Origin of the sequence: Nitrosomonas oligotropha, assembly GCF_900106555.1 — a bacterium.
In the GTDB taxonomy this organism is placed as follows: domain Bacteria; phylum Pseudomonadota; class Gammaproteobacteria; order Burkholderiales; family Nitrosomonadaceae; genus Nitrosomonas; species Nitrosomonas oligotropha_A.
This window is the reverse complement of the sequence record NZ_FNOE01000006.1, coordinates 57672-115342: the sequence shown is the minus strand read 5'-3', so window position 1 is coordinate 115342 and position 57671 is coordinate 57672. Positions and strand designations below refer to the sequence as shown.

Sequence of the window (57671 nt, the reverse complement as noted above, 5' to 3'; positions counted from 1 at the left end):
GAATCCTGCTTTAACCCGCAGCGGATTTCCAGAAATAAGCTTACTTTCCAGCTCTGTTTCCACTAATAGTTCGTGACTGCCGCGTTTTATAATTTTAAGATCAGATAATATTGATTTTTTCACGATATTGCTAAATTTATGATTTTTATTAAAATTTGTGTAATTAAAGAGAATTTATTAGTACAATATTAGTTGTTTCCTAGTACAAATTAACTATTTTCGTGTTAGACTCGCGCCTGTTTGCAAAAATGATACAAAGACTGGAGGTACTTCATAGATGCTATATACGCCTATTAGCAATAAACAAGGGATTCTAGCTCAAAAATCATCAAAACTAACAAAAAAATCAATTCGCTGGCTGGTAGCTTTATCCAGCATACCACTGTTCGGTATAGTCACTGCATTCGGTATTGCACCTAATTCCCCCTCATTTGAAGAAATCCAAGTCGAAGAAGTCGTTCTGGATATATCTATTCCAGAGGCTATTGCTGAGACTCAAGCGAATCAAACCTTTTGGCGCCAGGAAAATATCCGCCGGGGTGATACGATTGCAGCGATCTTAAACCGTCTGGACGTGAGTGATCAGGATTCAACGGATTTTCTGCAGGCTGCGCGTGGAAGCCGCGCAATGCGCCAATTGAAACCGGGACAAACCGTTTATGCGCAAACGACAGCGGACGGCGAGCTGTTAACGTTGCGCTATTTCTTCGGTAACGAAGAGCTGTTTTTAATGGAAAAAACAGCTGATGCATTCAAAATGACCGAACAGCCGGTCGAGCTGGATACGCGGGTTCATATGAAGTCCGGCGAAATTAACAGCTCACTGTTTGCCGCAACCGATAATGCAGGCATACCCAATAATATCGCGATGCAATTGACTGAAATTTTTGCATCGGAAATCGATTTTTACCGTGATTTACGCCAAGGCGACCGCTTTACTGTCGTTTATGAAACATTTGCCAATGACAATGGCAAGCGCACCAAAACCGGCCGTGTTTTAGCGGCTGAATTTGTCAATAAAGGCAAATCGCATCAAGCGATATACTTTAAATCATCCAACGGTGCAGACGGATATTACACCCCGAAAGGGGAAAGTTTACGTAAAGCATTTCTGCTTTCGCCGCTTACTTTTTCGCGCGTCAGTTCCGGTTTTACCAATGCGCGTTTTCATCCCATTCTGAAAGAATGGCGCGCCCATAAAGGCATAGATTATGCGGCTCCGACCGGCACACCGGTTAAAGCGACAGCCAGCGGTATCGTGGCGTTTTCAGGTTCACAAAAAGGATACGGTAATTTGGTTGTGCTGAAACATAACGGTAAATACGAAACCGCGTATGGCCATTTGTCGCGATTTGCGAGTGGAATGAGTAAAGGTAAGCGTATCAGCCAGGGTGACGTGATCGGTTATGTCGGCTCGACCGGTATGGCGACCGGCCCGCACTTGCACTACGAATTGCGCATCGACGGTGTGCAGCGCGATCCAACCAACGTGGTGCTGCCATCGGCCCCGCCAATTGCAAAACGGGATTTGAATACTTTCCAGAAGGAAACCCATGCGCTGGTTGCACGTTTGAACATCATGCGTAGTATTCATCTCGCTGCACTGGAATAATTCCAATTTCACATCCCGGACGGCGGTTTTGACGTAACACCGCCGTCATCAACTCTGCTTTAAGCATCGAAAATCGTTGGAATCCGCATACTACATCGGCATCATGTCCGGCACCAGTCTGGACGGTGTGGATGCCGCTCTGGTTGACTTCAGTGCGGCCGCACCGGTGCTGCTGCGAACATTTTTTTGTCCGTACGATGACGAATTGCGCGAGCAGTTATTGGCGCTGCATCAACCCGGTCACGATGAACTGAATCGCGCGGCTATTCTCAGTAACCAACTGTCTTCCCTGTATGCACAAGCCACTGCGGGAGTGCTGGAAAATACCGGTATCGCGGCGCGGCAAATTACTGCTATCGGTTGTCATGGCCAAACGGTCCGGCATTGTCCCGAAACCGGTAAAAATTACACCATCCAGCTCATCAACGCCGCTTTGCTGGCGGAACTGGCGCAGATTACCGTTGTTGCGGATTTCAGAAGCCGCGATATTGCGGCGGGCGGGCAGGGTGCGCCATTGGTTCCGGCGTTTCATCATGCTGTTTTTAAACATGCCGATCATCATCGTGTCATCGTCAATATTGGCGGCATCGCAAACATCACTTGCCTTGATCATCATCAGTCAGTCAGTGGTTTCGATTGCGGCCCCGGCAATTTATTAATGGATGCCTGGTGCTCGCGTCATACCGGAAATACGTATGACAAAGATGGGCGATGGGCAGCTAGCGGTCGCATCATTCCTGCGTTGCTGGAGCGCTTCTTGTCCGAGGATTTTTTTGCCCGCAAACCGCCCAAAAGCACCGGCAGGGATCTGTTTAATCTGCATTGGCTGGAACAAAAGCTATGCGGTGACGAAGCGCCGCGCGATGTGCAGGCCTCTTTGCTGCAATTGACGGCAACGACGATTGCGCGGTCGATACAGGAACATTGCCCGGCGGCTGAAGAAATTTATCTATGCGGCGGCGGGGCGCATAATACGGCGCTGGTTGATCGCCTGACCATTAGCATGCCGGGAAAGATTGTGGCTTTGACCGATCAACTGGGTGTCGCGGCCGATTGGGTGGAAGCATTTGCATTTGCCTGGCTGGCGCACCAGGCTATTGTGCGGAAAGCGGGCAGTTTGGCGGAAGTGACCGGCGCTAAAGGAAACAGGATTTTAGGCGCGATTTATCCCGCTTGAACGGCGGCTCGATTAATACCGCCGCGTGAAATTTATACCGAGAACGACGAACCGCAACCGCATGTACTGCTAGCGCCTGGGTTTTTGATAACGAACTGAGCGCCTTTTATATTTTCCTGGTAATCAATTTCAGCGCCGATCAGATACTGAAAACTCATTGGATCGACCAGGAGCTTGACGCCGTTTTTCTCCATGATGGTGTCATCTTCGTTGATAGTTTCATCAAAGGTAAAACCATACTGAAAGCCCGAGCAGCCGCCGCCGCTGACAAAGACCCTGAGTTTGAGATTATTGTTGCCTTCTTCGTCAATCAATTGTTTGACTTTAAAAGCCGCATTTTCAGTAAATAAAAGCGGGGTGTGATTTTCAGTGCTCATATTTGTTTTATCCTCATAATGTTTTCAGTATAGCAAACATCCGGCAGCTTGCTGGCTATGATGCTTCCTTTTCTGCCGCTATGTGCGGCTGATCAGCCGAGGGTGGCAATAATGTTATCATTTTCTCGAGCTGTTGCGCATTCCCGGATTCCGGTTTGTTGTGATGGAGCATTTTTCCATCAACAGAAGCACCGAGTTGGATCTCTATCGAACCGTACTGTACATCGCCATATACCTTCGCTTTTTCCTGTAATTCCAAATATCCGGCTGCATCGATAGGGCCGGTTACCGTACCGTTGATGACAACATTAGCGGCCTTTATTTTCCCTTCGATGCGGCCTTCGGTACTGAGAACCAAGGTGCTGTGCTCGTCATCGGTTGCAATGACATTGCCGGTAATATGTCCGTCAATCCGCAGGCCGCCGGTGAAATGGATATCGCCGGTGATATTTGTGTTTGCGCCAATCAAGGTATCGATATGATGATGGAGCTGGTTTTTCTTTTTTCTACCGAACATATTCTTTCTCCTTCACGATGCTGGTTGGACAGTCTCAGTGACGATAGGTTTTTTGTCGCCATTTTTGTAAATTTGCACTTGAATGCTTTCTACGCTGGTATCCGGAGATACTTGAAAATGCTCTTCCAGCCGATGAATGAACTTGAAGTTGATCGGAAAATCCTGCTTGGAATTCTTGTTGACCAGCGGTATTACTTTACTTTGATCCTTCTGCAGCAATTTTACTTTGAACCTTAAGTTCCCCTTGAAATCATTCGGTCTTTCTCCGCCCTGGATGAGTGTTAGCGCGTAGCGGTACTGCCCCGGTGTTTGCGTTTCTTTCAGGCTGAATTGATAAATGGAAATACCGCTTTTTGTATTGTTGGCGACAAGATTGTGGAAAAACTCCAGTTTTTCCTTGAGATGGTCATTTTCGGCAGCGAGTGACTTTACTTCTTCGGCGAGATTCTGGTTGGCGGTATTGCTGATTTGTACTTGTTGAATCAAATCACCAATTTGCGTGCACAATTTTTGTTTCTTGGTTTGCCGGCAACCGCCGGGATCAAATAGATACGACGTTTTCTCCTCGATCCTATCGTCCAGTTCATCCACTGAGTGCCTGCCTGCTTCGTACATGCCCCAGGAGAGTGCAGCCAGTAAGGAACAGACTATTGCAGTGACAGCTAAGTAGAATTGCCATGAACGATGCGGGCGTACGACAACGCGCTGGGAGAGAATCTGCGGTTTTTTCTGGAAAAACTTGAACACTGTTAAGCGCCCTGCCGGTGCAAATTCGATTTATCCGCGAAGAGCGGAGTATTCAGCATGTTCAAGGCAGGAGCGGAACCTGATTGATGCCGAGTGTTTCAGGCAAGCCGAACATGATGTTCATGTTTTGTATTGCTTGCCCTGCCGCACCTTTGACCAGATTATCGGTTACCGACAGGATCACGACGGTATCGCTGTTTTGCGGTTGGTGCACGGCGATGCGGCAAAGGTTGGAACCCCGCACAGAGCGGGTTTCCGGGTGTTTGCCAGCGGGCAGTACATCGACAAAAGCCTCGTCTTGGTAACGTTTCTCGTATAGCGCTTGTAAATCCAATTGTTTGGTCAGCTTGGCATAGAGTGTCGCATGAATGCCGCGAATCATCGGTACCAGATGCGGAACAAATGTCAAACCGACCGGTTTCTTGGCCACATTGGAGAGCCCTTGTCTAATCTCCGGTAGATGACGGTGTCCCGGAACACCGTAAGCTTTGAAATTATCCGACGCTTCGGCGTGCAGGGTATGTATTTCGGCCTTTCGTCCGGCACCGGAAACACCGGATTTGACATCGGCGATCAGATGTTTGATATCGACCACACCGGCTTCGATCAGCGGCAGGAAGCCCAGTTGCACGGCTGTTGGGTAACAGCCCGGATTAGCGATCAGGCGGGCATTCTTGACTTTCTCGCGGTTAATTTCCGGTAAGCCGTATACAGCCTCGGCAACCAGATTAGGACAAGCATGCTGCATGCCATACCATTTTTCCCATTCTGCGACATCCTTGATGCGGAAATCGGCTGCCAGATCGATGACTTTTACATCCGCTTTCAATAGCGATTCCGCTTGCTGCATCGCAATGCCATTCGGTGTGGCAAAAAAAACCACGTCGCACTTGGCGAGTTTTGCGTCAGCAGGATCGCTGAATTTGAGGTCGATATGTCCGCGCAGATTGGTGAATAATTCGGCGACACTCATGCCTGCTTCGCTACGCGATGTTATCGCCTTGATTTTTACTTTGGGATGTTGCGCCAGTAAGCGCAATAGCTCTACGCCTGTGTAACCGGTTCCACCGACAATGCCGACATTGATCATCGTAACTCCAGAGATATTTCTTCGGTATAGGTTTTACTTATTTGTTATCCAATAAAAAAGCCGCCCGGAAGGAGGCGGCTTTTTGATAATCCCTGCGATAAAAAATTATCGTTTAGAGAATTGTTTGCGTCGCCGGGCTTTCCGCAAGCCTACTTTTTTCCTTTCCACTTCACGTGCATCGCGGGTAACCAGTCCTGCTTTACTAAGGACAGATTTTAAAGCTGAATCATAATCAATCAGTGCACGTGTAATGCCATGACGCACTGCACCAGCCTGACCGGATTCACCGCCGCCATGAATGTTTACCATAATATCAAAAGTATTGGCATTATTTGTAAGTTCCAGCGGTTGTTTCGCAATCATGCGGCCCGTTTCGCGAGAGAAGTAAACATCAATCGGTTTATCGTTGATGATAATTGCACCTTTTCCCGGTTTGATAAAAACACGAGCGACAGCGCTTTTACGCCGGCCAGTACCATAATTATATTGAGTAGCCATAGATATTATGCTCGAATTTCAAGTGGTTTTGGTTGTTGAGCGGCATGTGGGTGCGTATCGCCAGCATATATTTTCAATTTCTTGAGCATCGCATAACCCAATGGTCCCTTGGGCAGCATGCCTTTGACGGCTTTTTCAAGCGGACGGGTTGGAAAACGCGCGTGCATTTTCTTGAAACTGGTTGCGTAGATTCCGCCTGGATAACCGCTATGGCGATAATAAATTTTACCTTCCGCTTTATTGCCCGTGACACGCAATTTGTCAGCATTGACTACAACGATATAATCGCCGGTATCAACGTGCGGTGTATAAATGGGTTTATGTTTGCCGCGTAAGCGGTAAGCAATCTGCGAAGCAAGGCGGCCCAAAACTTTACCGGTCGCGTCAATGACAAACCAGTCATGATTTACTTCGTGTGGTTTGGCTGAAAATGTTTTCACAAAAACCTGTCCTGCGTATTCAAAAAGAGCCGCGAATTTTAAGTCAGGGATCAACAAAAGTCAAATATAGAATGCGTTATTTGATGCCGGGTTGGCGTATTTTTGCAGTAAACCGCAAGCCAGCATGGCTTACCGAAGAATGATGGATTTTAAACCAATCGCCGCTATAATCTCATCCTGTAAGGGATGGCAAGCATTCCACCTTAACGTATCAACCACATACCGAGAGACCAGCTGTGAAAGAAAAACCAGAAACCAATCCATTCGTTGATGCAACGCCAGCCAATTTCATCCGCAATATCATCGACGAGGATAACCGCACCGGTAAATGGAACGGGCGTGTGGAAACGCGTTTCCCGCCCGAACCGAATGGCTATTTGCACATCGGGCACGCCAAGAGTATCTGCTTGAATTTCGGTATCGCGCATGATTACGGCGGAGTGTGTCATTTACGTTTTGACGATACCAATCCGGAAAAGGAAGCGCAGGAATATGTCGACTCGATTTGCGACAGCGTGTCATGGCTGGGGTTTGATTGGGGCAAGCACTTGTATTATTCGTCCGATTACTTCAATCAGCTGTACGAATTTGCCGAGTATCTGATCACTCAGGACAAAGCCTACGTCGAGAGCCTCTCTGCTGAGGAAATCCGCGAATATCGCGGCACACTCATTCATCCCGGCAAGAACAGCCCCTATCGTGACCGCCCGGCCGCTGAAAGCCTGGATTTATTCCGCCGCATGAAGGCCGGTGAGTTTGCTGATGGTCAATACGTGCTGCGAGCCAAGATCGACATGGCGTCGCCCAACATCAACATGCGCGACCCGGTGATTTACCGCATCCGTCATGTGCATCACCAGCGCACCGGCGATCAATGGTGCATTTACCCGATGTACGATTACACGCACTGCATTTCCGACGCACTGGAGCGCATCACGCACTCCTTGTGTACGCTGGAATTTGAAGATCACCGCCCGTTGTACGATTGGGTACTGGATCAACTGGCAGGTAAAGTGCCGTGCCACCCGCAGCAGATCGAATTTGCCCGCCTCAATCTGACCTACACGGTCATGAGCAAGCGCAAACTGATTGAATTGGTGGAGAAGAAACTGGTCGACGGCTGGGACGATCCGCGCTTGAGCACCCTCGCCGGTGTGCGCCGCCGCGGTTTTACGCCGCGCACGATCCGCCTGTTTGCCGAGCGTATTGGCATCAGCAAGGCGGATTCTTGGATCGACATGAGCATATTGGAAGATTGTTTGCGCGAGGACTTAAACGAACATGCGCCGCGCCGTGTTGCCGTTCTGAAGCCGCTCAAACTGATCATCGACAACTATCCGGAAGATCAGCAAGAAGACTGCTTTGCACCGAATCACCCGCAAAAACCGGAATGGGGCAAACGCACGATCCCGTTTTCCAAAGTGCTGTACATCGAACGCGACGATTTCATGGAAGTGCCCGCCAAGGGCTATTTCCGTCTATCGCCGGGAGCAGAAGTGCGATTGCGCTATGCTTTTATCGTCAAATGCGTGCAAGTCGATAAAAATGCGCAGGGCGACATCGAAGCGATTCATTGCACTTACGATCCCGATACCAAAAGCGGAACGCCCGGCGCGGATAGCCGCAAAGTCAAAGGCAATATCCATTGGCTCTCGGTCAAGCATGCGCAAGTAGCGGAAGTGCGCTTGTACGACCGCTTGTTTACCGACCCCCATCCGGATAGCGGCGACAAGGATTACAAAACCGCGTTGAATCCCGAGTCGAAACAAATTATCACCGCTTATGTGGAACAATCGTTGTGCGATGCGCAGCCGGAACAAAGCTTTCAGTTCGAGCGTAACGGCTATTTTGTCGCCGACCGGCTCGATATGAAACCCGGTAAGCCGGTATTTAACCGTGCTGTAACTTTGCGCGATTCGTGGGGTAAGGCTGTGGCTTCAGGTGTTTAAGGGGACAAAGCAGAACCGAACAACCTAGGTAGTATTAACGAGGATCGCCATGAAGAAACTAAAAAATGAAGCTGCCTTATTCAAGGAAGCCATGCTGGCCGGGGTGAAATATGCGGAAGGACGAGGCGTGGTGCAGTTTGAAGCAACTGATTCGGCGAGTGAGAAGCTGCTCTACATCTATCGTTTGTTGGTACACGACAAAGTCATGCAACCTTTGCCGGAAGATCAAGTCGCCGAGAAAACCATACGGCATAAACTGGCGATGTGGTATGCCAAGCAATTGCCCAAGGATCATCCGCTGTTGAAGTAATGTGCGTAATGACTAGTCACAGATTATGGTTTGCCAGATTCATCGTACCTGAGCGGCTTCTATATACGCGATTGCCGCACTAAGGGCTTCAAAACTTAACTGTAAACAACACTGAAGTTTCTTACACCTAGAGTCTTAATAATAGATAAACCTCCGGCAAAGCCGGAGGCAATTAAACTCGCAGCTAAAACTTTATGTGTTGAATCATTACTTCGCGATCCCAGATTTTCTAGCTGACTATCCTTGTTATTTTGGTGTTTCTTTCTTAGGTTTTTTTGCTTCTTTGGTTTTTCGTTGCTGTCCTTTTGCCATGATGATTCTCCTTGTGTGATGACGATTGCATCATAAGCTGAATGGGGACCTTGTTTCCAGTGCATTTTATCTTGAAATGCGTGTTTCGTAACTGTGTTGTCAGTCAATGTAAAACAATCCCCGTTGCCGGGACATTTCCCAATCGGTGTGACCGTTCTGGCGGCACACGCCGTAGCGGAAAGAGGGCGGCAGTTCCGGGAATTTGAAACGCAGATCGTAGAACCAAGCGCACTGGCCTTGTTCCGATATATCGATGCGCTCCAATACCGGGAACTGGGCAAATGCCCGGAAGGGCGCGAAAACGGGATGCAGCCAGGCTTCGCGGGCAAGCATCATTTCTGCCGGGTCGCCGCCGAATTGCTGCTGGATTTGCCAGTTATTTTCCACCACCGGGCGATAAGCGGCAGCCATTTTGGTGAGTAGCCAAGTAGTTTGTTGCTGTTGATGATCGAGTGGCAGCAGATTGACATGGGTAAGGTGATAATCGTCATCATGCCGGATGATGATTTTCCAGTGGAACGGCGATAGCGGCTGCGGCAACACGCTGATGTGCACCTGTGGCATGGTGTGCGTATGGATGTATTGATTGGCGGCGGTGATCGCTTGCTGGCGCAATACTGCTAACAGGATCGTGTAGCTGCACAGTACGATCAATGCCGCGATAGCTGGGATTCTTTGCTGCGAATAATGCCATGAAACGATCAGACCGGCGATGATGATTAAGCTGAACCACGGATCGATGACGAAAACCAGCGGCAAGGAAAAATGCTCCGTCGAGAAAGGTGCGAACAGCATCAGCCCATACGATGTGATCAAATCTCCGGCAATATGGATGGCGAGACCCAAACAAGCAGGCCGGTAAAACAATTGCCATGCATAGCGTTTGCGCACAAGTCTTGAAGCTAGCCAAGCCAGTAACCATGCCCATAGCGGCAGCAGGATCAGCGAGTGCGTTGGACCTTGATGCCAATTGAGATACGTCAGTGTGCCGATCAGCCGCAGCGCAAAATCGATATCCGGAAATGCGGCTGCGGCACAACCAGTGATAACGTATAAGCGCAGCGGAAAAACGGCGCTTTCGCGCAGCGGCTGCGCTATGGATGGCGCTGCAGCCCGCGCCAGCAACGCACCGCTTAAGGCATGCGTGATGGGATCCACGGTTTAACCGGATTTCGCATGTCTTTCTTGTGCGATCGGTTCGGTCAACGGTGGAGATTCAAACGATTCCGGAATTTCATGGATGGATTGTGTTTCTGCGGTGGCATCGGCTGCGGTATCTTGATGTAGAGTGCTATAAATCAGATGATCCAGGGATTCTGCATACTTCAGTTTGTGCGCCAGAAAGTCGCGTGTGTTCTGTGAATTTTCCGAGTCATCCTGCATCCAGTAGGCGAAAGTTGCGAGGTAGATCGTCGTCAGAGCGGTTTCCTCCAGCGCGCGGCGCACGGAAGTTGCATCGCGTTGCGCCGCTTCGCGCAGCCATTGCACGGTGCGGCTAACGCGCATGATGGCGGGAATTTGAATATGCAAATGGCCGGGTTCCAATTTGGCGCCAATCATCTGCCGCGTGACCTTGCGGTGCGCGGCCAAGGCATCCAGCCAGCACATGATGAGCAACTGCAAGCGCTCGCGTGGCGGCAGGGACATGAATTCAACCGTTTCCGCTGCCCGTAACATCTGGCTGTCGGCCCGGTCGAACCAAGCATCGGCCAGATCTTCCTTTTCGCGGAAATGAACCCGGATTTCATCCAGCGTAATATCGAGTTCCGCCGCTACATCAAACAACCGTACCGCTTCCCAGTTAGAACGTTCCGCGATGGCGATTGCCGTATCAACAATGGCTTCACGTAAATCAAGCTTACTTTTTTTCATCTCGATCCTCCACATAGCGTTAACAGGAGTGGCGTGATGCGATGCCGTTTTTACTATAACACACTCAAAAAAATGCGATGTGATGCTGCCACATATAATCAGCGATAGCTGAGCGCCGGATGGCATCAACAGGCTGGCGGAGAGAAGGGATTACCCATAATAATGACAAGTATCCTGGTAAAAAAGGGCAGTATGAACTATGGCTATCTCATTGTTCTAGCGATTATTATGGGTAGGCGCGTATTTTTATGGCCATTCATCCGGTAAACGAGCATTTTTTGCATGTTATTTGTAACTTGATGAATGCATCATTTATTTCGCATTGCTGCTGTGAAATCTGATATTGGGCATTTTGCAAAAAAATTTTAATTTAAATGATTAGACGAGTAATCGTTAGATTACGTGCGCCTCGGCACAATAATAATGCTCGTCGCATCGGATTATGGATGAGGAGAATACATGATGAAAGCTAGATCGCTTTTATTACAAACAACACTGGCGGGAGCCGCCGTTTTGCTGGCCGCATCAGCTCAGGCCACTGTGCTGACTTTTGATTTAAGCCCGGATTTGCCAGATTATGGCGATATCCCGGGAAGTTATGGCGATAACGTAAACGCTTCAAGTGATGCGGTTGGATCGTACCTAACCGGTAACGGCTATACACCTAATGTAACGACCGAGTACCGCACATGGGAAATTAGCAGCAATACGGTGGCCTACAATAATCTGGATTTATGGCATTCTAATTACGGTGATTTAAGAAATGTTGCTTTTAGTGTGGTGAATGGTGGTCATTTCGCGGAAATCACCTTGGTGCCTGAACCGGGCTGGGCGGTTCGTCTCAATAGTTTCGATATGGCCGGTTATAGTGTCTCTGATCATCCCGGCTCTCAAGTGCAGATTTTGGATGGCACCAGCAATACGATTTTGGTTGATTATTCACCGGTAACCATTCTGGGAACGGGCGGAACACATAGTACTTTCACACCCGGGCTGACGCATAATGGCCCTATATCGATCCGCTTCGGTTATAACGATTGGAATGTGGGTATCGACAATATCAATTTCGATCAAGTGACCGCCGTACCCGAACCCGAAACCTATGCGATGCTGCTGGCTGGATTGGGATTGATCGGTTTCATGGCGCGCCGCAGAAAGCAAAGCGTTTAAGTTAATCGAGCTGTATTTGAAGACAACCCCGCCCGAGTGGCGGGGTTTGTTTTTGCAGTTGCCAATAGTTATAGTATCTGCGGTGTCGCATTGAGGGAGTGATTCCACCAACAAAAACAGGAGCCGAAGCTCCCGTTTTGAATCTGACTAATTTGGATTGTTATACCGGCATCTCTTTTCTGCGCTGTGCTGCAAATCCCAATAAACCTAAACCCAACAACAGCATCGCATAGGTTTCCGGTTCCGGAACAGCGGTAGTGAATGTGAAGTTATCCCAACCCAAGCCACCGCCATCGGTAATATCGTGAATACGGATCGACGTCACGCTATTAAACGCTGAAAGATCGACTAGATCCGGAGTATTGAAAAGACCGCCTACAACGATATTATTCGTCGCAGCGAAAGCACCATTCACGAAAACATCAACCAGCGCCTGAACCCCCGAGTTGTTACTGCCAACAGCTAAGAAAGACAGGCCGGATACCGGATCGGTAAAATTCAGAATGGTCTCGCCCACGCAATTAATGCCGGGACTCCCTGTACATAAGAAATTTAATCCATCACCGATGCCGGGTTGGCTGCTAACGATATTGACGTTAACGCCCGTTGATGAAAATACCACGCCAGGGTACTCGGTAGTAACGGTAGGGCCGCTGATACCGACGTTACCGAACTCTTCAAAGCCGATTACGGTCGGCGCTGCACTCGCAACGGATGCTGCACCCATTGCAAAACCTGCTGAAATAAAACCTGTTGCGACTGCGCGTTTAAAAGAATTTATTGTATTCATAATCTATTCTCCTTTTATTTGAGAGACTGAAAGCCCGCCAAAACCAGCAGTTGTTGATGACCGGTTTCATTGGCATGGTATGCCCGCTGCCGGGCAATTGCAAGAGGTATTCTTCCAATTAGTACAGTTAGTTATGTCTGTTCAGGGCTTGCCATTTCTAAAAAAGAACTAGAACAATAATCGCCAGCAATTTGTTTTTCTGAGTTGTCACTTTGCGACTACTGCTGAAAAATCTTCCCGCTGCTGCAAAGACGATTTATCATCGGCGCGATGGTGCGCAGTTTGCCGCTTTCTACAACTCTCCTTGGATGATGGATGACCGATAATCCGCCTGACGCTTTCCTGTCGCATCACAGTGCCGATAAGCCATCGGTAGAGATCATCGCCGCTGCGTTGGAAAAACAAGGGCTGAACTGTTTCCTGGATAAGTGGGAAATTGCGCCGGGCGATGAATGGTTGCGCAATCTGGAACAAGGATTGCGCGACAGCCGCTTCATCGTGATCTTCTTCGGGCCGGACGGCATCGGCCCGTACCAGCAAGCGGAAGCCGACGCGGCACTGCGGCGGCAAATCCAGCAGCGTCAGCATTGTGTCATTCCAGTGCTGCTGCCGGGCGCGACGCCCGAGCACATCGCGCAGTGTTCGATGTTTTTGCAGGGCGTCAACGCGCTGAAATTTCATGATCTGAACGATCCGTTGCCGAACGGCCTGCTCGCTGGATTATTACGCGGCGAAGATCCCGAGTACTTGCGTCAATTGATCCGCGACGAAGCGCAAGCGCCCGCCGGTCTGCTGCAAACTTTGCAATCCTGGCTGAGCGGCCTGTCTATCGGCTGGCAGGGCGACGAATGCATCATCAGCCAAGGTCAGGGCCAGCGCTGCCTCAACATTCCCGATCTCAGCGGCAGCTTCAACGCCGCCAGTATCGAATATCTGCTGAGCTGGAAAAGCCGCTTGACCGGCCTGATCGGGCGCGAACAGGAACTGCAAACCTTGCACGCTTGGACGGACGCGCCGCAACAGATCAGTTGCTGCTTGATCACAGGCGAAGGCGGCACCGGCAAAACCCGACTAGCGTTCGAGTTCGCCCGCCAATTGCGCGAATACAAAGGCTGGCAGGCGGGTGAAGCGCAAGGGCTGAGCGGCAGCTGGTATACCGGCGGGGCGGGAACGTTGCTGGTGATCGATTACCCGGAACAACGCCCGGACAAGGTGCGCGCATTGCTGGAAGCGCTCGCGTGCCAGCCGCTGACGTGCAAACTGCGCGTATTGCTGCTCGGGCGCAACGGCGATTTCCTGCAACAACTGACGCAAACCGCGCAAACCATCATTACGCCCGGATTCGAATTGACCGGTCTGGCGGATGGCGCAAACACCAACGCCGATGCCTGGCAATTGTTTCAGGAGGCGTGGCAGTCATTGCACCAGCGGCAACAACGTGCCGCACTGCCGTTGCCGATCACGCCAGCCGCCTTTCACCAGTGGCAGCAGCGCGACACCACGCACCAGCGCCCATTGTTCGTGCTGGCGCTGGCCGTGCATGGCATGCAGCAACCCGGCGCGCACGAGCTGAACGCGCCGGAGATACTGCGCGCCTTGGTGCAACAATACGAAATTAACCGTCTGGTCAAGGAAGCCAAGCAAATGCAGCTCGATCCGCATTGCCTGGTCATGCTGCGCGCGCTGGCCGCGATCGTCGGTAAACTGCCGGGCGAGGCGCTGCGGCAGTTGATCCAGGCCAGCGAGGCGCTGCCGCTCGATATCCGTCTGCCCGTGTTGAACCGGCTCAAACAAACCAGCCTGTGGCGGGACGGTGGCATTTCCGCGTTGCAACCCGACCTGCTCGCCGCCGATTTGCTGCACCACGCATTGACTGAAATCGCCGATGACCAGGCCGGTGCATGGCAATACTGCGCGCTAGCTGCGGCGCCGGATCAGCGCGAAGCCAGCTCCATGCTGGGGCGGTTGATACACGACGCGCAGTTCATTTTGCAGCGATCATGGCCATTGCAAGCGTTGATCGATTGGGTTATTCAGGATGACGAACGCAACGCCAGCGTCAATGCGGCATTAGCCCGGAATAATCTGGAGTGCAGCCTGCTGCCGTTGGCCGTCGCAACCGGTCAAAAAGCGGTGCATGCTCAGGAGCAACTGGCGCAAGCCAACTTTGCCACGTATGGTCCGGCTCTGGCGAATAGCCTCAACAATTGGTCGGTTGATCTGGCTGGGTATGGACAGCGCGCACAAGCGCTAGATGCGATCGGTCGCGCGGTGGCAATCCGTGAGCAGCTGGCACAAGCCAACTTTGCCGCGTACGGCCTGGCTCTGGCGCAAAGCCTCAACAATTGGTCGGTTGATCTGGCCGGGAACGGACAGCGAGTACAAGCGCTGGATGCGATCGGCCGGGCGGTGGCGATCCTCGAGCAATTGGCGCAAGCCAATTTTGCCGCGTACGGCCCGGCTCTGGCAACGAGCCTCAACAACTGGTCGATCCGTCTGGTGGAGAACGGGCAGCGCGCAAAAGCGTTGGATGCGAGCGGGCGCGCGGTGAGTATTGACGAGCAGCTGGTGCAAGCCAACTTTGCCGCGTATGGCGCGGATTTGGCGATGAGCCTTAACAACTGGGCGATCCATCTGGCGGAGAACGAGCAGCGCGCACAAGCGCTGGATGCAATCGGCCGCGCGGCGAGTATTTACGAGCAGCTGGCGCAAGCCAACTTTGCCGCGTACGGCCCAGTTCTGGCAACGAGCCTCAACAACTGGTCGGTTTATTTGGCGGAAGACGGGCAGTGCGCACAAGCGCTGGATGCAATCGGCCGCGCGGTGAGTATTTACGAGCAGCTGGTGCAAGAAAACTTTGCCGCGTATGGCCCGGCTCTGGCGAACAGTCTTGATAGCTGGTCGGAGCGTTTGGCGGAGAGTGCAGCGCTCACTGCCGAAGAAGCCAAACAGTTAATGAACATTGAGGCGAGGTTGCGCCAAATTAAGCGCCGCGTGCGCGACGAAGGCATTCAGGTTCCTGCTCAATTTGCCTGGTTATTTGAATCCGGCGAGCCAGATGATGACGATTGACGGTGGCTGCTTGCCAGCGGCAATGGTATCGCAATCAAACCGAGCGGTTAAGGAAGCGCTGATTAATTGACTACACGAGCGAATCACTTCGTTGCGCGGTACTCGCTCCCTTGCCTATCTAGTAAGATATGCCTCGGTTGCTGTGTTCCGTGCGCCTCGTGCTTCATCTCGTTCGCCGAATTAATCAGCGTTTCCTTAGCGTTTTGCCGCTGTGCTATCGCCCAGCCGCATCGTCAGGGCAATCCGTTTGCGCTTCTCATCGGCTTCCAGCACTTTGACCGTGACCACTTGACCCACTTTCACCACCGCATGCGGATCCTTGACGAATTTGTCCGCCAGCGCCGAGATGTGCACCAGGCCGTCCTGATGCACGCCGATGTCGACGAACGCGCCGAACGCGGCGACATTGGTGACCACGCCTTCGAGCACCATGCCGGGGTGCAAGTCCTTGATCGATTCGACGCCTTCCTTGAACGTCGCGGTTTTGAACGATGAACGCGGGTCGCGGCCGGGTTTTTCCAGTTCGTGCAGTATGTCCTTGACGGTCAGCAGACCGGATTGCGCCGTGGTGTATTTTTCCGGGCGGATCGATTTCAGCGCGGATTGATTGCCGATCAGTTCGCTGACTTTCAGGTTGATGTCGGCGAGAATCCGCTCGACCAGCGGATACGATTCCGGGTGCACGGCGGAGGCGTCGAGCGGATTGTTACCGCCCGGAATGCGCAAGAATCCGGCCGCTTGTTCGAAGGTTTTTTCACCCAGGCTGGGGACTTTCAGCAGATCGGCGCGTTTGGCGAAGCGGCCCTTGCTGTTGCGGTGCGCGACGATGTTGTGCGCGATTTTGCTGTTCAGCCCGGCCACATAGCGCAGCAACGCCGGTGACGCGGTGTTGACGTCGACACCGACGGCGTTGACGCTGTCTTCCACCACGGCGTCGAGCGATTGTGCCAGCTGGCTTTGATTGACGTCATGCTGGTATTGGCCGACGCCGATCGATTTCGGGTCGATCTTGACCAATTCGGCCAGCGGGTCTTGCAGCCGCCGGGCGATCGATACCGCGCCGCGCAGCGACACATCCAAATCCGGCAATTCTTCCGACGCCAATTCGGACGCGGAGTACACCGAAGCACCGGCTTCCGACACCATGATCGACGTCAGCTTGAGCTGCGGATATTTTTTGCTCAGCTCCTTGGCCAGATGATCGGTTTCGCGCGACGCGGTGCCGTTGCCGATGGCAATCAGGGTCGCGGAATGGCGCTCCGCCAGCTGCTTTAGCGTGTGCAATGCGCCGTCCCAATCGTTTCTCGGCGCGTGCGGATAAATCGTCGCGGTATCGAGCACTTTGCCGGTCGCGTCCACAATAGCTACCTTCACACCGGTGCGCAAACCCGGATCGAGTCCGATGGTCACGCTCGCCCCGGCGGGCGGGGCGAGCAGCAGGGCTTTGAGGTTCTGCGCAAACACCCGGATCGCCTCGGTTTCAGCGTTTTCCTGCAAGTTGCCCATCAACTCGGTTTCCAGGTGCGCAAAGATTTTCGTGCGCCAGGCGGTGCGCACGGTGTCGATCAACCAGCCATCGGCCGCACGTTTCTGGTCGCGGATGTTGAATACCCGTCCAATCATCAATTCGCACGGATTCAGCGCCAAGTTGCGGGATTTGTCTTCCAGCTCGGAATCCAGCAGCAGCTTCAGTTTCAAAACGCCTTCGCGCTCCCCGCGCAGCAACGCCAATGCGCGATGCGACGGGATTTTGCCGATTGCTTCGCTGTACTCGTGGTAATCGGTGTATTTGGTGTCGTCGTCTTTTTTGTCCTTGGCGGCTTTCGCCGTCAGCACGCCGTGCGCACGCAAGTAGTCACGCAACGTTTGCAACAACGGCGCATGCTCGGCGAAACGCTCGATCAGGATATGCTGCGCGCCTTCCAGCGCAGCCGCTGCATCCGCCACGCCGGGATTGTCACCTTCTTCGGTGGTGAACGGCGCTTTCAGGTATTTCGCGGCTTCCGCCTCCGGATCGAGCCGCGGATCGTTTAATAGGCTATCCGCCAATGGCTGCAACCCGGCCTCATGCGCAATCTGCGCCTTGGTGCGGCGCTTCTTGCGGTACGGCAGGTACAAATCCTCCAGATGCGCTTTGTCCGTTGCGTGCGTCAACGCATCGAGCAACGGCGGCGTCATCTTGCCGAGCTTTTCAATCGCCGTAACGATCGCCGCACGCCGCTTCTCCAGCTCGCGCAAACTATGCAACCGCTCCGCCAGCAACCGCAACTGCGCATCGTCCAACCCGCCGGTTGCCTCCTTGCGATAACGTGCAATAAATGGCACCGTCGCGCCATCGTCGAGCAATTGCACAGTGGCTTGGATTTGTGAGAATTTAACCGCGAGTTCGGTGGCGAGGCGTTGTTCGATGGATGGCAGCATGGAGTGGTGTTTCGGTCGTTGAAGTGGGTAGGGATGGTAAACCAAGAGGCGGTGGGGTCGCAATATCTTACTATCGAGTCGGATTGTGCGATTTCGATCCCGCTTGCGTTACTTCGTACTGCTACATCTTGTCTATCGATGGGTATGCTGTGTTGTCAATCAAACTGAATCGTATAGAAAAGATCCACTGCGCTGTCTTCACCCGCTTGGGTGACAACGGTCACTTTGGGCGTCAGATTGTAAGTCAATTTGGTGATACCTATCGTCGTGGCGGTTAGGCCGCGTTCGTAACTCAAGTACGCGCGCGATGAAATGCGTTTGCCGATCACGCCGATTTGTCCGCTCAAAGAGCTGCCAACGCCAGCTTGCTTGAACGTGATCTCGTCGACGCCGAGCGCTTGGGTAATCCGGTCAGTGAGACCGCTGCCGGATTGGCCGCCGAGTATCGAACCGGCAGCCGACAGTAATACCGAAGTATCGAGTCCGCTGGTGTCGGGTTTTCTACCCAGCACGATCCAGGACAGCTTTTCAGTATCGGGAACTTCCGGCGTCGACACCAGTTTCACGCGCGGGTGACGTACTGATCCGGCGATTTCGACACCGGCTTCGACTGCCAGACCCTCTCGCACCGCCAGCACATTCAGGTTCGGATCATCGAGCGAACCTTGGAAGCTGACGATGCCGCGTCTGACTTTCAAGTCCTGGCCGTATGCCTTGAATGCGGCGTCCTGGGCGGCGATGGTGCCGGTGAGCTTGAGCGGCTGATTGCCGCTGCTGCGGGCTTGCAGTTGTCCGGTTAGACGGCCTTCCAGGCCGGAAGCACGAATATAAAACTTCTCGCCTAAGTTCAGGTTCATGTCCAGGTCCAGCGCCAGTTTTTGCGGCTGTTGTGCTGACGGGGTATTCACCAGAACGATATCGTCCGGTAACGCCGGGCGGTTTTCCGGCGGTTGCATGATCAATCCCGCATCGGTTTGTAGGCCGCCGGTGACGCTGAGACGGTTGTTTTGCAAGTGGATGGCGCCTTGGCCGGAAGTGACGATCCAGTAATCGGTTTTATGCGCAAGCGGCAGCCGGTCGAGGGAGAAATCGAGCTGACCCGAGCTGCCGGTTAATCCGATCTTGCCGCTGACAGTCAACGAACCAGCCGTATCCTGCAGAGCCAGATCGCGGAACAGGCGGTTGTCCGGCGGCGCTGCATGGGGACTGGCAAAATGCAACCGGTCGATGTGCAAATTCGCTTGCTGAAAACGCGCGGCCAAAGTACCTTGCTGCAAGCGAATTCCTTGTTCCAGTAAAGCCAGGCTTAAATTCGTGCCGGCAACCGTGCCGTGGATATCGGGTTGCTGCAAGGTACCGTGGATACCGGCCTGGACCCGCAATTCGCCATCGGCGCGCAGATTATTACCGGATGCGTTGAGCCATTTCAAGCTGGTGAGGGTGGCGTGGATATTACCCTGCAGTGGTGATTCCTTGGCAGTGGACCACTGTGTTTTCTTTGACGGCAGCATCAGCGCTAATTCCGCCTGAACGCTCCCCAGCGCTTCGCTGTTCAGCGCGAATTGTCCGGACAGGTTTCCGTGCCGTGCGGTTGCTTGCAGTTGCAATTGCTGCAATCCCAACCGTTGCGGCACATCGCCGGGCAAAGTCCAGTCGCCGCGTTCGCGTTGAATGTGCAATTCGCCGGTCAGTTGCGCGGCGGCATCGAACTGCCAGCGGCCACCCAATTGCAGCGGAGCGTCTTTTGCGTGCGCCGGTGTGTCGGGCAACAGTGCAATGCCGGTGAAATCGCCGCGGGTTTTCCAGCTACTGGGCGTCCAGTGCAATTGCTCGATACGGACCGATCCGCTGGAAATCGACAGTGCTGCATCGTTCAGCGAAAACAAAGTGGTGCTGGCCGCGAGTGCCGCCGGTGCCAGCAGGCGAACCGGCATGTTCCCGGTGGCGGAGAGCTCGGTCAACTGACCCTGCCAGCGCGGCGGTAGTCCCGGCTTTGCAGGACTCAAGCTGCCGCTTGCCGCCAATTGAACGGCGGTATCTTTATTGATATTGGCGTTGACCGCCAGACGGTGACCCGCGGTTTTACCGTCGAGGATAGCGGATAACTGCTTGATCGTTGCTTGTTCGTGCGCGCGGTAAGTCTCCACGGCAAGGTTCAGTGCAATGGTGTCTTTTTGATGCCATCGTGCGCTGGCGGAAATGCCCGAGAGTTTTTGTTTGCCGGGTAATTCCAGTTGTTTGCTGGTCAATTTCCAATCGAGATCGGGCGCTTGCATCGTGCCGCGGAAAGTAAGCTGTGTCTGCAAGTCGCCAGATACACCCAAACCCAGTTGTGCCAACGCTGGGGCATTCACTGTCAGTTGGACATCGTGCTGTTCGCCGTCCATGCGGCCGTGCGCGAGCAGCCGGTTTGAACCTGCCAGCAATTCGGCCTTGCCACTGAAGCGGCCGGTACCGGTGAATGCGATTTCACCCGAACCGTTGACCGGCGATTTCGCCAGACGGCTGTTGTGAATGGCATAGGTTAAAGTACCACTAACCATTGGCAGCAATTGACCGGATACTTGTAGGGTGGCGTTCAGGCTGGAATCGGCGGTCTGAATAAAATCCGCGCTGTTGAAATTGATCAATGCTCCCGACACGTCAAACATTTGTTCTCCGGTCAGTTGCAGTTTGCCTTGACCAGTCAAGCGCGAGCGGTTGCGTTGCAAATTGAATTGTTCGAGTATGAGTTCATCGGCGTCACGGGTAATTCCGGCAGTTAAACGCAGCGACCCGTCGCGCAGATCGGCGCGGGCGGATTGCTTGTCCGCATCGCCGGTGAGCTCGATCTTGCCCGAGATAGCGGCGCTTTGCAGTCGAGTGTCCAATTGCTGCGGATCGATCCGCTCGACTGCCAAGTCCGCTGTGAGGGTGTGCTTGTTCCGATCCCAAGCCAACGGTCCGCGCACAACGCCACCTTTTCCGGATAACGCGCGAATCTCCGGCAGCGCCAGCAATTGAGAAGAAATCAGTGCGCGGGCATGGATGGCCGACAGCGGGATGCCGCCTTGGTCGAGCGGTGCGGGCGCATGATTTTCGATGTCGATATTACCTGTCAATTGTCCGGCCTCATTTTGCGTCAACTGTGCCGACACCGACAGCTTCGCTTGCGGCGCATTTGCCGCAAAATCACTCGGATTCCACTGTTGCAGGATGGCGTGTAGTTGCGTAACCGGGTTTGCGGCAAACGGTTGTAATTGCGCTTGCAGTGTCATATTGGTTGCGGGCGGGCGGCTGGCGGATTGAATCGTGAGTTGATTCAAATTGCCGGTGACGGTTGTGTCGATACCGCCCCATGAACCGGCAGCGATAGCGCCAATACGCGCATTCAGTGCAAACGGCGCGTTGCCGTCAAGCTCCGCTTGCGATTCGACGGTTGCCCACGGTGTGGTGAAATTCAGTTGCTTGAGCTGGTGATGCTGGCCGTCGCTTTCCAGTGTCAGCGCTAAATCGGTGATTACCGGTGCGGCATCTTCCTGGGATGCCGCATTGAGATGGATGGCATCGGCAGTCATGCTTGCAATCGATAATCCGAACGGCAGCAGTAAGCTATCCGGCGGTTGCGGAGCGGAAGGTGCGGTGTCAATCGCGTGCTGATCGATGTGGATCGACGCCAGCGCCAGCCGCTGGATACTGATCTGCCGGTGAAACAATTGCGCCGGATCCCAGCGCATGTGGAGATTCTGTAGCGTTAGCGACAGTTCAGTGTTGTTGAAATGAATAGTTTCAATGTGCAAGTCTTGCAGCGTGCCGTGCACACCGGTCAACCGGATCATGCCGCCGCCCCAACGATTAGCAGCGGCGGCGGCCGATTGCAATCCGGATGCGCTGTACAGCAACCAGTAACCGGCGGTGGCCGTCAGTGCCAGCAAAAGCACTAAGCCGATCGCCAGCTTGCGATAGCGCTGCGCGGCTTTGGGTGGAAGCGGGTTTTTAGTGTGTTGATCGATCATGAACGGCTTTACCTTATCAAAAAGCGACAGCCATTGAAAAATGCACGCGTAGCGTGCCGGTTTCGTGGGCGCGCGCCAGATCGAGCGCCAGCGGACCCGCCGGACTGCGCCAGCGTACTCCCGCGCCATAGCCGAGAAACATGCGCATGTCTTGCCAGCGATCGGCCGCGCTGCCAATATCGGTGAATGCTGCTGCGCCCCATTGCTGCGTCAGCCAATGCGTATACTCGGCGGTGCCGGTCGCCATGACCCGGCCACCGACCACGGCGCTACCTTCGTGCACGCCGATGCTTTTAAAATCATAACCGCGTAGTGACTGGATACCACCGGCGCGAAACAGATATTCCTGCGGAATGCCGAAGCGCGACGAGGCCAATGTATAACCGGCCTCAGCCCGCAGGAAAAATGTATCGCGCGCTCCCACCGGCCACCAGCTTTGATGGCTGACATAAGTGCGGATGAAATCCTGATCCGATAGTAATTGTCTGATGCCGCCGCCGACGCGTACTTCGGTAATATCGCCGCGCCGGACATTGACCGGATCATCGACGATCAGCCGCCGCCAGCGCCAATCCAGTACCAACGCCTGGTTGATCTGATCGTTCGCACCATCGGGTTTTTTATGCTCGCGTTGCCAATTCAAACCGAGCTGCATAACCGTCGTCGCGGTCTGGTAATTACGCGTCATACCGATTTTTTGCACATCGGTTTTCAGACCTGCGATATCCGTCATCTGCAGGCTGGCGCTGAGCGAATGATTGATATTGTTTTGATCGGGCAGGGTGTCGATTCCTGCTAGAAACGTTTGCCGCTTTTGTTCGAGACGCAGCAGGCTGGTGAGATTCCAGGCTTGATCGAGAAAATTATGATGGCGGTAATTGATTTCGCCACGCGCGCCATTGTTCGAGCTGTAACCGGCGCCGAAGGCAAAACGCTGCGCTTGCGCTTCCGTCAGCGCGACTTGAACCGGCGCTGCTTGATGCAGTGCGATGTCCGGCGAGATGCTGACCGATACAGTACTGAATTGTGGCGCTTTCTGCAGCAGGATTTGATATTGATGCAGCAAATCGCGCTGATACTCATCACCCGCTTTGAACGGCGCGAGCCGGGTGATCAGTGTTGCATCGTAGCGTTGCAAGCCGGTGATCCGGATATCGCCGAAGTAGAACACCGGCCCGGAATCGACGGTAATCACCAGATCCGCGCGTGCCTCGCCGGGGTCGACGCTGGCTTGGCTGGCGGTGATCGTTGCTGCGGCGAATGCCCGTTGTGTCAGGTCAGCGATCAACGCCGATTTGGCCTGCTCCCAAATGGCGGAGCGGAACGGCTGCCCGGCGCTGAGAGGCCAGGCGGCGCGCAACCGTTCGATGCGCTTGCGGTGGTTTTCATCGCCATTGGCAATGTCACCGGAAAATTCAATCGTGACCGAACCGACGTGTGTTAGCTCGCCGGGATCGACTGTGATTTCGGCAGTCTTGGTTAAGGTTTGTGCGGATTGCTGCGCGATGGACACGCTAGGGTTGAAGTAACCTTCAGTTGCCAGGATGTCGCGAATTTCCTTTTGCACGCGGTGCAGAAAGAGTAATTCATCGTAGTCGCTGGCAAACGGTTCCTGGGGGAGTTGAATGTATTTTTGCAGCATTTCCTTGACCGGATCCGGCGCCGATAACGTGACGATCGCCGGATTGCCGGATGATCCCGATGTTTCCTGGGCCATCGCCGGGAGGGGAAAAGCGCTGGTTAGTATTAACAGCGCAATCCAATGCAATCGGTATTTCAGAAAAGTAGTCAGCAATTGAGAATTAGAGCGATGAGTTTCCGGTGATGAGAAAATTTGCCGCTGCTTTACAAATGGATTGATGGTATTGAGATTGATAGCAGCCAAAGGGTTCCATCGCGCCAGCGAATGACTCAGCCATTTGCCTGGTAGCCTGTAAATTGCTTGATTGCCGCAATCCGAACCGGTCACCGGAAGTCAATTCGCACTAACGCGACCGGAAATGACACTAACGCCTGGGCCGCTGCCAATGAGACCATACCATTGATTTCAGTGATCGGTACGGTTTCGCCTGTTAGCAGATTCAAACCGTGATTTTTTACCGCCGGGCTGGGTTGCATTATTTCGATCCAGGTCGCGTTACCCCATACTGCTTCACCCAATGGTAATTCTGTATTCGCGGCTGTGATCAACCGGGAAAACCAGCGTGGAGCGATAACGATCAGTCTGATTTCTCCCGTTTGCCGCATGAAGGCGCAGATGTGTTCCCTGTGTTCACCCGAGACGGACAGCGGCAGGTAAGCGCCGTCCTGGAAGACGGTCGGCCATTGCTTGCGGATTTGCAGCAATTGCCAGGTTAAATACAATTTGGCCCGTCCATCAGCTAAGTGATCGAGTAATTGCCGTACTACAGAAGCTAGCTGGTTTTGTGGAACGGTGGTGGATTTCTTGATGTGTTCCAGCAATTGCAGCCGCTGCGTGAAATCGACTGGACGCCGGTTATCCGGGTCGACCAAATTCAATTCCCACAGCTCGTTGCCCTGATAAATATCGGGAACACCCGGAACCGACAGCTTGAGGAGGGTCTGGCTCAGAGAATTGAACATGCCGCAGCGCGCGATATGCCGGTTGAAATCAATGAAATCGGCGAGGAAAGCATTCGTTCCGGCGGGATTTGTGATTTTTCGGATGAAGTTCAGCAATCCGTCTTCATAAACCGTATCGGGATTGAACCAGTTGGTATGTTGTTTGGCTTCGCGTGCGGCTTTGATCATGTACGTTTCAAGACGCGCCAGCAGCGCATCATATTCGTTCGCGGCAAGCGTTACCGGCGGCCAGATGCCGAGCATTGTTTGATACAACAAATATTCATCATTGGCGCTGGGTATTTCGTGATGTTCCACCACTCGTTTTTTATTCCGGTTGAGCCGCCGCCAGCGCCGCACCTGCTGGTTCCATTGTTCGGGAATTTCGGACAACACATTGATGCGCATGCGCACATCCTCGCTGCGCTTGCTGTCGTGGGTAGAAGTATTGAGCATGGCATGAGGCCAGTGCTCCAAGCGTTTAAGATTTTCCGCATGAAATGCTTTGACCGATGTGCCGAAATGCCGCGGATCGCTACCTACTTCATTAAGTGAAATCAACCGGTGATAGAGATAAAAAGCCGTGTCTTCACAGCCTTTCGCCATTACCGGGCTGGAAACTTGCTGGAATTTCATGGCAAAAGCGGTAATCGCCGCATGATAGGATGCATCCGCATTCTTTGCCGCATCGAGCAGCAAGACATTGCTGATGAAATCGAAAATGCTGGTATCCTGGGTTTGCGCTCTTTTCTTCGCGATGGCGACCGCCCACTCCACGTAGCGCCGGTCCAGTTCCGCCACATGGCCGTCGCGGATGTACGTGCGGTAAACTGGCAGATGGGCGATGACTTCAGTCAGGGCATGACGCAGATGATTGGTTGTGAAATCACGCGTGTGCGGGCGCATTTCGCAAATGTGGCTGAGCTGGCCGGCCAGAACGTTGAGCTCACTGGCCATCGCATGTTTCATGATTTGGTGTTTGCAACGATACACCAGTTCGTCAAAATCGGTTTGCGTCCGGGTAAAGGCGCGATAAGTCCGGTTGAGCATGGTCTGGGCTTCGGGATCGATGAACAATCCGTTGATCAGGCGGCAGAACTCATAACCGGTGGTGCCGTGAATGGACCAATCCTGCCGTAATGGCTCATGTTCCGCGAGAATTTTTTCCGCCACGATATAAACCGGCTGCTCGCCGGTTTGTGCCGGTGACCGGATGGCGACACGGTCTTGCAGCCGCTGAAAATACTGCTGTGGATCGTACAAGCCATCCGGATGATCGATTCGCAAGCCGTCGATTTTGCCTTCGGCGATCAATTCCAATACCAGTTGATGTGTCGCCTCGAACACATGACAGTCTTCCATGCGCAATGCAGCCAGATCGTTGATGTCGAAGAAGCGCCGGTAATTGATTTCGTCGGACGCGACGCGCCAATTGGCGACTCGCCACGATTGCGCTTCAAGCAATTCATGCAATAAATTGGATGACGCAGGATGATCCGGTGTACCGTTGTAATCGCCAATCGTATCCTGAATCATCTGCCGGACCGGTAATGATACATTCGCCAGCATCGCTAGGCGGCGTTTCAGCAATTCTTGGTCGCGATGCCGTTCGAGGATGGTATCGGGGGCTGTGATGCCGCCAGCGGGCAGATTGGCGAAGGCGGTAATTAAACTGGCGAGTTCTTGCAAATCGGGGTGATCCGGCCGTAATTGCCCTTCCAGTAATGGCAGGCGATGCCTGAGCAACCGGCAATATTCGCGTGGCGTGACCGGTAAGCGATGCTGGAAATACCACACACTGAAATTGCCGTTTGCTTCATCGAACAGGAGCGTCAATTGACCACTTTCCAGCGTATCGCCGTATGACTGGCCGAGAATAGGCAGCAGCACTTTATGGTGCAGTTCCGGTTTTAGCGGGTGCCAGTCGATGTCGAAAAATGGCGCATAGATTGAAGCAAGGCCATTTTCCAGAACATCGAGCCACCATCGATTGTCTGCTCCCATGACGCCCATGTGATTGGGAACCAGATCCATGATTTGTCCCATGTCATGAGCATGCAATGTAGCGCATAAGGTATCGAATGCTTCTTTGTCGCCGATCTCGGGATTAAACAGGTGATGATCGACGATGTCGTAACCGTGACTGCTGCCGGGGCGTGCTTTGAGATAGGGAGAGCAATACACATGACTGATGCCCAGCTGCGCCAGATAGGGCACGATTTGCGCCGCTTGCGCGAAAGTGAATGCCTGATTCAGTTGCAGACGGTAAGTTGCTAGCGGGATGCGCAAGTGCCGCTCCGGTTTGGGGTGGCTGCGGATGCGCGGCCGCTCGTGCCGCATTGCCGCGATGAATGTCTGTATTTTGCGATCGGCTATGTAAGTTTCGAAATTGGTAGGCAGTTTGCGGCGCCAGTTCGGGTGTTGCGTAGTCGTTGATGGAATATTGATTTGATCCAGTACTTCGAGGATGTCTTCGATTTGTACCATCAGAATCTTGGCAGGGCTGCGCGCCAAATAACTGTATACCGACTGGATGAATTCCGGAGATGCGGACGGCAGCGAGACCGGATTGACTGTTAAGCCATCCGGTAGCAATCCGGCTTGTTCCAACCGCAGCAATAAATAGGCGCGCTCCTGGGCGCGTCCGACCACCTGTTCCCGGCGCGCTTCTTCCGAACTGAATAGTTGCAGAGCGGTGCGCTGCATGATGTCGCGTCCTGCCCAATAACCCGGCAATGTCGGCAGATCGTGCGTGGTGACGGCAGTGAGGGCGTGCGCGGGATAATTATCCGGCAGCACGAAGTTGCCGCCGGGTTCTTTTTCCAGAATCAGCAAACGATATGACAGGATACCTCGCAGCGGCAAGGCGGCGGTAACTTCTTCCGGCACGGTGCCGAGATCCTCGCCAATGACCAGGCACTGATTACGCTGACTTTCAAGCGCTAGAATGCCGAGCAGGTCATCGAACGGAAATTGAACATAGGCGCCTTCGGCGGCCGTGCATCCAGCGGGAATCCAATATTGACGCATAAGTCCCATGACATGATCGATGCGCAACGCACCGGCATGGCGCATGTTGTGCCGTAGTACACGGATGAAAGCCGCATACGCTGTTTCGCGCAGACGATCGGGTAGAAACGGCGGCAATCCCCAATCCTGGCCGAGTTGATTGTTCAATTCCGGCGGTGCGCCGATACTGGCGCCGGATGCGTAAAGCGCTTGATTGGCCCAGGATTCCGCGCCGCCGCCATCCACCGAAACCGCCAGATCCAAATACAGACCGATGCCAAGCCCCAGTTCCAGCGATCTCATGCCAACCGCTGCAAGTTGCAGATCCGCTTGCCACTGCAAGTAGGAAAAAAATTCGAGGCGGCCGCGGTGATTTTCCGCGAATTGCCGTACCTCGGATGATTGCGGATTGCGATAAGGTTCCGGCCAAACTGGCCAGCCCCAAACGGCTGGGTCCTGCCGGTGAAAAAATTCCTGCAATGCCTCGAACAGCGCATGCTGATGCAAATCATCGCCCTCGCGGCGCTGAAATGCGCGAAATGCTTCGGCGCGGCTGCTGTCCGGTTGCAGATGATGTGCGCAGAAATGCTCAAACAGCATTTCCAGCAACGGCAGTTTGAGCGTGGCTACTCCGGCATAATCCACCAGTTCGGATGACCGCAGTCCCTCCAGACGGGTTTGAAATTGGGGAGTTCTCAGGATCGCGCGAGCTTCTTCGCATTCGTGAAAATCGGTGACTGCTTCGACATCCAGATAAAGAATGTTGAGAAACAAACGGCTCGACGGGCTATAAGGACTCGCATGTTCCGGGTTATACGGGAACATGGCGTGTACCGGATTAATGCCGATGATGTCGGCATCCTGTGCCGACCAGTGTTCCAGAATTAAGCGTAAATCGGTAAAGTCACCGATACCCCAATGCCGTTCTGAACGCAACGCATATAGCTGTACGGCCAATCCCCAGACGCGGTTTTCATTGCTGACGGCCTGCGGTTGATAGCAAGTGGCGGGGACGATGATAAGCGATTGTTCCGCGCAAGGTTCTGCCGCATGGAAGAGCTCCAGGCGATGATAACCGCATGGTAGTTGCGGCGGTAAATCCAGCTGCCACCGGGTGTGACGGTTTTTTGCGATTCTTTTGGCGGCGAGCTTGGGTAATGCCGCAGGGTCGAATTGCCCTTGCAATATTTCATGATTTTCAAGATGCAGGCGCCATGTCCAGATTCCGGTTGCCAGATCGTCCGGCAAGGTGACGGACACCCAAGCCGGGTGTTCTTGCGTGATCACCGTAACAGGTTTCAGGATACGTTGCCATGGCTGCAATTCGTGCGCTTTAATGGCGGATGCGATGCGTTGCGGGGTGGATACATCGAATCCCATCGCCTTTAGCAGCTTGCGCTGTGTTTCCGGCCGGGTGAAATGCGGCTGTTGCCAATTGTCGGAATAGACCGGCAGGATACCGGCCAGGCTGCTGAGACGCGCTAATAACGCTAATTCATCGTTATCTTGATTCATGGGAATCTTTCAGATACAGGGCAGCGGAAAATGCAGGCAGCATTCCGGGCGCTGGGTTGGATTGTCCGGATTGATCGTGACTCGAAAAAAGCAGCCGTCCTGGTGGAAGGTGGGAAATTTTGACGGGAACATCGCCGAGATTGACAGTAATGGTGAGCTTTCCGTGACCGGTGAGCTGCCAGGCGGCTTGCAAAGCATGTGATGTCAGAATTTCAAAACAGCTGCCGGTGATACTGGGCAAGAGCGGCACGATTGTTTGCAAACGCAAAGCCAGTAACGTCCGGTAGAGCATCAGCCATGCGCGGTGCGGCGGATCGTTTTGCGTTTGCCAGTTTAGTTTTGCCAGTAAAAATGTGCTTGCGTCACAAGGATCGGGAATTTCTTGCAGCCTATGTGGATCGTGAAAACCTGAAAATTGCGCGAATTCCCTGCGTCTGCCGGTCGTGACAGCTTGAGCGAGTTCGCCGGTGAAGCCGCAAAAGAAAGGAAACGGCTCGCGCGCGCCCCATTCTTCCCCCATGAACAGCAGCGGTACCGATGGCGACAGCAGCAGCAAAATCACAGCGGCACGCAATGCTTCGGGCGGGACCTGTGTTGCCAGACGCTCGCCAAACGCGCGGTTGCCGATCTGATCGTGGTTTTGCAGAAACCAGACGAAAGCTGATGCGGGCAGGTGCGCGCTGGGTTCGCCGCGCGGTGTGCCATGACGATAAATGGAGACTTCACCTTGATAAGCAAAACCTTCGGTCAAGCAACGGCCCAAATGTAGAATGGGATTGTCGGCATAATCCGCGTAATAACCGTCACGCTCGCCGGTCAACAGCACATGACAAGCATGGTGCGCATCGTCGTTCCATTGCGCAGTGAATCCGGTGCATTCGCCTGACCGGTTGCGTTGCAGGTAATGCGCCGCATTGTGGTCGTTTTCCAGGATGAGGTGAATGTGGCGGTTTGCGCCGAGCGTTGTATGGACTTGCTGCGCCAGTTCTTCCAAGAAGTCCGGTTGACTATCGTCCATGATGGCATGCACGGCATCCACCCGTAATCCGTCGAAATGGTATTCTTCCAGCCAATAAAGCGCGTTGTGGATAAAGAAATCGCGGACGATGCGGGAATATTCGCCGTCGAAATTAATCGCTTGACCCCAAGGCGTCTGATGGCGATCGGTAAAAAACTGCGGCGCGTAGCAGTGCAGGTAATTGCCTTCCGGTCCGAAATGGTTGTACACGACATCGAGCAGTACCATCAATCCGTGGCGGTGCGCGCTTTGCACCAATCGTTTCAAATCGCACGGAGTGCCGTAAGTGCTGTCCGGCGCAAATAATAAAACACCGTCATAGCCCCAATTGCAACGGCCTGGAAAACCGGCAACCGGCATCAATTCAATGCCGGTAACACCGAGATCGGCGAGGTACCCAAGTTTTTGCTCAATTGCGGAGAAAGTGCCTTGCGGCGTGAAAGCGCCGGTATGAATCTCGTAGATGACCGCTTCTTCCCAGGGGCGGCCATGCCATTCGCCGTCACACCAGTCAAACGCCGCAGGATCGATTAACTGACTGGCGGCGTGCACATCATCGGGATTGTAGCGGGATGCCGGATCGGGAACCCGCATGTCATCGTCGATCTGAAAAGAATACCGGCTATCCGCCAGAACCGGCTGGCAAGTCTGTTCATACCAGCCGCCGCCAATTGCCTGCATGGGGCGCGGCCTATCGTTATCGATCAGCAGTTCAACGCGCCGGGCGGTTGGTGCCCAGAAATTAAAGCGCACGGTATCCTCGGTCATGAATTCGGCGCCAAACGGCATGCGGTGTTGTCTTTTCATATAAGTGCGGACCGGATTCCGGTCACGTTCATTGTTTATCGGCGGCCTGTATGCTGGCTGATTTCGTGTTGGCCAGTTTGTTTTGGATTGGTGCTGAACCGGGGTGGTGATGTTGCATTTACCGGTTTGTTCGAGTAGTGGATTCGGTCGATTTGACTTATCCATCGCCTATAGAAAATAGTGCGGTTTGCTCAATCAAGTCAAGCAGAATCAGCGCAGAAGCTTCCATCAACGCTGCTTCATCATTGTCCATATCATTGATTTCAGAAAATAATTTTTCCATTAAAAAAAATTGAAGCAAATGCCCGGTCAATTCCGGTTCACCGGGATGTGTACAGCAACCGGCGATTGCACTGCAATATCCGCCAAGGAAAGCTTCCGCGGAAACCGTCAGCCACAACCGCACGCTGGCTGCAAATAATTCGCCGTGCCCGGCGTATTCGGCCAAATGCCGCTGTTGCGCTTGTGATGCGGCCAAGCAAAGCGAAAAGCACAAGCTCGCGGCATCGGCTATTGGCAGCTTTTTCGAGCGCCGTGCTGCCAATGGCAGATCGGGATCACCTTCGAAATCGGTAATGACAAAGTCGTTATGCGCCATCAATATTTGATCGAGATGGAAATTGCCGTGGATGCGGCTGACAACCAACCGGCGGGAACGGGATTGCAGCGCTGCAAGGTGCCCGGCTATTCTGCCGCAGACGTCACGTAGCCGTTGAACAGTATCCGGTGCAAGCGGATGAGAACCAGTCTCAAGAATCGTGCGCAATGGTTGCAGTTGCGCTAAGAATTCACTGAATGGCACGGCTTCCGGATCGAACGCGGAATCTCCAGTAGTTTTGGCAAGCGCGGAATGCAAACCGGCCGTGCACGTGCCAAGCGAGGTCATTTGCGATTGATAACCGGCGTGTAGCGACGGCTCGCATGCTTGATCCGGTTCATTGATGCAGGACTTGAGGCAGCGATCCAGATATTCCTGAGTGTAATCCCACATCGTGCCCTGGTTAGGAATATAGCGGTGCAGCACCGCAATGGCTGTTGTGCTGTCTCCACTTTGATATTCCAGGCTGCCGGCAAAGGGCGCAACATTTTCGCACGGCGATACTTCGGTCAGGAAGCGTCCGATTTCGAGTTCCGGATTAATCCCTGCTTGTATCCGGCGGTAAATTTTCAGAATAAGGCTCTCGCCGTAGACGATGACAGTATTGCTTTGTTTTACCGCTGGCCGGTTGATCGCGAGCGCTTCCGGCAGTTCCGCGAGTGCGGAGATATTGGCGAAAACCATCTCGCCGGATGCGAATGGCAGGCGCGTTGCCGCATGAATGCCATCAAGCAGGAATTGGCAGAATGCATCTTCTCCGATGGCATCGTAGAGAATGCCTTCGCGCGCGCGCTGCCTGACTTTGGCTAACATCCAGGGGGATAAGGCATGGTATTGCTGGTCGACGGTTTCACCGAGCAGCAATCCGAGCGGCAGGAAAAAGGTTTGCGCGATATCCGTATCAAACTGGATATTAATCAATAAGGGCAGCCAGCTTCTACCGTCAGCCGTTTTCCAGGAATGATGCAAATCGAGATTCAATTGATCGATCCGGTGTCCGGCACCCGTGTACCAACGCTGAGATGCAAGGAATTGAGGCAGAATTACTTTTTCCAATTGTTGCCGGGTTTTGCTTTCGAGCACGCTGCTGACCTCTCCGGCGGGTTTGGTGATGAACGCCGCCAATAAGCTTTCAGGCAAGACCAGCACCGGCATTTCTTCGCGCGGCAGCTTATCGATGTGCCAGACAGGCGCTGCAACATCAGCCGCCAGCCGGAACCAGTAAAAACCGTAACCTGGCAAACTCAGCAGGTAAGGTAATTCACCAATCGCTGGAAAAGCGGTGCGTCCGAGCAATTCCACCGGTACGCGGCCTTTAAAAGCGGCAAGCTCGAGTTCCACCGGCTGGGCGTTGTTCGCCAGATTAGCGACACAAAAAATGCACTCATCCTGATACTCACGCAAATAGGCGAGTATCTTGCGATTGCCGGGGTGCAGGAATGTCATCGAGCCCCGTCCAAATGCCTTATGGCCTGTACGCGTCACGATCAGCCGCCGCATCCAGTTGAGCAGTGAATTGGCGCTGCGGCACTGCGCTTCGACGTTAATCGCTTCATAGCCGTACAGCGGATCCATGATAGGCGGTAAATAAAGCCGCTGCGGATCGGCCCGGGAGAATCCGGCATTCCTGTCGGGGCTCCATTGCATCGGTGTGCGCACCCCGTTGCGGTCGCCGAGATAGATGTTATCCCCCATGCCGATTTCATCGCCGTAATAAATAATGGGGGAACCCGGCATGGAAAGCAGCAAGCTGCATAGCAGCTCGATTTTGCTGCGGCTGCCGTCCATCAACGGCGCCAGCCTGCGGCGTATGCCCAGATTGATGCGCGCGCGCGGATCGGTTGCGTAAGTGTCATACATATAATCACGTTCACGATCGGTAACCATTTCCAGGGTTAATTCATCGTGATTACGCAAAAATACCGCCCATTGGCAATTCTCCGGAATCTCGGGAGTCTGGTCTAAAATTTCAGTGATCGGATGGCGATCTTCTTGCGCTACTGCCATGAAAATTCTCGGCATCAGCGGAAAATGAAAAGCCATGTGGCATTCATCGCCGTCACCGAAGTATTCACGCACATCTTCCGGCCATTGATTGGCTTCCGCGAGGAAAACGCGGTCTTGGTAGCGGTTATCCAAGTCGGCGCGCAGCTGCTTGATGACAGCATGAGTTTCCGCAAGGTTTTCATTGTCCGTGCCTTCACGCTCACACAGGTAAGGAATGGCATCCAGACGCACGCCGTCGACACCCATGTCGAACCAGAAACGCATGGCGTGCAGTACAGCATCGATAACATGCGGATTGTCAAAATTCAGATCAGGCTGGTGCGCAAAGAAACGGTGCCAGTAATAAGCTTTTGCTTCTTCATCCCAAGCCCAGTTGGATTTCTCGGAATCGGTAAAAATGATGCGGGTATTCTCGTAGCGTTTTACCGTATCGCTCCATACATAAAATTCCCGTTCAACCGATCCCGGCGGCGCTTTACGCGCGGCTTGAAACCACGGGTGTTGATTCGAAGTGTGGTTTATCACCAGTTCGGTAATTATCCGCAGATGACGTTTGTGCGCTTCTTCCAGAAAATATTTGAAATCATCCAGAGTGCCGTAATCGGGGTGGATATCGTGATAATTGGAAATGTCGTAACCGTCGTCGCGCAAGGGGGAGGGATAAAATGGTAATAACCAAAGCGCATTGATACCGAGATCTTTCAGGTAATCCAACTTGGAAGTCAAACCGGGAAAATCGCCGATACCATCGCCGTTACTATCGCAATAGGCGCGCACATGCAATTGATAAATAATGGCGTCCTTGTACCATAACGGATCTGCTGTGTTATCCATAATTTCCTCAGAGAAGTTTCAGCTTGCCGGGTGGCGGTGTTAATGCCGGTGCCGTGCCACCCGCCACCGATCAATCGCAAGGTAGCCCAATGGTCAAGTTGATGGCTTAGTTCCGTAACATCCTGTTTATTGGTTTTTTATTAGAGAGGCCGGAAAATGCAGAGAATCTTTGAAATTACCGGCTTATTACTAATGCGAGTGATACAAAGTTGAATTGGTTCAATCCGGAATAATAGAAGAGTAGAAAAGTGCTGGAAAAACAGTGCTCAAAAAAATCTGTCATTCAAGTCCGATGCAGGGCGGTGTGGGGTTGTGCTCCGCTCAATGAATTCCAAGATAGGAAGGTGAGCCGTGTGGTGGCGGGATCGCAATGGGTTACGTCTTATAAGTGGGCCTCGTGCATTGGGCGCAGATATTTTGCGGTCATGATAATATCGCCGGTATGAATGCAATCCGTTGATAAAGCTAGGTAGGAGCTTGTGGCGTGAGTGATACATACCAGAAAAAGATTATCATCATCGCCGGACCGAATGGTGCTGGGAAAACTACTTTTGCCGAGGAATTTCTGCCGAAAGAAGCTGCATGTCCGGCTTTTATCAACGCTGATCTGATAGCGGCTGGATTGGCTCCCTTTAGGCCGGAAACGGCAGCTTTCCGGGCAGGTAGATTGATGCTGGAAGAAGTTTTCAACCATGCCCGGCGCGGGGAGAATTTTGCCTTTGAAACAACGTTGAGTGGCAGGATATACGCCGGATTGATTCCAAGTTGGCAAGCCAATGGTTATGCCGTCAAGTTGTTTTTTCTTCAATTAGTTTCCCCGGAGCTGGCAATCGCTCGAGTCCGGCAACGGGTTCGCGAAGGCGGTCACAACATTCCGGAACCGGTGATCCGGCGGCGGTTCACGGCAGGGTTACGGAATTTTTCCAATCTTTACAAACCCATCGTGGACGAATGGGCGCTTTATGACAATTCCGGTAGAGAACCAAAATTGATTGATGAAGGCATGAAAACATGAGTGATCAGACTGCAAATTCGAATAAGAAGCAAAAACAACGCGACCCAGACTTAGCTGCGGCCGAGATCGCTATGAAGCGGGCTGCTCAAAGAGCGCGTGAACGGGCCAAACGTATTGGAGCGGGTGTTATGGTTCTGAAAGATGATCGGATTGTGGAAGAGAAATAGAATATGAGCGTTTGTGATTGTATCGTCGGATTGATCACCAATATCAAAAGAGCCGAAAGCTACCAAAAAAGCTTCACTGATCTGGAAAGCCTCTACGATGCCTTAATCCAGCAGACATTCAAGGGGGAGCTGGATTTGTCGCGAGTGCCGCAGGGCGCGCGGCAGCCGGAGGAAGGGTGGAGTAAATGATTGAACTCCAGAATCTTGGTCTTGCCTATCGTAAAGCCAAAGTTGATTTGTACTACTCGTCACATGCCTCGCTGGACGCAATTGCAAACTACGAGGAAAGCCTGCACGAAAACCTCTCTGCGCTGCTGGAGAAGATCAATGGTGAAGATGAATCCTGGGTATCAGAAGCCAGTTTCATTGGAACCTGGACACTGGCAAGCAAATCCGTCGATATGGACGGTTGGAGGCGTCGCCGGAAGGAGAGTGGCAACAGCCTGATTTTCTCTTCCCCGACCGATGAATGGGAATATGCCTGCAAGGCGTTGGCTGAAAACGGAAACTCTGAGAAGCCAAAAGCTGAATTCCGGGTGATGGCGAAGTGCAGCCTGGATTTTCATGTGTTGTCCACGCTGTGGATGCTGGAAGTCGGCTATCTGTTTGATGCCAAGTTGACTGACTGCTCTTATGGCAATCGTTTGCGCCGCACCAAGGATGGTAAACGCATCAATCCGTTGTCGCTGGGTTCGTTCCAGCCCTACCTGAAGCCCTTCCGTGACTGGCGTGACAATGGCATTGTCGCTATGCGTACAGCACTGAACGCTGATAAAAAGATTGTTGCGCTCACTGCCGATGTCAGCTCTTTCTATCACGAACTGAATCCTGGCTTCATGCTGGCCTCAGTCTTCGTCAACGAGGTGTTAGGACTAGAACTGACGGAAGATCAGGCCAAGCTCAACCGTCTTTTTATCCGAGCCATTCAGGCTTGGGCAGCAGCAACACCATTGAAAAAGGGCCTGCCAGTTGGTCTGCCCGCATCGGCAGTAGTAGCTAACATCGCATTGGTTGAACTGGATCGCTGCATCGAGCAGCAGGTGGCACCAATCTACTACGGGCGCTATGTGGACGACATTCTGTTGGTCATGGAGAATGGCGCCGACTTTGGTTCCACCGTTCAGCTGTGGGAATGGTTGTTTGCCCGCGCTGGCGGAAAGCTGAACTGGGTTGATTCAGAGAAAAAGCAGCAAATTTGCTTCAAACCGGATTACCTCGGCCAAGGTGAAAGCAAAATCCATTTCGCCAATGGCAAGAACAAGGTGTTCATCCTTGCGGGTGAGCCAGGGAAAACTTTGGTAGACGCTATTGTTCACCAGATTCACGAACGCGCCAGCGAGTGGCGAGCCATGCCACGGCTGCCGCGATCAGCCGAGCATGTCGGAACTGATCTTCTTGCCGCCACACAAAGCGATGGTGAAACCGCGGACAGCCTGCGCAAAGCCGATGTCCTGACCATGCGCCGAGCCGGATTTTCCATCAAGCTACGCGACTTTGAAGCCTATGAGCGTGATCTGCTCCCGGAGGCTTGGGCGAAGCATCGACAAGCATTCTTCCGTGCTTTTATCCAGCATGTGCTCGTGTTGCCACAGTTCTTTGACTTGGCCATCTACCTTCCTCGCGTGATTCGTCTGGCCACGGCGTGCGAGGATTTTGCAGATTTGCGCAGAATCATCGATACACTGGAAAAGCTCTGCAAGCAAGTCAACGATCAGTGCGAAGTCGTCGTTAAGGCATGGCCCGAAGGCGAAGAAAAGCCAAATGCCACCGCGATGATCAGCCGCTGGCAAGAACAGCTCTTTTCCAGCGTCCGCGAGAGCATCACAGCTGCCTTTCCTCCCCGTTTATCCAAAGCGGGCAAGCAGGCATGGAAAGTACACATGGAAGACTGTCACCCAACGGTTGACCTTGAAACCATTCTGGCGTGGCCGCTATCAGCCAAAGACTTTCAAACACAACAGGCGCGACTGTTCTCATTCGACCTCGCGCATATGCCTTTCCGTTTCATTGGCTTGCCAAAGGAGATGGTGGCCCAGCGCGGCATCCCTGCTAAAAAGACGGTTGCTAATTGCACCGAAGTCACACAATTACTGCCGGACAATGTAACGACTGGCACTCAGTCGCTTGCCAAATGGCTAGGGTTCAGGAGCCTGCCGCATGGTCTGATGTTTGCCACCCGCCCTTTTAATCTGCCGGAGCTTTTCGTCCTTAACAAGGATGCCTATGCCGAGACTGAGCGCGCTGCCATGCAAAAGGTTGTGCTTGCGGTGAGGGGCTTTGAACTCAATGAGAAAGCCCCTTGTTTCGACAAGCACGGAGTTCTGCAAATTCCGGATGGCATCATCTCACGCAAATATGGTGTTGCGGTATCCAGTTGGCAGACACACATGGGGAGCTGGATGGCATCCGTCACGCGAAAACCCGACCCAGACGAAGACCGCTACGCACGCCTGTGCCGTTTGCTGGATGGTGTGATAGCTCAACCTCGCGATAGCCGCTACCTAATTTTGCCGGAACTGGCACTGCCTGCGCACTGGTTTATCCGCATTGCCCGCAAGCTGCAAGGCCGAGGCATTTCGTTGATCACGGGTATCGAATACCTGCACGTCAGCAAAGCAAGGGTACGCAACCAAGTCTGGGCAGCGCTTTCACACAATGGTTTGGGGTTTCCTTCACTGATGATTTACCAGCAGGACAAGCAACGCCCTGCGCTGCATGAGGAACAGGAATTGCAACGGCTTGCCGGACTTGAGATGAAGCCCAGCAAGGTTTGGAAAACGCCACCCATCATTCAGCATGGTGATTTGCGTTTTGCCATGCTGATCTGTAGCGAATTGACCAATATCAGTTACCGTGCAGCCCTACGCGGCAAGGTGGATGTATTGTTTGTACCGGAATGGAATCCCGATACCGAAACCTTCATTGCATTGGTGGAATCCGCTGCGCTGGACATACACGCCTACATCATTCAGTGCAATGACCGTCAATACGGTGATAGCCGCATCCGCGCTCCGTTCAAGGACAGTTGGAAACGCGACGTACTGCGGGTCAAGGGTGGTGTCACCGACTACTGTGTCATTGGCGAAATCTACGTACAATCTCTGCGTCAGTTCCAAAGCAGCCACCGCTCGCCCGACAAACCCTTTAAGCCGGTACCGGACGGATTCAACGATGCGATGGACTACAATCGCAAAGTGTTACCTACAGAAGATGAGGAATGAATAAGGTGATGATCACTACACGACCTTTGCCAATGCAAACTACCTGAGCAAATGCCTATTTTCGGTATCGGCGATATCAAGGGCAAGCATCACAGCAAATGGGAGGCCTGCAATAACTATAACGCCTTCAACCTGTATGCCGCTCAAAGCTAGGGATGTCCTATGAAATATCAACCACCTTATATTATCACTCCAACAATCCTGAATCTGGTTGCTGAGATCAGCGAAACCATCGGCCGCTACACCGTGCTGGCCGAGCAGAGTCTGACGCCACGTTTGCGCCGGGAGAATCGCATTCGTACCATTCATGCTTCGTTGGCTATCGAGAATAATACGTTGACGCTGGAGCAAGTGACTGCGGTGATCGAAGGCAAGCAGGTGTTGGGTCATCCGCGCGAGATTCAGGAGGTACGCAATGCTTTTGCCGCTTACGAGGCTTTGGAAGGCTGGAACGCCGGTTCAGAGCGGGATTTGCTGTCGGCGCACGAGTTGTTGATGCGCGGCCTGGTGGATGGGGCCGGATGTTATCGTTCCGGCGGTGTCGGTATTTTTCAAGGCAAGCAGTTGGTGCATATGGCGCCGCCTGCCAACCGGGTGCCGGAACTGATGGCCGATTTACTGGAATGGCTGGCAATGACTACCGAACATCCGTTGATCGCCGGTTGCGTCTTTCATTACGAGATTGAATTCATTCACCCCTTTGCTGATGGCAATGGTCGCATGGGGCGGTTGTGGCAGACCTTGATCTTGCGTGATTGGAAGCCTTTGCTGGCTTATTTGCCGGTGGAAACGGTAATCCGGGACCATCAAAAAAGTTATTACCAAGCACTGGCGGCAGCCGATGAGCAAGCCGATGCGACACCTTTCATCGTGTTCATGCTGAGCGAGCTACTGGCTGCCATTCGCCAGGCAACAGCTACCGACCAAGTAACCGATCAAGTAACCGACCAAGTTGCAGCGCTGATTCGGGGGATTGGTAACGGTGAATTAAGCAGCAGTGATTTGATGCAGACGCTAGGGCTGGCGCATCGCCCGACTTTCCGGGAAAATTATTTGAATCCGGCATTGGCGGGTGATTGGATCGAGCGCACAGAACCTGATTCACCGCGCAGTCCCAAACAGCGTTATCGATTGACCGCTAAGGGAAGGGACTGGTTGCAGTGGCATGCCGATCAATGAACCGGATTTACCGATCAAGTCAGCTGACGGTTTCCAGCAGTTTCCAGCCCGCCCCCGCACTTCCAGCACAACTGAAAATTGGCCGGATTCTCTTCGCCGCAGGATGGGCATTGCACGTTGCCGGTAGTGACCGGGGTATTTTCGTAGGTTTCGATCACATGTTTGCCACGTTCATAGTCTTCATCGCGCTTGATCCATACTTCCGGGCAGGCGTGGTGAACCGGTATTTCTCCGGCCATGCCTTGCGCGTATTGGTTGAAAATTTGCGCCGGAATGTAGGCGTGTGCGAGCAGATCAAGTACTATCTGCGCTTCCATCAGATTATTGGCGGAATAAATTTTTTTCATGCCGTGATGAGTACCTAACAGATCAATCGATTAACTGACAAAAACTATGTGGTTCAGAAATATACAAGCTTATCGTATTACCAGTGGAAATATAACCCCGGATAGTCTGGAAGAAGCGCTTTCGCAGCACGCGTTGCAGCCGTGCATGCAAATGGAATTGCAAAGCCGCGGCTGGCTAACGCCGCGTGACGAGCAGCCGAATTTTGTACATGCCTATGGGCAGCATTGGTTGATTGCTTTCGGGGTGGAGAAAAAGTTGTTGCCCGCTGGGGTGATCAATCAACATGCGAAAAACCGTATCGTGCAGATCGAGCAGATGCAGGGTTACAAGGCGGGTAAGAAACAGGTGCGCGATATCAAGGAAGCGACCATCGTCGAGCTGCTGCCGCGCGCTTTTGCGCAGCGCCATAAAACTTACGCTTGGATCGATGCACTGAATAACCGGCTGATTCTGGATACATCCAGCGCGCATAAAGCCGAGGAGTTCATCGAAGTGCTGGTGAAAACGGTGCAGGGCATCACGCTGGCGCCGCTGGAAACGAAAATCTCGCCGTCATCGGCGATGACGCGCTGGCTGACGGTTGATGGCGATTTGCCGTCCATTTTTACCATCGACCGCGATTGCGAGCTGCAAGGGATGAGCGATGAGAAGGAAACCATCAAGTACTCCCATCACGTGCTGGAAGCGGAAGAAACCGCGCGGCACATCCGTGCCGGGAAAAAGGCGATCAAACTCGCCATGACATGGGATAGCAAAATCTCGTTTGTGTTGCAGGACAACTTGCAGCTGCGGCGCATTGCACCGCAGGATATTCTGAAGGAGTCCACCGAGAGCGCCGAGGAATTATTCGTCAGCGATTTTACCATCATGACCGGCGAGCTGAGCCAGCTGATCACGGATGTCATTGATGCGCTCGGTGGTGAAGATCACAGCTAACGCAGCTCAGCGGGCCTGTTTAGTGTTTGCCGGTTTTGGTTTGATCCTTGATTCCCGACAGTACACCGCTGGCGGCTTTGCTGACAATGTCAGCCGTCTTTTGCGCCAAACTGGCGCCGGTTTCCACTTGCACGTTGCCAACCGACGCGATCTGCTGCGCAAAAGTCGCTAAGGTTTCCTTCAGCTGCGAGCCCACATTAGTGCCGGTATTTTTGGCATGGTGGCTCAGATCGAGCAGCACATCGGCAATCAGCCCTTGCGCTGCGGTGGCGGTGTGATGCAGTGTCTCCACGAACAAGCTTTCGAGGCTTTCCAGCTCGGAACGGGTGCGCGCCAATTCGGTATCGGAGAATCGCTTGGCCTGCCCTGCGGCTTCTTCGACGGCCAGTTTGGACGCTTCGGCAAATCTTGCCAGCGCGGAATCCAGTCCGGCCACGGCATCGGTAATTTGTGATTTAGCCGCTTGGGTTTGATTGGCTGCTTGTTGCAATTGCTGCGCCGCGCCATCGTGTATCCCTTGCATCACCGCCGTGATGATGCGCCGCAACGACTCCGGATCGACGTTTTTCGCATTCATGGCTTTCAGCGTTAAGCGGTGCACCGTTTCCTGAATATGCGAACCGCTGGCGATGGCTTCACGCACTTCGGCTTCCAGCGTTTTGATATCGTTGTCGCTGCCCGGGGTGTTATTAGACTCATGGGTATTTTCATTGTGCATGATGACGTGTCCTATTAGAAGGTGAAAAGATGAGGTCCGATTTCATTGTCCTCTGCTACTTGCGAGTTGGTCAAGGCCATTCATGTAAGGGCGCAAAACTTCCGGAATAGTGACGCTGCCGTCGGCATTCTGATAATTCTCCAGCACCGCCACCAGCGTGCGTCCGACGGCCAGGCCGGAGCCGTTCAACGTGTGCAACAGCGCCGGTTTGCCGTTTTCGTTGCGGAAACGCGCTTGCATGCGCCGTGCTTGGAATGCTTCGCAGTTGCTGCACGAGGAGATTTCGCGGTAGGTATTCTGCGCGGGCAGCCAGACTTCGATGTCGTAGGTTTTGGCCGCAGAGAAACCCATATCGCCAGTGCACAAGGCCATGACCCGGTACGGCAGCGCCAGTTTTTGTAGAATCTTTTCCGCATGGCCGACCAGTTGCTCCAGCGCTTCATACGATTGATCGGGGTGGACGATGTGCACCAGCTCGACTTTGTCGAATTGATGCTGGCGGATCAGCCCGCGTGTGTCGCGGCCGTAACTGCCCGCTTCGGAACGAAAGCAGGGCGTATGCGCGACGAATTTCAACGGCAATGCTTGCAGTGGCACGATTTCATCGCGCACCATGTTGGTGATCGGGACTTCGGCGGTAGGAATGAGATGGAAATCAGCCGCAGGCGCTTCGCCGGGCGGATTTGCGCCACCGGCATGAACGGAAAACAGGTCTTCCTCGAATTTGGGTAACTGTCCGGTGCCGCGCAAGCTATCCCGGTTGACCAGATAAGGCACATAGGCTTCGGTGTAGCCATGTTCCTGCGTGTGGGTATCCAGCATGAATTGCGCCAGAGCGCGATGTAAACGGGCAAGCCCGCCTTTCATCAAACTGAAACGCGCACCGCTGAGTTTTGCGGCGGTTTCAAAATCCAGCAATCCCAGACCCTCACCGACACTGACGTGATCCTGGATGGCAAAGTCAAATGTGCGCGGTTCGCCCCAACGGCGGATTTGCACGTTGCCGGTTTCGTCTTTGCCTTCCGGCACACTGTCGTGCGGCAGATTCGGTATTTCCAGCAAGATTTTTTGCAGCTGCTGTTGAATCTGCTCCAGGTGGTCTTCCGCTTGCTTCAAGGCATCGCCCAGATGGGCGACTTCGGCCATGATAGCGGAGACATCTTCGCCTTTGCTTTTGGCATGGCCGATTTTTTTCGACGCCGAATTACGCTGCGCTTGCAATTCCTGGGTTTCGGTCTGGACTTTTTTCCGTTCCGCTTCCAGCGCATTGAACGCTTCCACGGGAAAGGCATAACCTCGTTTGGCCAGCTGCAGAGTGACAGTGTCCAGGCCGGTGCGTAATTGTTGAATCTCTAACATGCAAAAACTCCAAAATTATCGATAGATACGGATAGCTATATTTTATGCTTTGCTTTCTCATCCAGGTTGCGCAAATAAGCCAGTTTTTCCCGGATTTTCTGTTCCAGGCCGTAAGCGGTCGGCTGATAAAAACTGACTTCGGGCATGTCATCCGGAAAATAATTCTCTCTCGCGGCATAGGCTTCCGGGCAATCGTGCGCGTAGCGGTAGGCATCGCCGTAGCCGATATCCTTCATCAGTTTTGTCGGCGCATTGCGCAAATGCACCGGCACGCGGCGCGATTTGTCGTGCGCAACCAGTGCGCGTGCTTTATTGTAAGCCAAATAGGCGGCGTTGCTTTTCGGTGCGCAGGCGAGATACAGCGTTGCTTGTGCCAGCGCCAGCTCACCTTCCGGGCTGCCCAGCCGCTCGTAAGTCTCGCACGCATCCAGCGTCAAGCGCAGGGCGCGCGGATCGGCTAGGCCGATATCTTCCGTGGCCATGCGGATCAACCGCCGCCCGATATACAACGCATCGGCGCCGCCATCGAGCATGCGGCACAGCCAGTACAGCGCCGCATCCGGCGAGGATCCGCGTACTGATTTGTGCAGCGCGGATATCTGATCGTAAAACGCATCGCCGCCTTTATCGAAGTTGCGGTTATTGCGTGACAGGGTATTAACGACCATATCCTTTTCGATATGCGTGATGGCTCCAGTTTCCGCCGCAGTATGGATTTGCTCGAGCAAGTTCAGCAGACGCCGGGCGTCGCCGTCAGCGTATTCGATCAACAGTTGCCGTGCTTCGGCGGAGAATTGCAGGTTACCGAGCGCCAGTTTTTGCACGCGCTCCAATAACTGGGACAATTCCGCTTCCGACAACGCTGTCAGCACATAAACCTGGGCGCGCGACAGTAACGCGTTATTGACTTCAAACGATGGGTTTTCCGTGGTCGCGCCGACAAAGGTGATCAAGCCTTGTTCGACATACGGCAGAAAAGCATCTTGCTGCGATTTGTTGAAACGATGCACTTCGTCGACAAACAGGATGGTATGCCGTCCGCTTTGTTGCAACGTCAATTCGGCTTGCTCGATGGCGGCGCGGATATCCTTGATGCCGGACAACACGGCGGACAGCGCAATGAATTCGCTGTTGAATTCGGTCGACATGATGCGCGCCAGCGTGGTTTTGCCGGTTCCCGGCGGGCCCCACAAAATCATCGAGTGCGGTTTGCCCGATTCAAACGCCAGCCGTAACGGTTTTCCGGCGCCGAGCAGATGGCTTTGCCCGATGATATCGTTCAGATGTTTGGGACGTAATTGTTCCGCCAGCGGTACTTGAGGTTGATTCGGTGCAAACAGACCGGCTTCACTCACGGATGACGTCGGCATTTCCAGGCGGTGTGAATTGGAATAAATCGGCGGGTAGCGTTGGATTTTTGTCCCAATCGGAGAATGACAGGATGGTGGTCTGGCCGAAATTATCGCGTAATGCCATGATCTTGAGCACGCCATCTGGAGAAAAAGCCATTTGGATGAACTCGAATGCGCTTTCCTTGCTTTTGGGAATAGCTTCGAGCCATTCCATTTCATTTTGCACACCCAATTCAACCAGTTCAAAATTATCTTCGATGGCGCTGCTGCCCGCCAACAGCGCAGCGGGGCTGCTGCCGATGGCGATATTGAACGGCCGTTCGGTGACTTGGTTCAGATCGCGGTCATAAAACCATACCTTGCTGCCATCGCCGACGATCAATTGCTCGTAAGGTTTATCATACGTCCAGCGGAATTTCTCCGGACGTTCGAATTGCATCGTGCCTTGCGATTCTTGCACCGTGCGCGCGCTTTTGTCGTACAGCGTTTGAGAGAAATTAGCGCGTACCGTACGCGTTTGCTGGATGAAGCTTTTCAAGCTGTTGATGGCGGCTGCTTCAGCCCAGTGGGGTATCAGACTGCTGACGAGCAGGAGAAAAACGAGACAGCTTGAGCGGGCCATAGTATTCCTAAAATGAAATGGGGGTATGAAGCGCATGACGGCAGGGCAGTTGATCATTCGTTGCGTGCCGGAGCCAATACCTCCCGGTTGCCGTTGCTTTGCATCGATGAGACCAGACCGGCGCGTTCCATGTCTTCAATAAGACGGGCGGCGCGATTATAGCCGATGCGTAAATTCCTTTGTACCAGAGAAATCGATGCGCGGCGGGTTTTGACGACGATGGCCACGGCTTCATCATAAAGCGGATCGGCTTCGCCGCCTTGCGGTTTTTTCAGTTCGGAGGAATCGCCGCTATCGTTTTCTTCATCACCAGTTTGTAGAATTTCCTCGATGTAATTGGGTTCGCCATGTTCTTTCAGATATTCAACCACTTTATGTACTTCGTGGTCGGCGACAAAAGCGCCGTGCACGCGTTGCGGGTAACCGCTGCCGGGCGGCAGATACAGCATATCGCCTTGGCCGAGCAGGGCTTCCGCACCCATTTGGTCGAGAATGGTGCGCGAATCGATTTTGCTCGACACTTGAAAAGCGATACGGGTCGGAATGTTGGCTTTAATCAGACCGGTAATTACATCGACCGACGGGCGTTGTGTCGCCAGTAGCAGATGGATGCCGGATGCGCGCGCTTTTTGCGCCAGCCGGGCGATCAGGTGTTCGACTTTCTTTCCGGCGACCATCATCAAATCGGCCAGTTCATCGATAACCACGACAATGAGCGGCAACTCATCCAGATATTCCGGCTCTTCTCCCGGCGGCAGCAATGGATTAACGACAGGTTCTTCGCTTTTAACTGCATCGCGTATTTTCTGATTGTAGCCGCTGAGGTTACGCACACCTAATGCAGACATCAGCTTGTAACGCCGCTCCATTTCACCGACGCACCAATGCAGTGCGCTGGCGGCTTCGCGCATGTCCGTGACAACCGGCGTCAGCAGATGCGGAATGCCTTCGTACACCGACAATTCCAGCATTTTGGGATCGATCAGGATCAGGCGGGTTTGTTCCGGTGTGGTTTTATAAATCAAGCTGAGAATGACTGCGTTGATCGCGACCGACTTGCCCGAGCCGGTGGTGCCCGCGACCAAAGCGTGCGGCATCTTGGCCAGATCAGATACGATCGGGCGGCCGCTGATATCCTTACCCAGCGCGATGGTGAGCGGAGAAGGGGAATCGGCGTAGACCTGCGAACTGAGAATTTCCTGCAAGCGCACGATTTGCCGTTTGGGATTGGGGATTTCCAATCCCATGCTGGTTTTTCCCGGAATGGTTTCAACCACGCGGATGCTGGCAACGGATAATGCGCGCGCCAGGTCCTTAATCAAATTGATGACTTGATTGCCTTTGACGCCGACCGCCGGTTCGACCTCATACCGGGTGATCACCGGTCCTGGGAAAGCCGCAACCACTTTGACATCGACGCCGAATTCCTTGAGTTTGCGTTCGATCAAGCGGGATGTGAACTCGAGAGTTTCTTTGGATAGCACTTCAAAATCTTTTTCCGGCTCGTCCAGCAGATGCAAAGGCGGCAGCGGAGAATCGGGCAGATCGGAAAACAACGAAGGTTGTTTTTCTTTGATGATGCGTTGCGATTTAATAATCACCGTCGTTGGCGGTTCGATATGTAGCAATGGTGTGCTCTCTACCCGTTTTTTTTCGCTTTCGACGATTTTATCGCGCGTTCGTGCGGCAATGATACCGGCGAGTTTATCCTGCCGTGTTTCCCAAGTGTTTATTAGCAGGAGCAGCAAATTTTCGACACTTTCACCGATTTTTTCTACAAATCGCACCCACGACAACCCGGTAAACTGACTAAAGCCGACAGCGATGAGGATCAGTAAGGTTAGTGTCGCGCCAGTAAAACCGAGAATTTGCGACAGATAATGGCTGATGGCATTGCCCAGCATGCCACCCGGCATCAGTGGCAGGGCAATATTGATGGAATAAAACCGCAGTGATTCCAGTCCGCTGCTGGCGGTCAGTAGTAAGAGAAAACCGCCCAAGGTCAGGAATAAGGAGTGACGGTCAAAAATGCCGGCGCTATCGATGCGGCGGTAGCTCCAGGCAATTGCGGACAGAAAGAATGCCACCAACCACCATGCCGATGCGCCGAATAAGTACAGCAACAAATCGGCGAGCCAAGCCCCGGCATGCCCACCAGCATTCTGGATTTGATTGAAATCGCCGCTATGCGACCAACCGGCATCGCCACGGTCGTAACTGAAAAATATCAACACCAGATAAAGTGCCGCGCCCATCAGTATCAGCAGGCCGGATTCCCGCAATAACCGGGATACTCTGGGTGAGAAGGAATGGCCGCTTGATTTCTTGGCCATCGGCTTGTTAATTAAACTCATGGGTATCTCAGAAACGAAAAATTTTGTCTGGCGGATACGCTGAATTATATAAGAGAATATGCAGTAATTTCTTTAATGCAGCAGTAAATGCATTTAGTTACTGTATTAACAGCGGGTATTGATGTGTGGTAGTCGTGTTTAGCGATCTCAAATGGGCAAAAAGCGCACGCTAAGAAGCTTAAACGGTGTCTGTCGATCTTGAACGCGATAAAATCGCAGGAACCGTCGATTTATCTTTATTGACGATCTGCGGCAGCGTGGAAACCTGGTTTCCGCCGTTTCGTTTCGCGGTAAAGAGTGCATCTTCGGCACGTTTACACAATTTTAACTTGTTATCGGTTTCATCCAGCATGGCAATGCCGATGCTGACCATGATTTTATTTTCAGTGTTTTTATCCATTTTGGTGGAAACTTTTTTGCGCACCGATTCGCATACTTTTTTCGCTTCGTATAGATCCGTTTCCGGAAATAAAATGGCAAATACATTGATATCAATGCGATAAAACAGATCGGTGATTCTGATATTGGTTTTGATCTCGTGAGAAATCTGTTTTATCGAGTCATTTTTGTTTTTGTAATCATAATCATCGCTAAATAGCTTAAGCAGATCGAGATCGATGATCGCGATGGAGAAGCTCCGATGATATCGTCTCGAACGCAAGATTTCCGTATCCAATTCGGATTCAAAAGCCTGTCTGTTTTTATAGCCGGTGATTGGATCAATCAGCACCTGGGTCAGCAAGGTGGACATGTCGCTATTCGTTTTTTTGATCTTGATGACCATCAATGCGGAACAAATAATCAATAACAAAGTCAGTCCGCGATTAAATACTACGACATTCATCGGCATTACAATGCCGGGAGATAGATAAAAGCCAGTGATGGTAAGAATAAGCGTCATTGCGGTAATGCAATAGGTAAACCGGATTCCGCTCACCCAGAGGCTGGAAAATATCACCAGTATATACGGTACCGCAGCAGCAACTCCTAATGGAGTATTTAAGTCAACGACAAAAATGCACAGCATTAAAGCTATGACAATGAACATGTTTGCCTGAATTGCACATTCTCTGAATAAGACTTTCAAAGCAGCGGCTGCTGAGATAATTTGGCTACGCATGGGCTATATAGTAATTTGTAAAAAAGTCGGATTGCTTATTTTTACGGATTCCGGAAATTAAACTTTATGAACAGATAAGCGCATAACTAAATTGATAACAATCAATTTATTATACATTCTTTTAAAAATTAAATTGTAAATTTTGCATATAAATTTATGCTAACAAATGAAAATTTATCATTGGCTTGCCAGTGGTGATCCGGTCCGGCAATTACTCCTCTAACCGGATAATACGCGTTCTGGCTAACCGGTCATGCAGATACTGGCGATCGCGATCGAATAATGCCCAAATGAATCCGGAGCCAAAAATAAGAACGCTGATGAGTACGAGCTGATAGTGAGAAATAAAATTAATGGGAAAAACCCAATCGATAACGACAAAAATGAATATGCCCGCTAAGGAAAATAAGTACCGGGCAATGGCTTGTTTTTTTGTCAGGCCGTGGCCATCCGCGGTGACAAGCCGCATCTTCCAAGTTTGCATCGCGAGCGTTTGTCCGCCATGGGTCCAGAACCAGGTAAAGTAGTATCCCATGATGGCAAACAGATAGCATTGAAACAGCGGTTTGAAATAAGCAGCTTGCGTGTCGGTGAAAATAAAATGAAAAATGAAACTGGCGATAAACAAAACAGCCAATATCAGAAGAAAATCATAAATCAGGCAGACGATGCGGCGCCAAAAACTGGGAGTGGAATAGGTCATGTTTATTGTTGTAAATGAAAGTGATGAAACTATCCGTGCGATGACTGCACATGAATTGCCCGGAATCGGTGACATTGTATGTTGAAATGGAATTTAATATAAGCTTTGGTTATTGATAATTATTATCGTTTTCGTTAAAATGTTTATTTGACAGGCTTAATCTGAATTAATGCGCGTTTAATTGCAGCATAGCGTTGTTTTCAGGGATTGTTGCCGATGAGTCAAAAATCAAAATCAACGGTGTCCGGCGTATTTTAGATCAAGTAAATAAGAAGTCTGTCTGATTTGTTTATTCTGTAATGCATTCACTATCCCGGAAAAATATTGAGTATTTAGGGCAGCAGCGCCTTATTTCATTACCTGGGCTGTTGTTTGTACTCGTTATCCATGCCGCGCTATTTTATTTTTTGTGGCATCAGCGTTTGATTCCACATCCGGAGCAGGCACTGACATTGTTTGCCGAATTGATCACACCGCCCGCGCCGGTTACGCCGCCTAAAGCATCACCCGAACCGGCACCGGTTAAACTCCAGCCGGTGAAAAAGCCGGTGGTCAAACCAAAACAGGAACAGCTGGTAGCGAAATCCCCGAAAGTCTCCGAAAAGAAACAAGCTGAGCCAGCGCCGAAACCGCTGCAGGAGCCGGTGACCGAGCAAGTGACAGCAGCGCCGCCCGTGGTTGAAGCATCACCCAAGCAAATGCCAACAGCACCGGTGGCTCTGTCTTCGGAATTGTCGGTATCCTGCCCCAAATTAACGCCGCCCGAATATCCTGCCATTTCCCGGCGCATGGGGGAAGAAGGGAAACTGGTGCTGCGTGTGGAATTGGATGAAAACGGGCATATCGATAATGCGAAAGTTCTTAACAGCAGCGGCTATGAGCGGCTTGATGCTGCTGCACTGAGCGCGGTGAAGAGCTGGCAATGCAATCCATCGCTGCGTGATGGCCAGCCGGTCCGGGCTGTTGCCTTACAACCCTTTAATTTTGTACTGCAAGGAAATTAATTCATGGAACAAGGGCTTGGTTTTTCTAATTTTCTCGATCAGATTGACGGCGTTGGCATGAGCGTGCTGGTGTTGCTGTTGTCGCTCTCGGTGGCAAGCTGGTATCTAATCATCACTAAAAGTATCGCCAATTTGATGGCGAAGCGCCGTGCCGAGGCGTTTTTGAAACACTTCTGGAGTTTTGATTCGTTGGAGGCGGTGCATGTCGAATTCAGAAATGCCGCGCCGGATAACGCCTTTGCGGAGCTTGCCAAACTGGGCATTGACGCGGCCGCTGATTCCAAAATTCACAGTTCTCACAAGTTGGCTGCAGCTGGTGGAACCAGCGAATTTCTGACACGGACCTTGCGCAACGGCATCGATCAGGAAGCGACGCGTGTTGAAAATGGCCTTACATTGATCGCAACAGCTGGTTCGGCCGCGCCTTATATCGGCTTGTTTGGAACCGTCTGGGGTATTTATCATGCACTCATTCAAATCGGACTTTCCGGTCAAGGCACCTTGGACAAAGTTGCCGGTCCGGTTGGTGAAGCTCTGATCATGACCGCGCTGGGATTGGCGGTGGCGATACCGGCCGTGCTGGCTTATAACGCTTTTGTCCGCCGTAACCGGATCTGGCTCGCGCGTTTGGAAGCTTTTGCGCATGATCTGTTCATACTGATCACCGTCGGCGATGACAATGAACCGCCGGAAGCCGCATCGCAATCGCCGGTTACGGCGGCTATTCCCGGAACTGCCGATATTGCGATTGAAAGGGGACAATAAGAATGGCCTTTGGAAGCATGCAGGATAGCGGGCGCCAGGCGCCCATGTCGGAAATCAATGTGGTGCCGCTGGTGGATGTCATGCTGGTGCTATTGATTATTTTTATCATCACGGCTCCGCTGCTGACGCATTCCGTTAAAATCGATTTGCCGAAAGCGGAAAGCAATCCCAATATCACCCAGCCTGAGCATGTCGAGCTGGCGATTCGCGCGGATGGCAGTCTTTTTTGGAATGGTGAGCCGGTAGCATTGGAGCAGTTGGCGCCGCGTTTTGCAGCAAAAGTAGCGCAAGCGCCCAATACCGAATTGCATATTCGCGCCGATAAGCTGGCGCATTACGAACATGTCGCGCGGCTCATGAGTATTGCAGCCAAAGCCGGTCTGACAAAAATCGGTTTTATTACCGATCCGTCTGAAAAATAAAAACTGTTTGAAGCCGGTTGATGCAGGCTGTATGACCGGTTAAGTTAATCGCTGTGTTGCTGGGATTGTGTTTGCCGCTCCCGGAAGATACGCAATCCATTGACGCGGCCCAGTAATGTCAATGCCGCAGCGATCATTCCGCTGGCAATCGCTAATAGCCAGTCGTCAACATGCAGCGGTGCGAGGTGCAGGAATCCCGCCAGCGCAGGTATCTGCACCAGCAAACATGACAATCCAATGGTGAGGCTGACGATGTACCACGCAGCACTGGAATGCATGCGGCTCAGCACGGCAGTGATTCCCACGCTGGCGGCGATCAAGGTCACCAGCGCCATCGCACGGGCATGATCGACATCGTATCCAGCCCCCAAGCTGCGGATGTAAGCCAGCGTCACAATCACGGTTAAGGTTAATCCGGCCAATCCCATCGCGAACCACTGCCACCTGCTGAAAAAGCGCAGTTGCTTTGTGGGCGGCTGGTACACCAATGTTTTATTGCCGGCTATCTCCTGAAATACCAGCAATGCAGTGGGATGAATGACCAGTTCCAGCCAGACGATATGAATGGGCAGATACAGCATCGGGTATCCGGCCAGCGGAATGAGCGCGGCGGTGAGCACGAGCGGTAAATGAATCATCAGCAGATATTGGAAGCTCAGCTGCAGGTTGGTGAATAATTGCCGTCCTTCGGCGATGGCTTGCACGATGCTGTGGAAATTGTCGTCGAGCAACACGATTGCAGCGACTTCACGTGCACTGCGGGTACCGCGTTGTCCCATGGCAATGCCGATATCGGCCGCTTGCAGGGCGGGCACGTCGTTAATGCCATCGCCCGTAGCGGCGACGATTTCCCCGCTGTTTTGCAGTGTTTGCACCAGAAGCAATTTTTGTGCGGGCACGGCGCGCGCGATCACATCAATGTTGCGCAGAACATCAGATTCACCGCGCACCAACTGCGTTTGGATCTCATCCGCGGTTACCACCTGCGGCGTGGCTCCACCTAAACCGATTTCTCTGGCTACCGCGCGCGCAGTGGCGGGATGATCCCCAGTTATCATGATGATGCGGATCTGGGCATCGCGGCATAAGAGTACGGCTCCGGGCACACCTTCGCGCACCGGATCTTCGAATGCCAGCGCACCGGCAAAAATGAAATCGCGATCCGGTTCACCGCCATGCCAGCTCGCGCCATCGAGTGTTTGCCAAGCACAGGCGATTACTTTGTGCCCGCTGCCGGCCAGTTCATCGATACGTTGTTGCCAGCCGGTAAGTGCCGTTCCATCAAGCTTGCAGTGCGCCAATACAATTTCCGGGGCGCCTTTAAGCACGGCCAGCAGCGCATCGCTGGAGCGGATGATGGCGGCTTCGCATTTGCGGTCTTCGGTAAATGGAAAACTTTCAACCACAGCGTCGTGCAACGGTGTTTCCAGCGAATTAAGAATGGCCAGATCCACCGGATCGCTTGTTTCGTGGCGCGAAGCCATTGCGGCGATTTCCAGCAAGCGCTCTTCGCTGAAACCCTGTGCCGGATAACGGTGCGATAGCTGTAAGCGGCCTTCCGTCAGTGTGCCGGTTTTATCGGAGCAGATACAGGATACGCGGCCAATGTTTTCCACTACGACAGCGCGTCGCACCAAGGCTTGCCGTTTGGCTAAGCGGTAGACGCCGACGCCGAGGAAGAAGGTCAGAACGACGGGAAATTCTTCCGGCAATGCGGCCACTGCAAGCGTTACCGCACTCAGCAGCGCATCCAGTAAACCGTGCCCTTGCTCCCAGCGCACCCACGCTAAGCCCAAGCAGATGACAGCAGCTGCAGCCAGCAGTATTGCGACGAGGTTGCTGACGGCACTTTGTAGCGGTGTGCGGGTGTGCGTGCCTAGCATCGCCGAATGCACGATTTCACCATAGAGGGTTTCCACGCCGGTGAAAACAATGCGCAAGCGGACGTTGCCCTTTAACAGACGGGTACCGGCAAATAGCCAGGATGCACTGGCTATATACGCGGTGTGTTCCTGATGCGGCAAAGCGGCGACGGCAAGTTTACGCACCGGAAAGGCTTCTCCCGTCAGTAACGATTCATCGCACAATACATCTTCGGCATATTCGATCAGTCCATCGGCAGGGCATGATTCGCCCGTGCCGAGCAGCACCAAATCGCCGGGAACCAGTTCTGCCGCAGCGATTCGTTGCGGCTGACCGTCGCGTATCACCGTGGTCTGTGCTGTCAAACAATCGCTTAGGCCGGCAATGGATGCTTGTGTGCGCCGGTGCAGATAGGCATCCATACCGAGAAAAGGAATCAGTGCGACAAGTAAAATAATGGCTTCGGTCAATTCACCAACTGCCAAAAACAACGCACTGGTGCCGAGCAGGAACCATAGCATCGGATCTCGAAGGGTATTGCGGAGAATATCCCGCCAGCCCGTTGGCGGTATTTCAACGATACGGTTGTCGCCATATTGCTGCTGGCGTATTTTTATTTGCGCGGAGTCAAGCCCATCTTGCAATGAGCCGGAAATATTCAGGCGATCCGGGGGCGCGTAGCGCAGCATCTTAAATGTTGATTCGGGTGGGCCTGGAACAGTATGGATAAGCTACATCAATGCAACTATTCTGAACGATAACCGTGCTGATTGATGTGGCTGCTGTGAGAAGATTGGAGCAGTGATGAAGGGAATTGCTTCTCTGAATGATCCGTAATAAAAAACGGCTCCTCATAACTGCTAGGAGCCGTTTGATAATCAACCAGCCGATTATTATTTAGTGGGTTCAGCACCCAGCCTTTCGCCTGATTCAGGATCTTTGTATAAGCTTGGCGGTTTGTTGTATGGTTTTGGTTCGCCACATCCAGCAAGAATGGCTGTGGCTGTAAATGCGATAAAGGCGATAGCTAAGAGTGAGTATTTCATGAAAATCTCCTTTGTTATTAAAATCAAAAATTGTTTATCAACAAATTTAATGTCACGTTGGAACTTAATCAGCTACAAGCCATATCCCAAATCTAATTCAGCATTAAACTATCTTTCGCAGAAAAAGACCTTTTTAGAAGATCAAATGATTGTGCAACCTAAGTGCCTTCTAAACAAGATATGGTTTCATCACGAATAAGAAAATTACTTATTCCTAGTAAGGATAACACTAAAAAAAAAAGTATGGAATATATTACCAACTCTGCCAGCCTGGAAAATCAACAGTGGGCATAACAAGTCAGTAAATCGGTTAGCAGCCAAAAAGCAATAATTCAGGAACAAAACCGGAAGGTTATGCTGTTTAGCTACCCTACGGCCTGTTGGTACGCTTGCAAGCAGCGCTCGCGCGCGAATGTGTGATCAACGATCGGTGCGGGATAATTTAAGGTATGCCAATCGCTTACCCAGGTTTGAATGTAAGCGAACTGTTTGTCGAATTTTTCCGTTTGTGCACTCGGATTAAAAATCCTGAAGTAGGGCGCGGCATCAACCCCGCAACCCGCTACCCACTGCCAGTTGCCGACATTGCTCGCCATTTCATAGTCCAACAATTTTTGTGCGAAATACGCCTCGCCCCAGCGCCAATCGATCAACAGATGTTTGCACAAAAAACTCGCAGTGATCATTCTTACGCGGTTGTGCATGGTGCCGGTTGCATTGAGCTGGCGCATGCCGGCGTCGACGATGGGATAACCGGTGGTGCCTTCGCACCAGCGCTTGAATTCCGCCTCATTGTTGCGCCATTGGATGCGATCGTACTGCGGCTTGAAGCTGCGCTGTGGCGTATGCGGGAAATGCCAGAGAATCTGACTGAAAAACTCGCGCCAGATTAGTTCATTGCAAAAAATATCGCTACGCGGGAATGCATGTTGGAATATTTGCCGGATGCTGACCGTGCCGAAGCGCAGGTGCGGCCCCAGCAACGATGTGGCGGCTAACGACGGAAAATCGCGGTCGCGCGCGTAGTATTGCAGCCTGTCGTGTTCCACCCGGTAAGCGGGGATGGGCATTGCCGAGCGGGTAAAACCGATATCTGCCAATGACACATCCGGCAGCGCTGCTTGTTTGACCAAGTGGGTCAATTTGGCTGCGGTCGCGTAAGGTGTCAATGTTGTCTGGCTTTGTACCTTTCGCCATTTGCGCATGTACGGGGTGTATACCGTATACGCGCCGCCGTCGTCCTTGCTGATCTCATCTTTTTCAAACAGCACATGGTCTTTGTAGGTGCGAAGCGCTATCGCCTGTGCTTCCAGCCATTGGCGCACAGCTTCGTCCCGTTCGCGTGCGTACGGTTCATAGTCATGATTGGTGTAAACCGCGGTAATCGGGTGTGAACGCAGAATTTGCGCGAAAACATCCAATGGTTTGCCGTGATAGAGCGCGAGTGAGCTGGCATGCTTTGCTCCAAGTTCGGCACGCAGGGCTTGTACAGTATCGTAAATGAACGTGACGCGGGCGTCGTTCCACGGTAATCCGGCCAGAATGTCCGGATCGAAAATAAAAATGGGTAAAACCGGGCGTCCCGATGCCAGAGCATGCGAAAGTCCGGCGTTATCGTCCAGACGCAAATCGCGCCGGAACCAAAAAACTGCAATTGGGGTTGTCATGATATTGTTCTGCCGGACCGGAAAATTCAGTGATGGTTAAATAAATCCGCCAATGCCGCCGGTAAATGATCGAATTTGAATTGGAAGCCGTATTCTCCCAGCAATCTTTTGGGCGCGATGTGATAACTGTTCAAAGCCAGCGCGGCAGCTTCGCCTAATGCCAGCTTCAGGATAAATGCCGGGGTAGGGAAGAATGCGGGCCGGTGCAATACGTTTCCAAACGCTGTTGCAAATTCGCGGTAGCGCACCGGGTGGGGTGACACCGCATTGACCGGGCCTCGGTAGCGTGTATCCAGTGCAGCGTTACAGTAGACCGAAACAATGTCCTCGAGATGTATCCACGGCAGCCACTGCTGACCGTTGCCAACCGGCCCGCCCAAGCCCAATTTGAAAACTGGCAGCAATTTTTTCAGCATGCCGCCATGGCCGAGTACCACACCGGTGCGAATACTGACCCGGCGCACACCTTTGCTTTCGATTCTCGCCGCTTCTTGTTCCCAATCATGACAAATGGTTTGCATAAAACTGAGCTGCTCAGGTACAGCATACGATTCATCATAAAGATCATCACCCGTACCCGGATAAATACCGATGGCAGAGCCGCAGACAAAAGCCTGCAAGCTATCCGGCGCAGCCGCGACCAATTTTCTCGTACTGAGAATGCGCGATGCGTAAATCTCGTGTTTGCGCGCCTTTGCCCAACGGCCTTCACCCAGATTTTCACCCATCAGATTGATGATGATCTGGCAACCGTGCAGCGCTTCGGCGGGTACATCTTGCGTCGCATAATCCCATTCCAATGCGGGTACATTCAGCAGTTCGCTGGCCTTGCTGCTGTTGCGGCTCAGTACCGTTATGGTGTGTTGATCTTGCTGTAAACGCTGTACCAAATGCCGGCCGATAAACCCGGTTGCGCCTGTGATCAGTATGTTCATTTTGCCATGCTCATGAGCCGGTTGAAAATCAGTTTAGGATACACCCATTCCGGGGTTTTTTCAGTCCGCCGGTGCATTGAAACCGGTATCCGCGCGCAGAGGAAAAACAAGGTGCGCTATGGGTCCGCTCTGAATGATGTTCACTGATGTAGTCA

General features: G+C 52.7%; 46 protein-coding genes (2 of these 46 cut by a window edge). 17 read left to right on the top strand and 29 right to left on the bottom strand.

The window, feature by feature from the left end:
* Positions 1 to 123 carry the 5' portion of a tyrosine--tRNA ligase gene (gene tyrS / locus BLU57_RS05340; RefSeq protein WP_090317420.1) on the bottom strand. It extends 1080 nt beyond the left edge of the window, so 123 of the gene's 1203 nt are visible here — the first part of the coding sequence; it begins with the start codon at positions 121 to 123; its stop codon lies beyond the left edge, outside the window.
* Positions 124 to 277: 154 nt separating this feature from the next.
* On the opposite strand from tyrS, the gene BLU57_RS05335 reads away from it, so the two are divergent.
* Together BLU57_RS05335 and BLU57_RS05330 are read left to right on the top strand one after the other, a co-directional pair.
* The gene (locus BLU57_RS05335) at positions 278 to 1612 is read left to right on the top strand and encodes a peptidoglycan DD-metalloendopeptidase family protein (protein ID WP_090317416.1); all 1335 of its coding nucleotides are present in this window, start codon (positions 278 to 280) and stop codon (positions 1610 to 1612) included.
* 76 nt (positions 1613 to 1688) lie between these two features.
* Positions 1689 to 2789 (top strand): anhydro-N-acetylmuramic acid kinase, encoded by a 1101-nt coding sequence (locus BLU57_RS05330; protein ID WP_090317413.1) that lies wholly within the window; start codon positions 1689 to 1691, stop codon positions 2787 to 2789.
* Between the two features lie 32 nt (positions 2790 to 2821).
* Here BLU57_RS05330 and erpA read toward each other — a convergent pair whose 3' ends face one another.
* From erpA to rplM, 6 genes are all read right to left on the bottom strand, one after another.
* Entirely contained in the window at positions 2822 to 3166 is a 345-nt protein-coding gene (erpA, locus tag BLU57_RS05325) for an iron-sulfur cluster insertion protein ErpA (protein ID WP_090317411.1), read from the bottom strand.
* Positions 3167 to 3221: 55 nt separating this feature from the next.
* Entirely contained in the window at positions 3222 to 3683 is a 462-nt protein-coding gene (locus tag BLU57_RS05320) for a bactofilin family protein (protein WP_090317409.1), read from the bottom strand.
* Positions 3684 to 3695: 12 nt separating this feature from the next.
* Complete coding sequence (locus tag BLU57_RS05315; protein WP_090317406.1) at positions 3696 to 4430, bottom strand: DUF6776 family protein; 735 nt, start codon at positions 4428 to 4430, stop codon at positions 3696 to 3698.
* Positions 4431 to 4491: 61 nt separating this feature from the next.
* On the bottom strand, positions 4492 to 5520 hold the full coding sequence (gene argC / locus BLU57_RS05310) for an N-acetyl-gamma-glutamyl-phosphate reductase (RefSeq protein WP_090317404.1): 1029 nt from the start codon (positions 5518 to 5520) through the stop codon (positions 4492 to 4494).
* Between the two features lie 105 nt (positions 5521 to 5625).
* Positions 5626 to 6018, bottom strand: a complete 393-nt coding sequence (rpsI, locus tag BLU57_RS05305) for a 30S ribosomal protein S9 (RefSeq protein WP_090317401.1) — start codon at positions 6016 to 6018, stop codon at positions 5626 to 5628.
* A 5-nt stretch (positions 6019 to 6023) separates the two neighbouring features.
* Positions 6024 to 6458: a 50S ribosomal protein L13 gene (rplM, locus tag BLU57_RS05300; protein ID WP_090317398.1), complete on the bottom strand. Its 435-nt coding sequence runs from the start codon at positions 6456 to 6458 to the stop codon at positions 6024 to 6026.
* On the opposite strand from rplM, the gene BLU57_RS16015 reads away from it, so the two are divergent.
* From BLU57_RS16015 to BLU57_RS05290, 3 genes are all read left to right on the top strand, one after another.
* Positions 6449 to 6601, top strand: coding sequence for a hypothetical protein (locus BLU57_RS16015; RefSeq protein ID WP_176776370.1), 153 nt, complete (start codon positions 6449 to 6451; stop codon positions 6599 to 6601). The genes rplM and BLU57_RS16015 overlap by 10 nt on opposite strands.
* A gap of 93 nt (positions 6602 to 6694) precedes the next feature.
* On the top strand, positions 6695 to 8407 hold the full coding sequence (locus BLU57_RS05295) for a glutamine--tRNA ligase/YqeY domain fusion protein (protein ID WP_090317396.1): 1713 nt from the start codon (positions 6695 to 6697) through the stop codon (positions 8405 to 8407).
* 49 nt (positions 8408 to 8456) lie between these two features.
* Positions 8457 to 8717 (top strand): DUF5062 family protein, encoded by a 261-nt coding sequence (locus tag BLU57_RS05290; RefSeq protein ID WP_090317394.1) that lies wholly within the window; start codon positions 8457 to 8459, stop codon positions 8715 to 8717.
* Positions 8718 to 8812: 95 nt separating this feature from the next.
* Here BLU57_RS05290 and BLU57_RS05285 read toward each other — a convergent pair whose 3' ends face one another.
* The 3 genes from BLU57_RS05285 to BLU57_RS05275 are packed head-to-tail and all read right to left on the bottom strand — an operon-like array spanning position 8813 to position 10901.
* Positions 8813 to 9136, bottom strand: coding sequence for a hypothetical protein (locus BLU57_RS05285; RefSeq protein ID WP_090317391.1), 324 nt, complete (start codon positions 9134 to 9136; stop codon positions 8813 to 8815).
* The gene (locus BLU57_RS05280; protein WP_090317388.1) at positions 9129 to 10187 is read right to left on the bottom strand and encodes a metal-dependent hydrolase; all 1059 of its coding nucleotides are present in this window, start codon (positions 10185 to 10187) and stop codon (positions 9129 to 9131) included. The genes BLU57_RS05285 and BLU57_RS05280 overlap by 8 nt, the downstream gene beginning before the upstream one ends.
* Before the next feature lie 3 nt (positions 10188 to 10190).
* A complete protein-coding gene (locus BLU57_RS05275) occupies positions 10191 to 10901 on the bottom strand; it encodes a TetR family transcriptional regulator (protein WP_090317386.1) in 711 nt (236 codons plus the stop codon).
* A 459-nt stretch (positions 10902 to 11360) separates the two neighbouring features.
* Here BLU57_RS05275 and BLU57_RS16455 point away from each other — a divergent pair, with 459 nt between their 5' ends.
* Positions 11361 to 12071: an FxDxF family PEP-CTERM protein gene (locus BLU57_RS16455; RefSeq protein ID WP_256206138.1), complete on the top strand. Its 711-nt coding sequence runs from the start codon at positions 11361 to 11363 to the stop codon at positions 12069 to 12071.
* Positions 12072 to 12231: 160 nt separating this feature from the next.
* On the opposite strand, the gene BLU57_RS16450 is transcribed toward BLU57_RS16455, so the two are convergent.
* Complete coding sequence (locus BLU57_RS16450) at positions 12232 to 12861, bottom strand: PEP-CTERM sorting domain-containing protein (protein WP_256206137.1); 630 nt, start codon at positions 12859 to 12861, stop codon at positions 12232 to 12234.
* A gap of 315 nt (positions 12862 to 13176) precedes the next feature.
* Here BLU57_RS16450 and BLU57_RS05260 point away from each other — a divergent pair, with 315 nt between their 5' ends.
* Entirely contained in the window at positions 13177 to 15933 is a 2757-nt protein-coding gene (locus BLU57_RS05260) for a toll/interleukin-1 receptor domain-containing protein (protein ID WP_090317383.1), read from the top strand.
* Between the two features lie 195 nt (positions 15934 to 16128).
* Here the strand turns inward: BLU57_RS05260 and BLU57_RS05255 are convergent, their stop codons facing one another.
* From BLU57_RS05255 to treS, 6 genes are all read right to left on the bottom strand, one after another.
* Positions 16129 to 18354 carry a Tex family protein gene (locus tag BLU57_RS05255; protein WP_090317379.1) on the bottom strand — a complete coding sequence of 742 codons (2226 nt, stop codon included), beginning with the start codon at positions 18352 to 18354 and terminating at the stop codon, positions 16129 to 16131.
* A gap of 155 nt (positions 18355 to 18509) precedes the next feature.
* Positions 18510 to 22478, bottom strand: a complete 3969-nt coding sequence (locus BLU57_RS05250) for a translocation/assembly module TamB domain-containing protein (RefSeq protein WP_256206136.1) — start codon at positions 22476 to 22478, stop codon at positions 18510 to 18512.
* Positions 22366 to 24318 (bottom strand): autotransporter assembly complex protein TamA, encoded by a 1953-nt coding sequence (locus BLU57_RS05245; protein WP_256206135.1) that lies wholly within the window; start codon positions 24316 to 24318, stop codon positions 22366 to 22368. Before BLU57_RS05245 ends, BLU57_RS05250 begins: the two co-directional genes overlap by 113 nt.
* The gene (locus tag BLU57_RS05240) at positions 24315 to 29456 is read right to left on the bottom strand and encodes a malto-oligosyltrehalose synthase (RefSeq protein ID WP_090317373.1); all 5142 of its coding nucleotides are present in this window, start codon (positions 29454 to 29456) and stop codon (positions 24315 to 24317) included. Before BLU57_RS05240 ends, BLU57_RS05245 begins: the two co-directional genes overlap by 4 nt.
* On the bottom strand, positions 29443 to 31446 hold the full coding sequence (treZ, locus tag BLU57_RS05235; RefSeq protein ID WP_256334364.1) for a malto-oligosyltrehalose trehalohydrolase: 2004 nt from the start codon (positions 31444 to 31446) through the stop codon (positions 29443 to 29445). The genes BLU57_RS05240 and treZ overlap by 14 nt, the downstream gene beginning before the upstream one ends.
* On the bottom strand, positions 31439 to 34720 hold the full coding sequence (gene treS / locus BLU57_RS05230) for a maltose alpha-D-glucosyltransferase (protein ID WP_090317370.1): 3282 nt from the start codon (positions 34718 to 34720) through the stop codon (positions 31439 to 31441). The genes treZ and treS overlap by 8 nt, the downstream gene beginning before the upstream one ends.
* Before the next feature lie 484 nt (positions 34721 to 35204).
* Between treS and BLU57_RS05225 the strand changes: the two genes are divergently transcribed.
* The 5 genes from BLU57_RS05225 (at position 35205) to BLU57_RS05210 (ending at position 40302) form a co-directional block, all read left to right on the top strand.
* Positions 35205 to 35735, top strand: a complete 531-nt coding sequence (locus tag BLU57_RS05225) for an ATPase (RefSeq protein WP_090317367.1) — start codon at positions 35205 to 35207, stop codon at positions 35733 to 35735.
* A complete protein-coding gene (locus BLU57_RS16010; protein WP_176776369.1) occupies positions 35732 to 35902 on the top strand; it encodes a hypothetical protein in 171 nt (56 codons plus the stop codon). Before BLU57_RS05225 ends, BLU57_RS16010 begins: the two co-directional genes overlap by 4 nt.
* A 3-nt stretch (positions 35903 to 35905) precedes the next feature.
* Positions 35906 to 36091, top strand: a complete 186-nt coding sequence (locus BLU57_RS16005) for a hypothetical protein (protein ID WP_090317364.1) — start codon at positions 35906 to 35908, stop codon at positions 36089 to 36091.
* Positions 36092 to 36441: 350 nt separating this feature from the next.
* Complete coding sequence (locus BLU57_RS05215; RefSeq protein WP_218131636.1) at positions 36442 to 39123, top strand: RNA-directed DNA polymerase; 2682 nt, start codon at positions 36442 to 36444, stop codon at positions 39121 to 39123.
* A 162-nt stretch (positions 39124 to 39285) separates the two neighbouring features.
* Positions 39286 to 40302, top strand: coding sequence for a Fic family protein (locus BLU57_RS05210; RefSeq protein ID WP_090317357.1), 1017 nt, complete (start codon positions 39286 to 39288; stop codon positions 40300 to 40302).
* A 14-nt stretch (positions 40303 to 40316) separates the two neighbouring features.
* On the opposite strand, the gene BLU57_RS05205 is transcribed toward BLU57_RS05210, so the two are convergent.
* On the bottom strand, positions 40317 to 40649 hold the full coding sequence (locus BLU57_RS05205) for a putative signal transducing protein (RefSeq protein ID WP_090317354.1): 333 nt from the start codon (positions 40647 to 40649) through the stop codon (positions 40317 to 40319).
* A 46-nt stretch (positions 40650 to 40695) separates the two neighbouring features.
* Between BLU57_RS05205 and BLU57_RS05200 the strand changes: the two genes are divergently transcribed.
* On the top strand, positions 40696 to 41586 hold the full coding sequence (locus tag BLU57_RS05200) for a recombination-associated protein RdgC (RefSeq protein ID WP_090317351.1): 891 nt from the start codon (positions 40696 to 40698) through the stop codon (positions 41584 to 41586).
* 19 nt (positions 41587 to 41605) lie between these two features.
* On the opposite strand, the gene BLU57_RS05195 is transcribed toward BLU57_RS05200, so the two are convergent.
* The 7 genes from BLU57_RS05195 to BLU57_RS05165 form a co-directional block, all read right to left on the bottom strand.
* Positions 41606 to 42304 carry a DUF6781 family protein gene (locus tag BLU57_RS05195; RefSeq protein ID WP_090317348.1) on the bottom strand — a complete coding sequence of 233 codons (699 nt, stop codon included), beginning with the start codon at positions 42302 to 42304 and terminating at the stop codon, positions 41606 to 41608.
* 42 nt (positions 42305 to 42346) lie between these two features.
* On the bottom strand, positions 42347 to 43663 hold the full coding sequence (serS, locus tag BLU57_RS05190; protein WP_090317345.1) for a serine--tRNA ligase: 1317 nt from the start codon (positions 43661 to 43663) through the stop codon (positions 42347 to 42349).
* Positions 43664 to 43698: 35 nt separating this feature from the next.
* Positions 43699 to 45033, bottom strand: coding sequence for a replication-associated recombination protein A (locus BLU57_RS05185; protein WP_090317343.1), 1335 nt, complete (start codon positions 45031 to 45033; stop codon positions 43699 to 43701).
* Positions 45011 to 45637: an outer membrane lipoprotein periplasmic chaperone LolA gene (gene lolA, locus BLU57_RS05180; protein WP_090317340.1), complete on the bottom strand. Its 627-nt coding sequence runs from the start codon at positions 45635 to 45637 to the stop codon at positions 45011 to 45013. Before lolA ends, BLU57_RS05185 begins: the two co-directional genes overlap by 23 nt.
* A 53-nt stretch (positions 45638 to 45690) precedes the next feature.
* Positions 45691 to 47991 (bottom strand): DNA translocase FtsK, encoded by a 2301-nt coding sequence (locus BLU57_RS05175; RefSeq protein WP_090317337.1) that lies wholly within the window; start codon positions 47989 to 47991, stop codon positions 45691 to 45693.
* Between the two features lie 178 nt (positions 47992 to 48169).
* Positions 48170 to 48892, bottom strand: coding sequence for a GGDEF domain-containing protein (locus BLU57_RS05170; protein ID WP_256206134.1), 723 nt, complete (start codon positions 48890 to 48892; stop codon positions 48170 to 48172).
* A gap of 430 nt (positions 48893 to 49322) precedes the next feature.
* Positions 49323 to 49814 (bottom strand): RDD family protein, encoded by a 492-nt coding sequence (locus BLU57_RS05165; RefSeq protein ID WP_090317331.1) that lies wholly within the window; start codon positions 49812 to 49814, stop codon positions 49323 to 49325.
* Positions 49815 to 50113: 299 nt separating this feature from the next.
* Between BLU57_RS05165 and BLU57_RS05160 the strand changes: the two genes are divergently transcribed.
* The 3 genes from BLU57_RS05160 to BLU57_RS05150 are packed head-to-tail and all read left to right on the top strand — an operon-like array spanning position 50114 to position 52005.
* Positions 50114 to 50818, top strand: coding sequence for an energy transducer TonB (locus BLU57_RS05160; protein WP_090317328.1), 705 nt, complete (start codon positions 50114 to 50116; stop codon positions 50816 to 50818).
* Between the two features lie 3 nt (positions 50819 to 50821).
* On the top strand, positions 50822 to 51583 hold the full coding sequence (locus tag BLU57_RS05155; RefSeq protein WP_090317325.1) for a MotA/TolQ/ExbB proton channel family protein: 762 nt from the start codon (positions 50822 to 50824) through the stop codon (positions 51581 to 51583).
* A 2-nt stretch (positions 51584 to 51585) separates the two neighbouring features.
* A complete protein-coding gene (locus BLU57_RS05150; protein ID WP_090317322.1) occupies positions 51586 to 52005 on the top strand; it encodes an ExbD/TolR family protein in 420 nt (139 codons plus the stop codon).
* Between the two features lie 44 nt (positions 52006 to 52049).
* Here BLU57_RS05150 and BLU57_RS05145 read toward each other — a convergent pair whose 3' ends face one another.
* The 4 genes from BLU57_RS05145 to BLU57_RS05125 form a co-directional block, all read right to left on the bottom strand.
* Complete coding sequence (locus tag BLU57_RS05145; RefSeq protein ID WP_256206133.1) at positions 52050 to 54557, bottom strand: cation-translocating P-type ATPase; 2508 nt, start codon at positions 54555 to 54557, stop codon at positions 52050 to 52052.
* Between the two features lie 204 nt (positions 54558 to 54761).
* Positions 54762 to 54914: a hypothetical protein gene (locus BLU57_RS16000; protein WP_176776368.1), complete on the bottom strand. Its 153-nt coding sequence runs from the start codon at positions 54912 to 54914 to the stop codon at positions 54762 to 54764.
* Positions 54915 to 55279: 365 nt separating this feature from the next.
* Entirely contained in the window at positions 55280 to 56581 is a 1302-nt protein-coding gene (locus tag BLU57_RS05130) for a cryptochrome/photolyase family protein (RefSeq protein WP_090317295.1), read from the bottom strand.
* 26 nt (positions 56582 to 56607) lie between these two features.
* The gene (locus BLU57_RS05125; RefSeq protein WP_090317292.1) at positions 56608 to 57516 is read right to left on the bottom strand and encodes a TIGR01777 family oxidoreductase; all 909 of its coding nucleotides are present in this window, start codon (positions 57514 to 57516) and stop codon (positions 56608 to 56610) included.
* A 133-nt stretch (positions 57517 to 57649) separates the two neighbouring features.
* Between BLU57_RS05125 and BLU57_RS05120 the strand changes: the two genes are divergently transcribed.
* A protein-coding gene (locus BLU57_RS05120) for an adenosylcobinamide-GDP ribazoletransferase (protein ID WP_256206132.1) crosses the window boundary here: on the top strand, positions 57650 to 57671 show its start. Its footprint extends 830 nt past the window's final position; only the first 22 of its 852 coding nucleotides appear in the window; it begins with the start codon at positions 57650 to 57652; the stop codon falls past the right edge of the window.

Coding starts and splice junctions, on each gene's coding strand:
- BLU57_RS05335 (WP_090317416.1), top strand. CDS start 278: ATGCTATATACGCCTATTAGCAATAAACAAGGGATTCTAGCTCAAAAA.
- erpA (WP_090317411.1), bottom strand. CDS start 3,166: ATGAGCACTGAAAATCACACCCCGCTTTTATTTACTGAAAATGCGGCT.
- BLU57_RS05320 (WP_090317409.1), bottom strand. CDS start 3,683: ATGTTCGGTAGAAAAAAGAAAAACCAGCTCCATCATCATATCGATACC.
- argC (WP_090317404.1), bottom strand. CDS start 5,520: ATGATCAATGTCGGCATTGTCGGTGGAACCGGTTACACAGGCGTAGAG.
- rpsI (WP_090317401.1), bottom strand. CDS start 6,018: ATGGCTACTCAATATAATTATGGTACTGGCCGGCGTAAAAGCGCTGTC.
- BLU57_RS16015 (WP_176776370.1), top strand. CDS start 6,449: ATGTTTTCACAAAAACCTGTCCTGCGTATTCAAAAAGAGCCGCGAATT.
- BLU57_RS05290 (WP_090317394.1), top strand. CDS start 8,457: ATGAAGAAACTAAAAAATGAAGCTGCCTTATTCAAGGAAGCCATGCTG.
- BLU57_RS05275 (WP_090317386.1), bottom strand. CDS start 10,901: ATGAAAAAAAGTAAGCTTGATTTACGTGAAGCCATTGTTGATACGGCA.
- BLU57_RS16455 (WP_256206138.1), top strand. CDS start 11,361: ATGATGAAAGCTAGATCGCTTTTATTACAAACAACACTGGCGGGAGCC.
- BLU57_RS16450 (WP_256206137.1), bottom strand. CDS start 12,861: ATGAATACAATAAATTCTTTTAAACGCGCAGTCGCAACAGGTTTTATT.
- BLU57_RS05260 (WP_090317383.1), top strand. CDS start 13,177: ATGACCGATAATCCGCCTGACGCTTTCCTGTCGCATCACAGTGCCGAT.
- BLU57_RS05255 (WP_090317379.1), bottom strand. CDS start 18,354: ATGCTGCCATCCATCGAACAACGCCTCGCCACCGAACTCGCGGTTAAA.
- BLU57_RS05250 (WP_256206136.1), bottom strand. CDS start 22,478: ATGGCGCGGGAGTACGCTGGCGCAGTCCGGCGGGTCCGCTGGCGCTCG.
- BLU57_RS05240 (WP_090317373.1), bottom strand. CDS start 29,456: ATGAATCAAGATAACGATGAATTAGCGTTATTAGCGCGTCTCAGCAGC.
- treZ (WP_256334364.1), bottom strand. CDS start 31,446: ATGGATAAGTCAAATCGACCGAATCCACTACTCGAACAAACCGGTAAA.
- treS (WP_090317370.1), bottom strand. CDS start 34,720: ATGGATAACACAGCAGATCCGTTATGGTACAAGGACGCCATTATTTAT.
- BLU57_RS16010 (WP_176776369.1), top strand. CDS start 35,732: ATGAGTGATCAGACTGCAAATTCGAATAAGAAGCAAAAACAACGCGAC.
- BLU57_RS16005 (WP_090317364.1), top strand. CDS start 35,906: ATGAGCGTTTGTGATTGTATCGTCGGATTGATCACCAATATCAAAAGA.
- BLU57_RS05215 (WP_218131636.1), top strand. CDS start 36,442: ATGGCGAAGTGCAGCCTGGATTTTCATGTGTTGTCCACGCTGTGGATG.
- BLU57_RS05210 (WP_090317357.1), top strand. CDS start 39,286: ATGAAATATCAACCACCTTATATTATCACTCCAACAATCCTGAATCTG.
- BLU57_RS05205 (WP_090317354.1), bottom strand. CDS start 40,649: ATGAAAAAAATTTATTCCGCCAATAATCTGATGGAAGCGCAGATAGTA.
- BLU57_RS05200 (WP_090317351.1), top strand. CDS start 40,696: ATGTGGTTCAGAAATATACAAGCTTATCGTATTACCAGTGGAAATATA.
- BLU57_RS05195 (WP_090317348.1), bottom strand. CDS start 42,304: ATGCACAATGAAAATACCCATGAGTCTAATAACACCCCGGGCAGCGAC.
- serS (WP_090317345.1), bottom strand. CDS start 43,663: ATGTTAGAGATTCAACAATTACGCACCGGCCTGGACACTGTCACTCTG.
- BLU57_RS05185 (WP_090317343.1), bottom strand. CDS start 45,033: ATGCCGACGTCATCCGTGAGTGAAGCCGGTCTGTTTGCACCGAATCAA.
- lolA (WP_090317340.1), bottom strand. CDS start 45,637: ATGGCCCGCTCAAGCTGTCTCGTTTTTCTCCTGCTCGTCAGCAGTCTG.
- BLU57_RS05175 (WP_090317337.1), bottom strand. CDS start 47,991: ATGAGTTTAATTAACAAGCCGATGGCCAAGAAATCAAGCGGCCATTCC.
- BLU57_RS05170 (WP_256206134.1), bottom strand. CDS start 48,892: ATGACGCTTATTCTTACCATCACTGGCTTTTATCTATCTCCCGGCATT.
- BLU57_RS05165 (WP_090317331.1), bottom strand. CDS start 49,814: ATGACCTATTCCACTCCCAGTTTTTGGCGCCGCATCGTCTGCCTGATT.
- BLU57_RS05160 (WP_090317328.1), top strand. CDS start 50,114: ATGCATTCACTATCCCGGAAAAATATTGAGTATTTAGGGCAGCAGCGC.
- BLU57_RS05155 (WP_090317325.1), top strand. CDS start 50,822: ATGGAACAAGGGCTTGGTTTTTCTAATTTTCTCGATCAGATTGACGGC.
- BLU57_RS05150 (WP_090317322.1), top strand. CDS start 51,586: ATGGCCTTTGGAAGCATGCAGGATAGCGGGCGCCAGGCGCCCATGTCG.
- BLU57_RS05145 (WP_256206133.1), bottom strand. CDS start 54,557: ATGCTGCGCTACGCGCCCCCGGATCGCCTGAATATTTCCGGCTCATTG.
- BLU57_RS16000 (WP_176776368.1), bottom strand. CDS start 54,914: ATGAAATACTCACTCTTAGCTATCGCCTTTATCGCATTTACAGCCACA.
- BLU57_RS05130 (WP_090317295.1), bottom strand. CDS start 56,581: ATGACAACCCCAATTGCAGTTTTTTGGTTCCGGCGCGATTTGCGTCTG.
- BLU57_RS05125 (WP_090317292.1), bottom strand. CDS start 57,516: ATGAACATACTGATCACAGGCGCAACCGGGTTTATCGGCCGGCATTTG.